Raw genomic sequence first — 57,671 nt, forward strand, 5'->3', positions numbered from 1 at the left:
CGCGAGCATCAGCATTGCTGCTGCAACAAGTAATATCGTAAAGTTCCTCTTCATCGATCAGCTCCTTTCCCCTCAGAAAATGTCTGCAGAATTATAGCCTAAAGGTTTGAAAACGAAGTGTACATATAACATCGTTTTAAATCTACTTGTCAATAGCTATGAAAAATGACCTCGGGATGTGGTTCATTTTTCATAGAGGGAGTCCAGCTCTTTCCAGTACCTTCGCGTGATCTCCTTGCGCTTGAGCTTGAGGGTCGGGGTCACCTCCCCATCCTCCTGGCTGAACTCCTGCTCCATGAGCTTGAACTTTTTTACGCGCTCAAAGGGAGCGAACTCTTCAAGGGCCTTATCCACCCGGCGCTGGATGAGGGCGTTGATCACCGGATGATTGCACAGTTGGGCGTGGGTGCTGAACTTGATCTTGTGTTCCCCGGCGTACTTTTCCACCCTCTCCCAATCCGGCACGATGAGAGCCGAGATGAATTTCCTCGCGTCACCATAAGCGAAGGCCTGGTCGATGAACTTGTCGGCCGAAAGGGCGTTCTCGATAGCGGCCGGTGCCACGTTCTTGCCCCCGGCGGTCACGATAAGTGATTTCTTCCTGTCGGTGATCACGAGGAAACCGTCATCGTCAATGTGCCCGATATCTCCCGTATAAAACCAACCGTCGGCATCGATGGCCTCGGCAGTATCCTCCGGGCGGTTATAATAACCCACCATTATGTTGGGACCCCTGGCCAATATCTCACCGTCCTCGACGATCTTTACCTCCACCTCGGGAATGGTGTGCCCCACCGTACCGAACTTCAGACTGTCGACAAAGTTGGCGGATATAACCGGAGATGTTTCCGTCAGGCCGTAACCTTCCAGTATAAGAAGTCCGGCGGCGTGGAAAAACTCGGCGATATGTTTGTTTAAAGGCGCACCGCCGGAGATCATTAGCCTGATCCTGCCCCCAAAGGTTTCCCTAAGTTTGGAAAAAACCAGTTTGTCTGCGATCCTGTGGCCTCTGGCAAGAAAGCCTTCCACCGGCTGCCCGGCCTGGAGTCGCTGACTGACCTTGGCGCCTATTTTAAGGCAGGCCGCGAAGATCATTCTTCTCGGAAGCGCGCTCTCCCTCACACGGTCCAGGATCCGTCCGAAAGCCTTTTCGTAGATCCGGGGAACGCTCACCAGGATCGTCGGGTGGACCTCCGACATGTTGTCTACGACAGTTTCGATGCTCTCGGCATAGTGGATGAGTCCTCCGGCATACAGGAACAGGTAAAGGGCGATGCGCTCAAACACATGGGAAAGGGGCAGGAAGGAAAGACAGCTATCTGTTTCCCCGACGTCGATGACCGCGAGAACCCCCCTCACGTTGGAGAGGAAGTTGTCGTGGGTGAGCACAACTCCCTTGGGTTCACCGGTAGTACCGGATGTGTAAATAAGAGTGGCAAAGTCGTTTTTGCGGCCTCCCGCTATTGAGCGGCCCATGCTCTCCCACACTTCGGGAGGAGCGTCACACCCCAGAGCGACAAGATCCTCAAGGTACATAACACCTTCGGGCAGCGTCCTTGACGGGATCTGGTCAAAAACGATTATCGCAGCCAGGTCCGGCAGCTCACTGCGGATCTGTAAGATACGGTCAAGGAAATCAGCATTGGATACAAAGACAGCCTTTGCGGCACTGTCCTTGAGGATATAACGGATCTGGGATGGTGTAAGGGTCCAGTAAAGAGGAACGACCACTCCCTTGGTGGCATAAATGCCGAGATCCGCAAAGGCCCATTCCGGACGATTCTCCGACAAGATGGCAATGGAATCGCCATGACCGAGACCCAGCTGAAGAAGCCCCCTTGCCACATCCCTGTAGGCCCCGGCAAGTCTGCTCCAGGTCACGTCCACCCAGGATCCGTCCTGTTTGCTTTGCATGATGGTCCGGTCGCCGTATTTTGCTGCTCTCGCGTCCACCATCTGGACGATGGTCTCCTCCGACGAAAGGAGAGTTTTATCCTTTTTCGCTCCTGTCTCCGACATAAGCCTCAGTCCTCCAAAACAAGGTCCGCGATATATTCTTCATACTCTTCCGGTGTCATAAGAAAATCGATCTGCTGAGGATCGTCAAGTTGCACCCTGATAAGCCAGCCATCCCCGTAAGGGTCCTCGTTGATAAGTTCGGGTTCCCCCTCAAGATCTTTATTGATCCTCAATACCGTTCCAGTAACAGGAGCCGTCATGTCCGACACAGTCAATGTCGACTCTATGATACCGAAAGTTCCAGTGATCTCGATGTCATCCTCCACATCGGGCAGATCAACAAAAATGACCTCACCAAGCTCCGACTGAAGATAATCACTCAGTCCAATGATCGCCTCGTTGCCTTCGGGTTTGACCCAGAGGTGATCCTTTGTATATCTGCAGTTTCCAGAAATGTTCATTTTTCCCCCCGCCAGTGCGTCAAAAACCCCTGAATCATCACTGAATATAGGGTGATACGATCCTGGAGCAACAAAAATTTTTACCCTGTCAATTTTGTACCCTGTTTTTACCCAGATATTCCTATGAATCTATCAGGCTTTCTCTGCAGATTCACAGGAATGTTTTTCGACTCTGTTTCTTCCGTTCATTTTGGCCCTGTAGAGAGCTTTATCGGCCTGATTGACCAGACCATCCATATCCGTTTCGACACCTTCAACCAATGTGGCCACACCTATGCTGACAGTTACATCCCCGGCTGCGGGCAAACCATCAAAATGGCAGCTCTCGATGGCAACCCTCAACCTTTCTGCAGCCCTCAAGGCACCATTGGTATCCGTATGGGGCATGATCACCACGAACTCCTCACCCCCGTACCTGGCAACAAAATCAACCTTCCGCATAACCTCGAGCATGATCGATGCTGTTTTTTTTAAAACGGCATCACCGCGAGGGTGGCCGTAAGTATCGTTCACAATTTTAAAACGATCCAGATCAGCCATGAGAATGCTCAGGGGATCCTCGTACCTCATGGACCGGTTGAATTCTTCCTCGAAGGACAACCTGAAAGAGCGCAGATTGGCAAGGTTGGTCAGGGAATCCCTGGTGGCCATTTCCTCCATCATGCCCCTCTGCGCCTTGAGAAGGTCCTGGAGGTGCTTGATGTGAAGCATGTTATTCAGACGGACCTTGAGAATGGAAGGGATAAACGGTTTGGAGATAAAATCGTTGGCACCGAGTTCGAACGCCTTGACCACATCGCTCACATCGGATTCCGATGTGAGCATGATAATAGGGGTGTTCATGAGACTGGGATTCGCTCTCCCAAGGCGGAGGAACTGGTAGCCGTCCATTTGCGGCATATTCAGGTCGCAACACACCACATCCACATCCTGCTCCGGATCGGAAAAAATCTTCAAACCCGACACGCCGTCCGAGGCCTGCAGAAAGCGGTTAAATTTGCCATCTGCAGTGAGGATCGATATCAATTCCTCCCGGACAGAAGCCGAATCGTCAATGATGAGAAGGGTTCCCATATCCAGTCTGCCCTCAGGTCTAGGGTACTTTTTTCCAGTCGGCAAGGAACTGATCTATTCCGATATCGGTAAGAGGGTGTTTTGAAAGCTGTCCGATCACCTTGAACGGAATGGTGGCGATATCGGCCCCCAGAAGTGCGGATTCAAGCACATGGCCCGGATGGCGGACACTGGCCACTATAATTTCGCTGTCAAAATCATAGTTTTCCTTGATCTCCATGATATCCGCGATAACCTCCATCCCCGAAGCTCCAGTGTCATCAATACGACCAACGAAAGGGCTGATATAGGAAGCTCCCGCTTTGGCCGCCAGGAGGGCCTGAAGAGGTGAAAAAACAAGGGTCACGTTGGTCCGGATGCCCAACGAGTGGCAGATCCTGACAGCCTTGAGCCCCTCGGTGGTCATGGGTACCTTGACCACAACGTTATCCCCGATCCTCACAAGATCCTGCGCCTCTTTTACCATCCCCTGGGCATCCGGGCTGACGGTTTCAAGGGAAACGGGCCCCGGGACTATTTTACATATTTCCTCAACCAGGGGACGGAACTCCCTGCCCTCCCGGGCCACGAGGGTCGGATTTGTGGTAACTCCGTCGATCAGCCCCATATCGATAGCCTGGCGTATTTCGTCAAGGTTGGCTGTATCGAGAAAAAATTTCATTCTGGACCCTCCATGTACGTGCCGTTATCAAAAAAATAATCTCGCGCAAAGACGCAAAGGGAAATGCTGTGATTCGTAATTGGAAAGGGCCAGTGATCTAAGATCCAGAATCCAAGGTCCAAGGTTAACCCTGTGTACCCTGTGGTTAGCTGGCTTTAGCCGACTTTAAGGGAACCACTGTTTCCCCCTGAATTCCGCCCTTCTCAGTGTTCTCAGTGGTGAAAAACCCACTTTTAGAGCAACCGTTGTTTAACTCTGGATTCCGGGTCCTCGTTTCACTCGGCCCGGAATGACGAGAGTGGTTAGAACTGATAGCCAACTCCGATATTCAACATGTTCTGCCCGAAAAGGTGAGCTTCAGCATTGAAGTAAAAATTGTAATCCATGAAATAATCCACGCCAAATAAAAGGTGACCCTGGCCATTTTCATTCTCGTTCAGACCTCCTCCGTCCAGGTTGAGGAAGGAGGCGGCAAACCCGGCGTAGGCGGTGGTCCCCCCGGTCCGGCCTGATGCGATGAGGGTCAATTGGCTTTCAAAGAACTTCAGGTTATCACCGGCCTCACTGCTCTGGGACCAGCCGCCCTGGGCGTCCAGGCTTAACCGGAAACCGGTCTCGCTCTCCTGGCCCACTAAATTCAGGAGTACTCCAACTCCGTAGGCAAAATCCAGTGACCCCTTAATGCCGCCTGCCTCCAGATCAGCAAAACCCAGCTTCACGTAGGGCATGATCCGGCCATCGGTATCAACGACCCCCTTGATTAGGAAGGATTTGCTTGTGACTTCCTCATCCCTGACGTCCAGTGTCGAATAGCCAATGGACCCGGACAGGGTGAATTCGCTCGTATCGGAGGTGCGTGCGGGAGCTCCCACAGACATGGCATGGGCTGAAGGAACGGGACAAAATATCGCCGTCATGACCAAAGCAATTAAACAGGCAAATAACGATCTCATGGGGTTCTCCATAGAATCAGTGATCGGTGATCGGTGATCGGTTTAAATAATCGTGATTCGTGATAAAAAACAATGATCCAAGCGTTTTTGATCTAATTCTGAGTTCTGCATTCTGCGTTCTGCATTCTTTTCTCAGATCCTGGACCCTAGGTCCTCGGACCTTTACTATATGACACTTCACATTCCCTTGAGCAAAAATAAACCGTCTTCCCCCCCACCCGCCGCTTCAGTGCGCTGCTGAGTGGAACATACACCCCGCACTGGGGGTCGCAGACCATCTCTTCGCCTTCCACTTTCTGCTCCCTGCTGTCCGGTGTGCCGCTGCCCATCAACTTCCGCAGCGCCCAGTAAAGTGCTCCAACGAGAATCAACCAGATCAGGATACGCAAGAGCACAACCTCAACCAGTCAGCCACAGTTAACCTCACCTTCGAGAGTTCCCATGAATGAGGGACAGTGTCTCGCTCCGTGTCCTTTCATCCCTCCTGAAGGATCCCCTCACGGCGCTGGTGACCGTTGTCGAATTAGGTTTCCGCACTCCCCTCATGGACATGCACAGATGCTCCGCCTCGATCACAACCATGACTCCCTTGGGACTGAGCCCCTCCATTATGCTGTCAGCCACCTGGGTGGTCAAGCGTTCCTGGACCTGAGGTCTGGATGCGTAAGTCTCCAGCACCCGGACGATCTTCGAAAGCCCCACGATCCGTCCCCCCTCGGGTATGTAGGCCACGTGCGCCATTCCGGCAAAGGGGAGAAGGTGGTGTTCGCACACCGAATAAAGGGGAATCTCCTTGATAAGGACCATTTCATCGTGGGACTCACCTTCTACCGGCACCAGATGCTCCATGGGGTCAAGATCAATCCCTGAGAAGATCTCAGCATAAAGGTCCGCCACCCGGCGGGGCGTATCCAGAAGTCCGGGGCGTCCGGCATCCTCACCAACACCGTCAAGGATGAGTCGAACTCCCTCCTCAATCTTCTTTCTGTCCATCTCCAACCTCCGAAACATAGGCCGCCACCGCCAGGTCTCTCATCTTCGCCGCAGGGATCCCGGCCTTTTCAGCCAGCCGCTGGACATCCTCGAACTCAGGCTTGAATCGCCATTGTCCTGACGGTGATCGCCATTTTTTGAACGATACCGGGCCGTATTGGGTAATCACGACTACCATCTCCCTGTCCAGCACTGTTCGATCGGCTCCCCAGAACCGCAGCCCGGCGCTGCCTGACACTTCGAGGACCGCATCGATAAGTGTCTGTTTTTCCCCCACGGGGGCAAGCACCCTGAGAAGGACCCCGATCCTCCCTTTTTTTGTAAAGGCAGGGATAACATGGACCTCCCGAGCCCCGGCTGCCTGAAGAGCCTCCGTGGCAGGAGCAAGGTATTCAGGGCTTACGTCGTCGATGCCGCACTCGATGATAACTGCGCTGAGAGTTTCCTCATCCTGGGCTTTGGATGCCAGAAAAATACGCAGCAGGTTGGGAAAGCCCTTAAAGTCCCTGCTTCCCGCTCCGTTGCCCGAATGGTGGATGGTCATGGGCCCGATGGGCCCGAACTCATCCACTATTTCTTTTAAAATGGAAGCCCCGGTGGGTGTGGTCAACTCGGCATCTGGACCGTCGGCAAACACCTTCATGCCCTCCACAAGGCGTGCCGTAGCTGGAGCAGGAACCGGCATCTTTCCGTGGCTTGTCTGGACATAACCCCGGCCAAGGTTGATGGCACCACAGCGGACCTTTTCGGGATCAAAATAATTTAAGGCCGTAATGGCACCGACGATGTCGGCAAGGGTGTCCTGACCGCCCAGCTCGTGCAGGTGAACTGGACCATCGGGCAGCCCGTGAGCCTTCCTTTCGGCCTCACCCAGGGATTCCAGAGTTCGGAGAACGCGCCCAACGACAGGGCCCGGGAGCCCTGATGCGGCCACAAGGTCCACCATCTCCCCCAGGGTCCTGCTCTGGGGCCCACCGAGGATCTTTACCTGGCAGGCCACACCGGCCAGGCCGGACCGTGTGACCGGAAGTGCCGCAAGCTCCACCTCTCCCGGTATGACAGACTCAACCGCATCGAAGATCACTTCCAATGGAACTCCCAGTGAAAGAAAGGCCCCGAGGAGCATGTCACCGGACACACCGGAAAAGGGGTCGATATAAAGAATGCTGTTATCGGAAGTAGTCAACTGTTGCTCACTTTTCTCGGCATTGGAAGGTTGTAATCTCAGATCTCAAGATTGATCAAAGATTCAATATCCAAGAACAATTGCGTGCACATGTGCACTGGTGCACCCGTGCACCAAAACCCTGTTCACGTTTCACAGTTCACAGTTCACGATTCAATGCCTAAAATCATATGGGCCGCAACTGCCGCCCCGTAACCGTTGTCTATATTGACGACGGTAAGGCCGCAGGCGCAGGATGCAAGCATGGTGAGCAAAGGAGTAAACCCGCCCAGAGACGCACCGTAGCCGATACTGGTTGGAACCCCTATGACGGGAACGGATACAAGACCTGCCACGACACCCGGAAGGGCGCCTTCCATGCCTGCCACTACAACGATAGCCCCAGCGCTGCTCATCTCATTGCTATGTGTGGCGAGCCTGTGGAGGCCTGCCACACCCACATCGTAAGCACGAAGTACATCCCGGCCCAGAAAAACAGCTGTTCTCGCCGCCTCTTCCGCCACAGGCAGGTCTGAAGTCCCGGCCGCAATTATAAGGAGCGGACTTCCCCCTGTCGGAGTAAGTGAACCCAGGTGGAGGGTTCGGGACTGGGGATCATGATCAGCTTCAGGCCATCGGGCCACCACCAGGGCAGCTGCCTCCTCTGAAACCCTTGTTACCAGGACTGGATCGCCGTTGCCCGACAACCTATCAACGATACCAAGTATCTGCTCTGATGTTTTGCCCTCCCCGAAAACGGTTTCGGGGATACCGCGCCGCAAGTGGCGGTGGGTATCCAGATGTGCGTATTCCATCCTGGCCGAAGGGAAATCCACCAGGTCGGCAAGGCCCTCATCAGGTGATGTTTCTCCGGAAGCTATGCGTTTTAATATATCTAATAGTTGTTTTCTATCCATAGTTTTACCAGTGTAGGGTGTAAAGTGCAGAGTGCAGAGTAAGAATCATACAGAAAAATTCCGTGTACCCAAGTGTAACAGTGAGCAGTTCCTCTACACTCTACACATTGCACTCTGCACTAGTTTATTCTCCATTGGGCTGCTTTCATCGTATTGGCCATCAAAAGGGCCCGGGTCATGGGGCCGACCCCTCCCGGCACAGGGGTTATCAGACTTGCAACCTCGGCCACGTCTGGCGAAACATCCCCCACCAGGGTGTAATTCTTCTTTTCAAAATCAGCGACCCTGGCTGGGTCATTCAGAATAAGCTGGGGAGCATCCTCGGGGCCCATGGAGTTCATACCCACATCGATAACAACCGCCCCTTCCCTGACCCAGTCTTTCCTGATCATGAGAGGCTGGCCAACTGCCGCAACCAGGATATCCGCTGTACGGCAAACCTGGGCAAGATCCTGCGTCCGGGAATGACAGATCGTCACTGTGGCATGCCGGTGGAGAAGCATAAGTGCCATCGGCTTGCCAACGATATCGCTCCGTCCCACAATTACTGCGTTCTTTCCCTTGGGATCAACATTCTCCTCATCCAGCATGCGCATAACCCCTGCAGGAGTACAGGGTACCAGTACTCCCTCGTCTCCACGAACCAGCTTGCCCACGTTTTTCGGATTAAAACCATCAACATCCTTGGCAGGATCGATATGGTCCAGGATCATCCTGGTATTGATATGTCCAGACAAAGGCAGTTGAACAAGGAGACCGTCGACGTCCTGGTCCCTGTTGAGGGTATCCACCAGGTCGAGAAGTTCCTCAGTGGTGGTCTCAACAGGAAGCTTGTGGGAGAACGACTCGATACCGCACTTCCCGCAATCCCTGATCTTCATCCTCACGTAAACCGAACTTGCGGGATCCTCACCCACCAGGACCACAGCCAGTCCGGGACTGCGGCCCTGGCTTTCCCTGAACTTTGCGGTATCTATCGAAACCTCTTCCAGCACCTTTGCCGCTATCACGTTACCATCTATCAGCTTCGCGCCGCTCATTACGCCTCCCCTGTAGAGATCCCAAATTCAAGATTCAAGATTCAAGATAAAAACCTGAAAAATAAGTTCTCACACTCTCCGGCATGACCAGCAATAATCAAACTGGATTCCGGGTCCTCGTTTCACTCGGCCCGGAATGACGGTGATTGAGGTTTTCACTTCGATACCTGGATACCTGGATACAGCTCTTCCTCCTGGCTCCTGGCTCCTGGTTCCTGGTTCCTGGCTCCTTTATTATAACTGCTTCACCTCTCCCCGCAAGGTACGTACCACAAGGAGCCCACTTTCAGTAGCAAATTCCACTGTTCTCCCCGCCGTACCCCCTACGTCCTGGGCAACAAGGCGGATGCCGAATTTGTCGAGGGCCTTTCGAGCTGCAAGGATATTCCTGGCACCAATGCACCTGTCTGATCCCATGAACTTACCGGCAAACATATCAGCGCCACCGGCTATCTTCGCAATGAGCCTGGAAGGCCCTATACCTCGGATCTCCATCTGCTGTACCATTGCTGCCACTGCAGAGTCAGCGAATTTCCCGGGTGCTTCATTATCATGAGCGCTGTAGGCATGAGGCAGCAGAACGTGTGCCATAGACCCCATAATAGCCTCTTTGGCATAACATGTGATGGCCACACACGAACCCAGACCATAAGTGACCAGTTTATGGGGTGATTCGGCGAACTTGAATTCAGTAATCCCCACTACGATGTGGTTCATCGACCAGTTCTCAACCTGCCGGCCGCTTCCAGAAACAGTTCGATCCCTGCGTTTCCCGGGATCAGAACAGACTTTACCAGGCTGGCATCTTCCAGACCAGTCAGGTTGAAGGTCAATGTCGTCACTTCGTCGGACAAGGTTCCAACCTCACCCAATATCGCGTCTAAAATAGCGCCTGCCATGTCTTGAACCAGGAACGGTGGAAGGTTGACAACAACCCTTTCAGAAAAACTCCAAAAGACCGTTAGAAGCGACCCGGTGATTATGTTGCCGATCTCAGCAAATGCCGACAAGCGGAGATCACCCTCTGCCTGCCCTGACGACCCGAACAGCATCTCCTCAAGCTCCTTGATCCCTGCCTCGGGAAAAAGGAGAAGGGCGTTACCTTCAATATCCCCCTGGAACGGGACAAGAACACCGATGGCCGGAGCATCCAACCCCCCAAAAAGGGCTGGTATGTCGCTGAGTTTTACATTGGTAACCTCGGGGACACCGACACGGATCGGGATTTTCAGCAGACGGGACAGAGCATTGCCAGCCTGACCTGCGGCGATCGTCGCGATCTCTTCGACAGCTGCGACCTGTTCCCTTGACAAAAAGGGGGTCTTTCTCATCAGCCTAGAACAGGTTGCCCAGATCGAGGATCGGAACGATTCTACCGTCTCCCAGGACGGTCATGCCTGAATATCTCTTGAGATATTGGATAGGGTAACAAAGGGGTTTTACAACGATGTCCACCTGGCCGACAACGCTATCGACAACCAGACCTACCGTCCTGTTGGTAGCCTCCACCAGGACAACATTGAACACAGATCGACCATCCGTACGCCGCTCGATCTTAAGGAGTTCCCCCAGATCGAATACGGAGACCAGTTCCTCATCCAGGTTCAGGTACTGTCGGCCCTGGCTTTCATTGAGGTCCTCCCTGGCTACACGGATCGTCCGGGCCACCCTCGTGATGGGAACGGCAAAGGTGTGATCGAGAAGAGAGACGAGAAGCATCTTTACAATAGCTACCGTCAGGGGCAACCTGAGTGTAAAGGTTGTTCCCTCGCCGGTATGGCTTTCAATGGAAAGAGATCCTCCGAGACTATCCACTGTGGATTGGACTACGTCCATTCCAACACCCCGCCCGGAAACATCAGTAACTTCAGCTGCCGTGGAAAACCCCGGCCGGCACACAAGCATGACGGTTTCTTCATCGCTTATGATTTTTGCCTGATCGCGGGAAATAAGACCTTTCTCCACTGCCTTGGTTTTGATCGCCTCAAGGTCAATGCCCCTGCCGTCGTCAATAATCTCAACATAAACCATGTCTCTTTCGCGGAAAGCCCTGAGAACAATGCGTCCGGTCGCATCCTTGCCGGCGGCCCCACGTCCTTCAGTTTCTTCCAGGCCATGATCCACGGCGTTTCTGAGTATGTGGATGAGCGGGTCCCCCAGCTCTTCTAAAATAGCACGGTCCAGTTCGATATCGGCCCCTATCACTTCAAGGGAAACCTTCTTCTTGCGCTTGAGGGCCAAATCCCGGACCACTCTTGGCAGACGCTGAGTGACCGTTTCCAGGGGCATCATCCGGACTTTCATGACCTCACTATGCAGGCCACTTATGAGATGATCCACCCTTGTGAGGACCTGGTCAACATCTCTGGACCCACTGCCCGTGAGGAGATCGTTCAAGCGACTCTGAGTAACGATGAGTTCTCCGACCAGGTTTATAAATGTGTCTAACAGGGCTGTACTGATACGTACCGATTTAGCGCTGCCAGGAGGTGAACCTGACTCTTTTTTGGACTTCACAGCAACCTGTTCCACCGGTTTGGAAACTTCATCAACACCCTTTTGGGGCTGGGCTATTTCGCTGTCAGGATCCAAAACTGATATCTGGCCCATTTCAGCCAAAGATTGGAGAGTCTTTAAAATTTCGTCCTTTTTGACACCGCCGACCCAGGCAGTGACATGGTCTGTGTAATTGCCTGCCTTTATCTCTTCAACTGACGGATCCGTACGATGGAGCTGACCCAGGGATTCCAGTTTTTTAACTGCCAGGTAAGCCCGGGCTGCGGGCACAAGGCTGTCAGGAGCAATTTCGAACCTTACCTCCAGAGCGCCCTCCAGGTCAGGATGGCTCTCCAGCGATAAAGTTACTTCCCCAGGCCCAGGTTCAGGGTCGGGATCGGGCACATCCTCCGGCCTGTCACCCGCAACTTCAGCGGAAAGGGATGCGGACTCCGGTTTGGGATCAGGGTCGGATCGTTCTTCTTTTACAGCGGTGGCCTCCACCGTTCCCTGAGTTGCATTCAGGACCTTGAGCAGAAGCGAAGAGGTATCAGCCTCTTCGAGGTTCTTGTCCTGCTCCACACCATCCACCATATTTTCCAAAGCATCGACACCTTCCAGGAGGATGTCAGTGACACTCGAAGAAATAGTCAGCTGCCCCTTACGGACCACATCCATCATGTCCTCAAGGTGGTGGCTCAGTTCAGCGATCTTGGAGTATCCCATGGAAGCCGACATCCCCTTGACGGAATGCGCATGGCGGAACAGTTCATTGATGCTCTGTTCTGAAGCTGGTTCCTTTTCCAGAACGAGTATGCAGGTACTCATACCCTGGACATGCTCCCTGGCTTCGGAGATAAAAAGATCCCTGTATTTGGACATGTCCATGGTGGTCAACGACCTCCCAAAACAGCAGCCTCTATCAAGGCGCACCTGGCCGACCGTGGGGCAAGTCCCCCCGGCGCGGTCCTTCACTCAACAGAAACGATCAGCGGCCCCGGGTCTCATCCAGGATGCGGGTCACAACATCAAGGACCTTTTCGGGCTGGAACGGCTTGACTATGAAATCCTTCGCCCCGGCATCCAACGCTTCCATGACAAGGCTGTCCTGACCAAGAGCGCTGCACATGATCACATTGGCTCCGGGGTCCAGACCCATGATCTCCTTGAGAGCTTCGATCCCGGTCATTTCGGGCATTACGATATCCATGGTCACAATGTCGGGATCATGCTCCTTGTACTTGTCCACTGCTTCAATGCCGTTTTCCGCCTCTGCCACTACCTGGTAGTCCTCTTCCTTGTATTTTTTTCCGTTGAAGATCTCAGCGATCATGTTGCGCATAAACATGGCGTCATCAACGATCAAAACCTTAACTGCCATCAGCCCTCCCCTTTCGTGAACTCACTATCGATCCAAACCCGGAGTTTCTCAGGGTTGATCAGTGAAATGAGCCTGCCGTTGTCCCGAAAAACACCCTCAATGATCTCCACCCCATGATCTTTAGTGTGCGCATCACGGGCCACTTCCTCCAATGTCACATAGGAGGTAAAACCGGTTGTTGTGTCAACATGAAGACCGATACCTCCGTGATCTGAAGTCAGGATGAGCAAAAGGCCTTCCTCCTGCGTATCTTCCAACCCCAGGATCCTTCCAAGGGATAGCACCGAGGCCAGGTTACCGTGAACGTTTATCACGCCCACCAGATAGGATGGGGCCAATGGAAGCGACGTGATCTCCGCAACCTTAAAGATCTCGGCCAGAGATTCGAGGGGTAGAGCAAAGTACTCCCTGCCTACAGCACACACTACAACTTCATACGCCGGAAGGTTCGGAACCTGCTCTGAGCCGGAGTCTGGGGGCAAAAGTCGGGCCATGGTATCAGACCTTGAACTCCTCGGATAGCTTTCGCAGCTTATCTGACAGCGCGGTAAGGTCCTGAGCGGAAGCTGCCAGCTCTTCCATGGAAGCTGTCTGCTCCTCTGTTGCCGCCGACACTTCCTCCGTGGACGCGGCGTTGTCTTCGGCAACCTTTGAAACCTCGTCAATAATATCGGTTATATCTTTTGCAGCGGCACTTTGTGTCTCTGTGAGCTGCGATATTTCCTGGGCATGGGTGGTAGATTCCATAACTGCCCTGACGATCTCATCCAGTGATTCTCCCATGCTCTGAATAATATCCTGCCCTTCATCGAGCACACCGGTAACATCTTTCATGGAAACCAGAACCTGCTCGCTTTCATTCTGGATACGGCCGACTATTCCTGAGATCCTTTCGGCGAACTGCTCCGTGTTGGCTGCCAGTTTCCGGATCTCCTCTGCCACAACAGCAAAGCCCCTCCCCGCCTCTCCGGCTCTGGCTGCCTCGATGGTGGCGTTAAGCGCGAGAAGGGTCGTCTGCTGGGCGACATTGGTGATAATGTCGACGATCTGACTGATCTCTTTACTGCTCTCTCCAAAGGACATGACCGAATCACCAGCCTTGGAAACGTTATCGAAAACCTGGCCTATCTTGGTGATCATGTTCTCCGATTGTTTTCTCCCTGCTTCAGCGGTAAGCCCGGCCTCTGATGAGACCTTTGCAGATTCCTGGCCTTTTTTCGCCACCGCCGCCAGGCTCTGGGCCATATGATGAATCGTGCTGGACATCCTCTCCACCTGACTGGCCTGAGTTTCTGCACCCTTGCTTATACCGTCAATGGCAGCGGCTATTTCCTCAGTTGAAGCATTCATCTCTTCAGCAGTGGCTGAAAGGGTCTGGGCCGAATCATGTACATCCTCGGAAGAGGTCTTGAGACCTTTCGCCAGAAGAGAGAGCCGCTGGACCATCACACGGAAAGCCTCCCTGAAATCGGTAATGTCATCCTCAAAATTCCTCCTCATCGGCGTGAGATCCAGGGTAAGATCGCCCTCACTGATCCTCAAAGCCACATCTCTCATTTCCCGGATGTCACGTGTAATACCGTTGGCAAAAAAACTGCCAAGGCCAAGTCCCACGGCGATAGCCGTAAAACCCGCCCCCATTTCCTTCCAGGCTCCCTCCTTCACCCCAAGCAGATCGAAAATATAGGGAACAAAGATCACTACGGCAACAACGAACAGGAATGCAAGGATCAGCTTGTATCTTATTTCCATTCTCATGGCAGGGGACTCCTTTCCCGCTAAATGAGCTCAAATGTAACTACAAATTATCTGACAGCGGCGATTCCCTTAATCGGTAAATACGCTCAGTGGGTGAGACGCTCTGAAAATAAAACCTGTTTTTTCCTATCAGAGTCTCAGCCTTTCCCAGCATGAGATAACCGCCATCGAAAAGGTTCCTGGAAAAACCCGAGATGATCTTCTCCTGGTTCTCCCTTTCAAAATAGATCAACAGGTTCCTGCAAACGATAAGACTGTGCATTGGGCCGGGGTTGTATTTCAGGATATCACCCGTGCGAAAGGTGACACATTCCCTGACCTCACTGCTGATACTGTAGCCTTTCTCCTCCTCCCTGAAAAATTCCTTTATATCCTCTTCTTCCAGATTCTTCAGGGACTCTCTGCTGTATATCCCCGTTTTGGCCCTTGCCAGAATGGCTCTGTCTACATCGGTGGCAAGAACATGAAAAGGGGTACGAATCCTGTGCCTCCTTTTGACTCGCAAAAGAGATATAGCCAGGCTGTAAGGTTCCTCTCCGCTTGAACACCCGGCACTCCAGACCTCAAAGGTACCATGGAGGCTGTGCTCTGCCATTACTCGAGGGAATATCATTTTCTCGAGATACTGAAATGCCGATGGGTTCCTGAAGAATTCAGTGACATTGATCGTCAGATACTGAAATAACTGTTCCAGCTCTTCAGGATCCCGGCTGAGAACCCGATAATAGACACCCAGGTCTTTGTAACCCCTGGAGCGCACTTTCAGGTAGATCCTCCGCAGGATGCACCGTTCCTTGTACGCCTCCAGGTCAAACCCCTTTTCCCGGACAAAGAGTTCCTTCAAGGCCTCAAAAGCCCAGGCATCCTTTTCAGGAAGGTGACCGATTTCCGAAGCCCTGACAGCTACCATTGGGCAGCTTTCGTAACTTCTGAAGATTTATCCGTTTTTTGTATCATAGCGAATTTTAGGGGTCAACGACCAACGGTGACTGCGTCACCGTTCGAGGTTCCGGGTTCCGAGTTCCAGGTTTTAGGTTTCAGGGAAATACGATCTCATATCTCATATCTCAGAGGTAATCGCATAAAACTTTTCAGCTTTCTCCTGCGTTCTGCGTTCTGTCTCTACCAAACCTCAAACATCAAACTCTTTCCTTCCCTCTGGACTCTGGACTTGGGACTCTGGACTCTCTGTTATAACCTTCCTCCAGGAGTCGAGGGACGGGAGGGTCACGATTACTTTACAGCCATCCACATAAGTCTCATCGATCCTTATTGTTCCACGGTGTCCTGCCACGATGGCTTTTGCAATAGGCAGGCCCAGCCCGGTGCCCTCCGGTTTTTCTGTCATAATATCACCACCTTGTTCAAAACGATCAAAGATCCGGGTCACATCCTCACGGGGAACTCCGGAACCGGAATCCTCAACCGATACGAGAACTCCACCTTCGCTGTTGCTCTGGGCCTTTATCCTGGTGTAGCCTCCCTTTGGCGTAAACTTCAACGCATTCTCCAGTAGTTTGTCAAAAACTTTTATCATCTTGGCCTGGTCGACCCAGATCAGGGGCAAACTGTCGGGAAGGTCGAGGCTCAGTTCGACCCCCTTGGATCCGAACCTGGGCCATTGTCCCCTTACCGATTCCTCCAGAAAATAGTGTAATTGTGCCTCCTGAAAATGGAAGGGCGCTGATCCGGTATCCAGCCTGAGCAAATCGGTACTGTCGTCGATGAGGCTGGATAAGCGGTTGGCGGCCTCCATGGCAACGCTGACTTTTTCCATATGAGAAGGTTCGCTCAGTGTGCTTCTTAACAGTTCGAGGTAACCGAGAATGATGGTGACCGGTGTTCTGTACTCATGGGACACATTAATGATGAAATCCGACTTTACCTGATCGACAACCTTGAGCTTCCCGTAGGCATCCTCCAGCTCCTCGGCTTTCCGCTCCAGGTTGTGATAAAGCCTTACCCGCTCGATACTCACGGAAATGTGGGTGGCGAATACAGACAGGATACGCAGGTCAAACTCATTCAGAGGACCGGATCGGCTTTTGTTGTTGGCGTTAAGAACACCAATAACACGGTCACCCACTTTGAGGGGAACACAGATGAGGGATTTGGTCGTGTACCGGTCGTGGCTCCTGACTTTTGCGAACCGTTCCTCCGCTTCCACATCCTTCAACAGAAGAGGCTCCCCGGACTGGGCGACGGAACCCGAAACACCTTTCCCTATCTCCATCCTCGATGTCTCTATGATCCTCTGGCTTAACCCCTTGGCTGCCCGGATCGTAAGGTAATTTTCCTTTTCGTCCAGGAGCATAATGGAGACAATGGCATACCCGAGATCATCCGAAAGATGTTGGACGATCTTTTCGAGCACATCCTCGATGCTCAATTCGGGGCCAAGTTCCAGGGCGAGGTCCAGGAGCACGGAAGCTTCTCCGTATCTCTCCTCCATCTGGTGCCACATGGAAAAACCATCGCGGTATTTCAAGTGTTGATTCCCAGCCTCTAAAAGGATTTCATTGATCAGGCCGGGTCTCATTCCAGGGTGAAGGAACCCCATCACCCTTATCCCCAGGAGGTCATTGGGGTCTGTCTCTTGCGAGGATGCCATAAGAAGAATTTGCGGATGCAAGTCGATCCGCTCCTGCAAATACTCGTGACGATGCAACCTTTCCGGCATCGTTACCAGGACATCTGGAGGTTTGGCACCGGGAGTGCCAGGGGAAACTTCCCACCCCAACTGTCCCGCTGCTTCCGTAATGAGTTCCAGGTGGGCCTTGTCGACAAGGTCGATATGAATTTTAAGGGAAGTCATGGTCACCCTGAAGCAAGATGCTTCTCATGCTCCTTGGTAAGTGTCAGCAAAGTTTTTCTCGTGGTTTCCTTATCCAGGTCTCCAATAGAATTGAAAACCCAGGTTTTAACGGCAACGGGCCTTTCGTTGGATTGTACCCAATGGGCAATGGACTTTGCCTCTTTCCATGAAGCATCGTCACCGGAAGGGATCAGGATCAGGATACCATCCATCTGGACACCCCCCTCGAACAGCTTGATGGTCATATTCTGGAGCTTGCCCGAAACACCTGTTCCTACCACCTCCAGCGCCCCTCCTTTAACAGGGAGAACGACTTTCTCCCCACGCCCCTTGGGAGATAGTTCAAAGGTTCCGAATAGCCCGCCAAGGAAAGCCTGCCTGGCTTCCTCCACAGGTGAAAGAATCATGTACCGGATAATCACATCAACACCTCGTCAGAGTTTTTCCAGGACTGTTCTTATCTTTCGAAGCAGATCGATTTTCATCGCCGCATCTGTTGGCCCGATGAGAAGTCCCTTGCTCAAGGCTTGGCTCGTAAGCGGATAGAAGCGGTATGGGGGAAACCCGGAAATATCCAAAGCCCAGATGATGTCTGCTCCACCTGAATAAGCCTTGACCACGTTTCTCAGCTCACCTGCAATATCGTCTGTATCATCTGCAGGTTGGAGGATCGTTTCCAATGGCGGCAGGCTCCGGAGCGATTCTTCCATCTCATCGGCAAGCCTGACACCTTCCATGAGAAGTTCCTGGCTGCCGCTGTGCTCGATATTCGGTTCAATGGAAACTGCTTTCTGGTCCAGCTTGAACCGCCCCTCTTTCCAGGAGAGCATTGTGTAAAAAGCCTCGAGGCCCTCCCATTTCTCCGTCATCGCGTATACCGGGACCCCCAACTCGAAATATACACGGCCCGGGCCCGGTGAGGATTCCAGCAGAAGCATCCCTGTTTTTCTGCCCATTTCAATGAGTTGTATAACATCAACAAGATCCACTTCCTTTAAAAGTCCTTCCAGGCTGCCGAGTTCCTTCATGTCTTTTATCTTCTTGGTGATGGAACGGACCTTGGCCCTGAGCTCCTTGATAGAGAACGGCTTGGTAATGTAATCATCCGCTCCCATTTCCAGACCCTCGACCCGTTCATCCACATCCTTCTTGGCACTCAGGAAAATAAAGGGGATGGAGGCTGTCTCGGGCCTGGATTTTATTTTCCTGTACAACCCATAACCATCCAGGCGGGGCATCATGATGTCAGAAAGGATAATGTGTGGTCTGAACTCCAGCGCCTTATCAACGGCATCCAATCCATCAACGGCCTCCAAAACTTCAAAACCCTCCTCGAAAGCAAGACGCAGAAGATGCCTGATGTTCTCTTCGTCATCTACAATGAGAATTCTAATGCGTACTTCATCACCCATGGATGCTCCCCTCAATGGCGCCGATAAAGGCTCCGACCACTTCAGGATCGAACTGACTACCTGCATTATTCTTTAGTTCGGCAAGCGCCTCCCCATGATTCAGCTTGACCCTGTATGGGCGATCTGTAGTCATGGCATCGTAAGCATCGGCTACAGATATGATCCTTCCCACCAGGGGGATATCATTCCCTTCCAGCCCGAGAGGATAACCCCTGCCATCAAAGTGTTCATGGTGGTGGCGGATCCCCGGAACAATATCGACGAAGGGTTTGAATTTACCCAGGATCTGGGCACCGATCGATGGGTGTTCCTGCATGGCCTGCATTTCGCTTTCACTCAAACGGCCCTGCTTGGTCAGGATGTGTTCCCTTACCCCGATCTTGCCGAAATCGTGAAGCTGTCCGGCGATTTTGAGCATGGTGATGAACTTCGAACTGAAATCCATGCCCTGGGCGGCCAACACAGCGTATTCGGCCACCCGCTGGGAGTGACCGTGGGTATAGGGATCCTTGGCGTCAACGGCCGAGGAAAGGGCTCCCAAGGTCGCAAACAGAAGATCAGCAAGCTCCTGATACAGCTGCATGGCGTGGAGGACAGAGGCGGCCTGGCTGGACAGCGCAAGTGCAAACTTCAACTCCCCGTCTCCAATCATCCCCTTCTTTTCCCACCCGAAAACGAGGAACCCCTCCCTGGAATTTCGAAGCCGGAAGGGGACAACGAGAAGATCTCCTGTATTGGGTGCCACCTCAACATCCCGGAACCCGGGTCCCAGTATGAGTGACGGGCCTTGGCAGCCGCGGATTATTCCCAGGAGAAAGGGATCAGGACCTGATTCTTCAGGCCACGGCAGTTTGCCGCAGGCATCAAGCAGTTCAAGTTTGCCATCCACTTCCGCCTCGAAAATCATGAACAATCCCCACCTGGCGTTCAGCCTCTGAACACCCTTATCAAGGATGACCGCCAGAGCCTTCTGGTGACCACTATCCGGACTGAGACTTTCAGTTATGGCATAGAGGAACATGAGTTCCTCGTATTTCTGAAACAGGTACTCAGTGGTATCCTCGAGAGCGACGTGGGAGATCACCTTTTCCAAAAGCTGCTGCTGAATAAAACTCCCCAAAGTCTCGAGGCGGGAACGCATGAATACGGGAATCCCTGCTGCTGACGCAACCAGCCTGTCAATGTCATCCGGTGCTATCTCGGAGCCGATATCCCTGATATGCTTCTTATGCTCATCCGACAGCCCCTCAATGGCCGCCTGTCCCATTACAACAGTACCGAAATCAGTACCCTCGCGGGAAACAATGGGAATGACGACCTCTGCCAACCGTGCATGGCACAGGTCAAACTCTGGTTTACCGCTTTGCATGGCCTTGAGTCTCAAGGAATCTGCGAAAGACTTGCATTTTGAAGCACCCTCGCTTGAAGTCTTTAACTGCAGGCAGAAGGACGACTCCCCAACTATAATGTCCGGGAGGTCTGAACCTTGGGGAATATACCCCATGTACAGGCCCGTTATCCTGAAAAGTGACTGGAGAAAATCCTTCAGATCTTCTCTTGGCAGGGGATACCCAGGCTGCTTCATTATTGTACCTGTGTTCCCTCAGTCTTCATCGGTGCCTGCGCAGGCAGGGTAAAGAAAAGGACACTTCCACCACCCTCTGCAGGCTCGGCTCCTATAATTCCGCCGTTCATTTCAGCGAGCCTTTTACATATTGGCAGACCAAGGCCGACCCCGTGGGTATCGACATCACTGAACAGCCGATGCTCCCCGTACTTTTCAAATATGGCATCCCTCTTGTCATCCGGCACACCGGGACCAAAATCCCTCACAAAAATCTCCTGTGCGTTTACTTGCCCTGGACGGGAGCAGACTCGGGCACCTATAACTATATCAGAGTCAGGTGGGCTGTACTTGATGGCGTTGGCAACAAGCCTGTTTATAACATCTGCCACACTTTCCTTGTCCGCATGAACCTGTCCGAGCCCTTCGGCCACATCCGATTTAAGGGTGAGTCCCTTGGTCTGGGCAGCAGCCTGGTTGTTGATCATGGCGGTAAGGAGCGTATCGGAAATGGAGAAATCCTCGGGAACAACCCTGAAATCTGTAAGCTCTATCTTTGAGAGGCTGAGGAGGTCCTCCACTATTTCAGCGAGTTTGCCTGTCTCCTCGTTCATCACGTCCAGATACTCTCGCTGTCGGGGCGGGGCGCTGGAGTAGATATCATCCCACAACAGATCAAGAAAACCTTTCAAAGAGGTCAAGGGGCTTCTGAGATGGTTGGAGACGTTTTCGAGAAACTTGCTCTTGAGGTGATCCAGTTCATCCTCTGCCGACATGTCCCTGAGGAGGATGATGAGTCCGAGGGTCTGTTCCTCCTTCTCGTCCACAACAGCCACGCTGGCCACCAACGGAAAATTTTCCTTGATGGCACTGAAACGTACAGTCCATGTGGGGTTTTTTACACCAATACGCTGCTCCTCCAGTATACCGAAAGTATCCCGGGGTATATGGTCGAAAAGATGCTGCCCTTCAAGAGTCCCATCGACACCAAGGAACTGGAGGGCTAACGGATTGGCGTGGATGATCCGGTAGGACCAGTCGGTGACGAGAACACCTTCCGCCATATTCCGAAGGATCGCTTCTACCCTGTTCTTTTCAAGCTCAAGAATAGCCAGCTGTCGATCCCTTTCCTGCAGGAGCTGCACGTTGTCGAGCAACACCGAGAGCTGAGATGAGATCATTTCCACAAGAACCTCGTCATCAGGGACAAAGAACTCCTTGCGGCTTGAAAAGAGAGTGATGCTGCCAAGGACGCCGCTGGAAGAACGCAGAGCGATGGTAAACTCTGACGAAGATGCTTTTCTCGTGTTACCCCCCGTAAGCTCGGAATCCTCAATGAGCCTGATCTCGAGATCCCTTATGGCAGAGATCTCCACCCCCCTGTCAAGGGCAAGCATTTCACTGCCGCTTTTGATGACATTCTTCTTTGATACCTTCAGGGACTGATTCCGGTAGCGGATCGCAACGAGTTTCTCATTGGCGCCTGGAAGTACCGCGAAGATGGCACCCAGGTCGTAGTCAACAACCTGGCAGATGAGCATGAGAACATTCTGCAGGAGGGCATCGGGTCTGTCCAGGTACGTAAAGAGTTTGCCGGTCTCGTTGATGATAGTCATTTCCAGGAGCTTTCGCTCCAGGATATCGTCGGCCCTCCCTTTGAGAGTTTCGCTTGTCAACTCCTCAGGACTGACCGGTTTTATGGGGTCACGTTTTTCCTTGAGCAGAGACAAGATCGTCTCGATCAAGCTCTGTTCTTCTATTGGTTTTGTGATATAGGCATCAGCACCTACTTCCAGACCCCAGAAGCGGTCTTTCTGGGTATCCTTGGCGGTCATCATGACCACCGGAAGAGCCTTTAGTCGTTCATCGCTCCTGATAAGACGGCAGACCTGGTATCCGCTCATTTCAGGCATTATGATGTCCAGCAGAACAAGATCAGGAGGGTCTTCCCCTATGGCCTGCATGGCCTCGTGACCGTTCATCGCACGGTCAACTTCGTATCCCTCCCTGACCAGGATATCCTTGACCAGTTCCAGAATGAAGGGGCTGTCATCTACTACGAGGATTCGGTGCCCCATTAAATATCTCCCCTGTCCCTGGCGTCCATAACAAAAATAAAGCTGCTGCCGTGTCTTCCGTCGCGGCCCTCCAGGCGGATCGAACCGCCATGCAGATCCACGATCTTTCTGACGATGGCAAGCCCCAGTCCGCTGCCTTTACCGCGCCCGGATGAAATCCGTTCCCCCTGATGGTATTTCTCAAAGATAATTTCTCTTTCCCCGGGAGGAACACCAGGGCCATCGTCCAAAACTTCCACGAGAACCGATCCGTCTTCCCTGCGGACCACCGTTTCAACTTCGGAGCCTTCAGGGGTGAACTGGATGGCATTGGAAAGAAGGTTGACGAACACCTGAAGCAGCCTTCTACGGTCCGCAAGAACCTCCAGTGTACCCGGGCCCTGTCCGCTGAAGGTCAGGGAAACTCCTTTCCGGGCAGCCAGTCCCTCCATACTTCTCACGGTATATGCGGCCAGTTCATCCAACTGGACCGCCTCCATGTGCAGCGCCATTTTTCCGGACTCCAGACGCCCAAGATCAAGAAGGTCGTTGATCAGACTGATCATCCTGTCGGCTTCAGAATCCAGGATCCCGAGATATTCCCGAAGTTTCTCCGGAGAATCGTAATCTCCTCCCAATAAAACCTCCACAAAACCTTTCATGGAGGTCAGGGGGGTCCTCAAATCATGGGAAACGATGGCAAGAAACTCCTCCCGGTTCTTCTCCATGTCCCTGATCCCGGTAAGGTCCCTGAAGCCAAGAAGAATGCGGGATGGACCTGCTTCCCGCACCATGGATAACCCCACAAGTTCTATCTGTTTGTTTTGACCTGCCTTGCCGGGGAGAGTCAGCAGAGATCTCAAAGGTTGTCCGGCCCCGGCTTTTACGGCAGCAATAAAACCCTCCGGCATGGGAAACTCAGTTTTATGAAAGTCCGTGCCGGCCAGGGGTGCGTCGGAATTACTCAGGAGCTCCACAGCTTTCGGGTTAAGGTCGAAGATCCTTCCGCTGTCTTCCATGATGAGGAGCCCTTCGTCCAGGATGCGGAAAACCTCCTCCTTTTCCCGGCTCATTGTCTTCATCTCCTCGATACGAGCCTGCAGCTGATGTACCAGCTGTTGGTTGCGCATAGCCAATTGCTGCCTTTCGATGGCCCGTTCAACAGCGTACAGCAGGTCTTCTTTCACGATTGGTTTTTTAATGTAATCGTAGGCACCCGCCTTGAGAGCCTCTATGGCGCTTTCCATGCTGGCGTAGGCCGTGACCATGATAACAGCGACATCTGGATCCCTTTCCCTTACTCTGGCGAGCACCTCGGTTCCCATGATGTCCTGCAGCACGAGATCCAGCACTACCACATGAAACTCTCCCTCACTGCAGGCCTTGAGGGCCTCCTCTCCGGAACCCGCTATCTGAACCTGATAGCCCTCCTGAGTGAGAATGTTAGCCATCAGATCCTGAAAAAACTTCTCGTCATCTACAACGAGGATCGGGCCGAACTGTCTCTTGTCAACGTTTTGCATTAGTTGAACCCTTCACCAAACTGCGGGCTTTCCCGCTGCGACCGGTCTTTGAAAAGGTGTCCTTTTTAAAAATTGCTGACAGGGCCTCATCCATGTCCTTCACCGGAACGATCTGGATCCCTCTGGTCACATAGGAAGGTATCTCCTTCAGATCGGGTAAATTGAGAGAGGGGATGATCACCTTGTTGATCGACGCCCTTTTTGCGGCAAGGAGCTTTTCCCGCAGGCCGCCGATGGGAAGCACACGGCCCGTCAAGGTGATCTCCCCTGTCATGGCAACCGCCGGGAGAGGCAGCTTGCCTGTTAAAGACGAGATCATGGCCGAAGTTATGGCGATCCCCGCCGAGGGACCGTCTTTGAAAGTCGCTCCAGCCGGAACGTGAACATGAATGTCGGTCGTAAGAATGCTCTGGGGCGTCACACCAAGGTCGTTGCCCCGGGAACGGATATAGCTCAGCGAGGCCTGGGCAGACTCTTTCATGACATCTCCAAGAGAACCGGTCAGGGTGAGAGTACCGTTACCTTTGACAGCCGAAACCTCTATGTTGAGGGTATCCCCTCCGACAGGAGTCCAGGCCAGACCCACGGATACACCTATTCTCGCCTCATCCTCCCTGCGAGCTCCCCGGAACCTGGGAACACCGAGATAACTGTCCAGATTCCTGGCAGTGACCACGGTATGCGTCTTTTTCCCCAAGGCTATCGCTTTGGCCACCTTCCGGCAAACGCTGCCTATCTCCCGCTCAAGGTTCCGAACCCCGGCTTCTCTGGTGTATTCAGTGATGATCCTGTCCAGGGCGCCGTCAGACAGGGACAATAACTCGGGTGTGAGGCCGTTCCTGTCTAACTGTCGATCGACAAGATACCTTCTCGCTATATGCCGTTTCTCCACAGCTGTGTAACCTGAAAGCTGGATGATCTCCATCCTGTCCCTGAGAGCCTGGGGTATAGGATCGGCCATGTTAGCGGTGGCGATGAACATGACGGCAGACAGATCGTAAGGTACCGCCAGGTAGTGATCACGGAAATTATGGTTCTGCTCAGGATCAAGCACCTCCAGTAGAGCGGAGGAAGGATCTCCCCTGAAATCGGAGCCCAGTTTGTCGATCTCATCCAGCATGAAGACCGGGTTGCGTGATCCTGCTTGTTTCATTCCCTGAATAATACGTCCCGGGAGCGCTCCGACATAGGTCCTCCGGTGCCCCCTTATCTCTGCCTCATCCCTTACCCCGCCAAGGGACATGCGGATGAACTGCCGTCCCATGGCCCTGGCAATGGATTTCCCAAGGGATGTCTTTCCGACTCCCGGCGGACCCACAAGACAGAGGATAGGTCCCTTGAGCTCCTTCTTGAGTTTAAGAACCCCGAGGTACTCAAGAATCCGCTCCTTTATCTTTTCCAGATCGTAATGGTCCTCATTGAGAACATCGGAAGCAACCCTGAGATCCAGCTTGTCCTTCGTGGACTTTTTCCAGGGGATCTCCACAATCCAGTCCAGGTAGGTTCTGACAGTTGAAGCCTCTGCTGAGTCAGGATGCATTTTCGCCAGCCTGTCAAGCTGTTTGCCCACCTCCTGTTTCACATCCACGGGCATCCCGGCTTTTTCGATACTCTCCCGGATCCCCTCGATCTCAACCTCACGGTCATCCTTGTCCCCGAGCTCCTGCTGAATGGCCTTGAGCTGCTGGCGAAGATAATAATCCTTCTGAGTCTTACTCATCTCCTCCTGGGCCTGATTATGGATCTTCTGCTGCATCTCGTTGATCTTCAATTCCTTGTCCAGGATCTCGTGAACATATTCAAGACGTTCATAAGGATCAATAGTCCCCAGTACCTGCTGCGCCTCTTCAAGGCTGAGCCCCAGACTCGACCCTATAAGGTCTGCAAGGCGCCCGGGATCATCAACGTTCCCGGCCACTGACAAGACATCAGGCGGGACAGGCTTGCCTAGTTCCACGATCCGCATCAGGCCTTCTTTCATGGCCCTCACCATGGCCTCTATCTTCAGTGGCGGCGGCTCATGCAGTTCTTCGTTAACCAGATCAAGGCGCACGGAGAAGAAAGGATCGGTCTGCAGAAACTCGGCAACCTGCCCCCTCTGCAACCCCTGAACGAGGATCTTCGCTTTCCCGTCGGGGGTCTTCAACATCCGGATAATGATACTAACAGTACCCAGCTCGTGGAGATCCTCTGTGCCGGGTTCCTCCAGATCCCCCGCCTGCTGAGCCGTCAGGAAGATAAGTCGATCGCCCTTGAGGGCCTCATCAAGGGCGCGGATCGACTTCTCCCTTCCCACGACCAGGGGGACGATCATGTAGGGAAATACAACAATATCCCTTATGGGAAGAAGTGGCAGAACCTCCGGAATTACAGTCCCTTCAGACCCTGAACCCCGCTCACTGCCTTCCTCAATGATCCCGTTTCGCTCCTTACTCATTTGGCCGCCTCTCGGGACAGAATTTGATAAGTTCGTAATAAATCTCTACGAGCTTTCTGAAGGGCGGTCATCACGCCTGTGGCGTGAGGGGCGTCATCCCCCGCCAACCTATGTGAATTCGCCCCGCGCCAATGGCGCGGTCCCACCCCAGTCCAGCCGGTGGCGGGACTGCCTGATGGACTTTTGGCGTACCCATGAAGTTTAATCATCAATCCTCACATCCACAGCTGTCTGGCGTCTTTCAGTGACTTTAGGAAGCTTTATTTTCAGCACTCCGTCAACCAAAGCCGCACGCACTCCTGACCCATCCACGCTTACCGGGACCTCAACGATCCTCCTGAAAACCCCGAACTCCCGCTCCAGGCAGAGATATCTGAGGCACTCGCTGTCACCACCGCTGTGTTTGAAACCCTGGATGCTCAGTCGATCCCTGTCGAGTCTGATGTTCAGTTCATCCCGGCTCATGCCCGGGACCTCCAGCTCAACATGAACTTCTACCTCATCCTCAAAGATGTCCATGGGCGGATGTGAAGTCTCCCCGGCCCAATCCGGGGGAGAAGGCATTTTCCCGGAAACCTGGTGAACCAGACGGCTGAATTTCGTTAAACTCCAGCCCGTCTCCCATATGAAATCTCTTTTTCTCTTCATTATTTTTTGGTAATAGCCATTTTATCAGCCATAAATTGCAGCAATCGGGGAGCAAGCTCATCATCCTTGAGAGCATAATGGATATTGGCTTTGAGGAGCCCCAGCCTGTCACCAGCGTCGTATCTTAAACCTTCAAACACCACTCCGTATACACCATCTGTTCCTGCAAGGCTGTTTAAGGCATCGGTAAGCTGGATCTCACCTCCGACACCTCTTTCCTGAGATTCAAGAAGAGAGAAAATATCTGGAGCCAGAATGTACCTTCCGATGACAGCTAAATTGGAAGGTGCAGTACCGGGCGGGGGTTTTTCCACAAAACTGTCAACACGATAGACACCAGCCTCTGTCTTTTGCCCCTGGATGATGCCGTACATGTGGGTCTGATCATCAGGCACCTCCTGCAGAGCAACCACAGATTTCCCGGTCCTTGCAAAAATATCGAGGAGCTGTGCCAGACACGGCTTGGCGGCATCGATGAGGTCATCCGGGAGTATCACCGCGAAAGGCTCAAGACCCACAAGATCCCGGGCGCAAAGCACTGCATGCCCCAATCCAAGGGGTTCTTTCTGCCTGACAAAGGACACCTGGATCATACGGGAAATTTCCCTGATCCGTTGAAGCACCCCTTTGTCACCCTTCCTTTCGAGGAAGCTTTCCAGACCGGGATCAATATCAAAATAATCCTCCATGGCAGACTTACCTCTGGCTGTGACAAGTATCAGGTTGCTTATGCCTGAGGCGACGGCCTCGTCCACAACCTCCTGAATAAGAGGACGATCAACCAGCGGGAACAGCTCCTTGGGTACAACTTTGGTGGCAGGGAGGAACCGGGTTCCCATGCCTGCAGCAGGTAAAACAACTTTTCGAACTTCCAAAGGGACTCCTTTCCTGTAAAAAACTATCACGAAAATATAACAGAAAAGGTTAAGTAAATAAATGCAGTTATCGGTGAACAGTTAACGGTGAACTGTAACAAAAATGGAGTCAAAATAGTCACCTTGAACCCTGCAGATCAAGAATTTTACTGCAAATCGCAAATAGTCAACTGTTAACCGATTCTAACTGCTTGACAAATGATAGGGCTTTGAAAATAATGGGCCCTCAATTTTGCCGAAGTGGTGGAACTGGTAGACACGCCATCTTGAGGGGGTGGTGGGTTAACGCCCGTGCGAGTTCGAGTCTCGCCTTCGGCACCATACATAAAAAAATCGCCCCATCCGGGGCGTTTTTTTATGTCCACGTGATTGGCGAGACGGGAACCTGGCCGCAAGGCCATTAGTGAGCTTGCCCGCCGCAGCTCCTAAAGAGCGGAGGTGGGAGTCTCGCCTTCGGCACCATCCAATAAAAACGGCCCCTTCGGGGGCCTTTTTTATTGGAGTGCAAAGTGTAGAGTGCAGAGGAAAGGGATAGCCCAAAGGCCCAAAGAGGCACAGAACGTCCAGCGACCATAGACGTTAACCCGGAGTGTAAAAATTCTAATGTTCCTGCCTTATCTCATCTGCCACTTTTGGTGAGGATTTTCGTGAGGTCTTGATGTCCTTCACATATCTAGTTTGGTGTAATAAAAAGAACTCTGTAATCCGATCCTCGCTATACTCTGTTCTGAATGACCAACCAGGAGCCTCTAAGGACCTGAAATGTTATAGCTTTTGACTCTCTTCTGCATCCTGCGTTCTGCGTACTGCGTCCTGGTTAAAACTCTGCACTCTACACTCTCCTATCCTACACCTTCTTCTTCCTTGACATCCGACAAGACCTGCACTTTACTGTAACTAAGTGAACTATTTCACTCTTTCCGTTAGTTGGGGGTCAAGATGGAATATGACTGGACCCGCGTTAAGGGATACTCCATCACCGGTTGGAAAAACCGTTCCACAAAGTTCTTCATGGGCTTCCTGGGCTTTTTGATCCTGGTTTCCTTCCTCGGATCTGCACCCTTCTGGATAACCTTCTCTTCACTTACTCCCATTCTCCTTCTTTACTTCCCACTGCTTGGCTTTATGATCGAAACCTTAGAAGGAGACTGGAAGGACTGGCATCCATGGTAGAACAGCAGTACCCGGTACCCGGTGCCCGGTAGGCAACAAACAAGATCAAGACCACAGCCAAATTCCGCACACATTATTACTCCACACCTAAAATGTAATATTTACTTTCAGCCCTTTAAATATTATGCTCCGACCTTGAGGTCTGACCAATCGGCGGAAAACTTAACTAACACAATGGTGAATAGAGACAAATGAGGGATGACAAATGAGGGATATCGAAAAGATCGTTAAAAGGTTTCGTGAAGCAGGTTTGAAGATCACACCTCAGAGGCTGAGCATCTTTAAGCTTCTCCAGAGAAACCGCACTCATCCCTCAGCGGAGGACATCTACCGGGAGATCCTCAAGGTCCACCCCTCGATCTCCTTTACGACAGTTTACAAAACCCTGCAGACCCTGAGGGACATGGGCGAACTTCAGGAGTTAAGCATCAACCCCGAAAGATCGCACTTCGATCCGGACATGAGCGAGCACGCCCATACCTTCTGCAGATCCTGCAAGCAAATCGGTGACCTTGAAATTACCCCGGAAACCCATCTTCTGAAACTGCCAAATGAACCGCACAGCTTTGAAGTTCATAGTGTTCAGGTGCACGCCGTGGGCCTTTGTGGGGAATGCCGGTGAGGCAGAACGTAGAACGTAGAATGTAGAACACAGAATAAACATTGAACATTGAACATTGAAGGGAGTATGACATGGCAGTATTCAAGTGCAAGGAGTGCGGCGAGACCAAAGAGGGCCGCTGTAAACCCAGGAAGTGCCAGGCCTGCGGGGCGACGGAGAGCTTTGAGAAGCAGGAGTAAAAGACGTGAAGCGTGAAGCGTGAAGCGTGAAGCGTGAAGCGTGAAGCGTGAAGCGTGAAGCGTGAAAACAAAAATTCAATCCAGTTAATTGTCAAGCATGCAGTTGAGAAAATTGAGGTGCATGTTGCTTTTTTGACATTTCGGATAACAGATTACTGATAACCGATCACCGATTGACTGATCTGTGATCAGTCAATCTCCACAACCATCCCATCCTCGGCAACGATTACCTCCCCCTCAAAGTGTCTCATCGCCTCTTTCATGATGGCCATGGACCCTGAACCCGGATTGATATGACACAGGATCAGTTTTTTGGAACCGCACATCTGGGCAAGGTCACCCGCCTGGGCCGGGTTCATGTGTCCTTCCACCAACATCCCCGGGCCAGCGGCGCATTCGGCAACAAGAGCATGATCCGCCGAGCTTGCCAGATCCATCAGTTCATCGGTGGCCTGGCCGTCACCGGTGATAACGATCCCGCAATTACCCGCATCTACAGTATCAATACGCCACGCCAGGTTGGGCACAGAGTGAGAGGTTAGCGCAGCATTGATAATACATCCGGTCCATGAAAGCTCGCCATGGGTCCATTCCTCGAGGGTCAGGCGGAACCCGGCAGGAGCTACATTATGCGCCCAGATCGCCTGAAGGTTACGGTAATGTTCATGGAGCCCCCGGGGACCAAGAATGAGCAGGGGTGAGGTTCTGGCTAGTTCCCCGGAGCACAAGGCAAACAGGAGGGGTGCCAGATCCGCGCAATGATCCATGTGAAAATGAGTGAACAGGAGAAGATCAATATCCCGGAGATCGACACCACCGTGCCGGACAAGACCCCAGGCGGATCCCGGCCCCAGATCTATGACCACGGTCCGGCCACCCACCCTGACAAGATGACAGGGTGCAGACCTCCCGCTCTGAGGAATAGCCGTACCGGAGCCAATTGTGATGTACTGCATGTGGTTTCCTCCGGAAACGAGTATGGGAGTGTGGGGGTATGGGAGGCACTTCAACCCATTACCCATTACCGTTCTTGACACAATCACGTCTTCTTCTACATACTAGGCGAAAATCTGATTGTGTACCAGACTATCCGGCAGGCTATCGGAAACCCCTGGAGCCTGCCAGATTTGTCAATTGTTACCGTCCCTGGAGGCAACCCTGAAAATAAAACCGTTTAAAATAGCCCTGATACTGGTCCTTTCATTCCTTGCATTTTCCTGCTCGGCTCCTATTCTCCAGGAATCAACCCCGGAGGAAAGGGTTAGCGATGCTCGGAAGGATATAAAAAAACGCAAAAATGAGAAAGCATACGAGACCCTCGAAGAGCTGAGATTTGTTACAGCCGGTACCCGTCTCGGGGGGGAGGTGCAGTTTCTCCTTGGAGAAGCCGGATTTAATTTGGGCAAGTATCCTGAAGCGGAATCACACTACGCTACTTACCTGAATACATATCCAGACGGTCCATTTTCCGAACAAGCTGTCTACAAGCAGGCATTGTCAAAGGTAAAACAGATCCAGAAACGGAAAATAACCGGTAAATCATATATACCCCATGACAGGGATATTTCCTTGCTCAGGGAAGCAAGGATCCTCTTCGAAATATATGTGGAAAAATACCCGGACGGAGAATGGATCGAAGTTGCCACACAGCGGGCAGAGGAACTCCTGACCAAGGAGGGCCAGCACGAACTGGGGATAGCCTCTTTCTACCTCAAGAAAAAAAATCCGCATTCTGCCATTGAAAGGGCTAAGCGGATAATGAACGGCAGCTACCCCAACACTATCAAGACTGAGGCTCGGGAGCTCATCCGCAAAGCCGAGGAATCACTACCTCAGACAGAGGATGGCCAGAACCTCTGATTCCGACAAACTGCTCGCAGCGTGATGGATTGTTCTGACACGCTTCGAGGTGGAGGACAGGATGGATTTTAAGCAGCTTACAGTCGCGGAGATCGATGACCTTATTAGTCACGGACAGTTCGATGAGGCTGAAGAGGCCCTCATCTCGATCTACCAAAAAAATCCTGATTTTGCAGATATCTGTAACAGATTGGGCCAGATCTACTACCTGAAAGGTGAGTACACCAGTGCCAGGGAGTTCCTCGATAAGGCCGTGCGCTTGAACCCGGATTACACGGAGGCATCCCTTAACCTCGCCGTCACACTCAATGAGATGAAACAGTACGGGCGGGCCAAGGAGGTAATCGAAAAGGCACAGCTCAGAGCCACCCGGAAAAGGACCGCCTTGGAACCGTTCATCGCAGGGAAGCTTGCCAACAAACACAAGGAGATCGGAGATATTTACCGTGAACTGGGTATGTTCCTGGAGAGTATTGTGGAGTATCGAAAAGCCCTCAACGTCTCCCCCGGATTCCCTGATATCCAGGTCAAGCTGGCCGTTACACTTCGCGAATTAGGAATGACTGATGAGGCCCTGGACATTCTGACCAGAGCCACCGAGCATCGACCCGACTACATGGATGCACGCATCCAGCTGGGGATCACCTATTTTTCCAGGGGTTTCCTTGACAGGGCTAAAGAACAATGGGAACAGGTGCTGAAAACAGATCCTTCTCATACCAAAGCACTCATGTATATGAGCTTTCTTAATAAAAACACCGGTATGGCATCTAACAACTCCGCAAGCATTACCTAAACCATTGTCTTGACAGGGGTTTTTGCGAAGCCTATCATTTAAATCTACTTTTGAGGTTTGAGGTTGGGAGTTTGACCTTCGGGGTTGAGGGTAGAACCCCTTTACAGAATACGCATATTATACAGGGGCCCTTTTAAAAAAGGAGAGCACCATGAAGCGAACAGGCTATGCTGTGGCCGCGGCTGTTACTGCGCTTGTCGTGTTGACCTTACTGACGACCGCGCCATGCATTTCACAAGCCTCAGGAAAAGTTCACATCGTTGTAAAGGGTGATACACTTTGGGACATCACGTCCTTCTATCTGTACGACCCCTTCCAGTGGCCGCAGGTGTGGAGCGTCAATCGCGAGATTGAAAATCCTCACCTTATTTATCCCGGCCAGGAGATAGTGATCCCTGAAATGACTGCCAGGACAGCTCCTCCTCCCCAGGAACCCAGACCGCTCCTGCCGCCGCCTCCTCCGCCAGAGCCTGTAACCGCAGAATCCGTCCAGGCAGAACCCGAGCCTATGCCTGAGATCGAACCGGAACCAGCTCCAGTGACCGAAGAGGTCAAACAGGAGATGATCCTGGCAATGAGTACCTACGGATTCATTATAGATGACGAGGAGATCGGGATCGGAACCATCACATCCACTGAGGAGAACCGGCTCCTTATCACTGCGGGAATGAAAGTTTATGTTGAATCAGAAGGAAAAACACCACTGCTGACCGACCGCCGCTATTCCATTGTCCGTGTATTTGACCAGGTCTCTCACCCGGTAACCAAAAAGAAGATCGGATTCCTGGCGAGGGTTCTCGGTGACTTGAATGTGGTGCATTCAAAGGGGAAGCTCTCCACAGCTATCGTTGGAGAGGTCTACAAGGAAATCCAGGTGGGCGACCATGTCATTGAACACCTCGACTACATGACCTGGATCCCGAAGGAAGAGAACGATCTTGCAGGTGACCTCACTGGCTACATTTTGATCAACACTGAGGGCCAAACCATCATGGGTAAAGGTAATGTCGTTTTCATAGACCTGGGGATAGAGGATGGCCTGAAGACTGGTGACACTCTGGATCTGGTAGGAACGAAAAAAACTGTGGGGGGTGTGGTGACACCCCCGCAGATCATCGGGGAAATTCAGGTGCTCGTTCCTCGACCGGGAACTTCAATGGCCAGGATCACCAAGAGTTTTCGGGATATCGGACTCGGCACCGAAGTGGTGACAGCCACCCGGTAGGAGATAAAGCCTACTGAGCCTTAGTGCCTGTCTCCTCCCCGGTGGCAGAAGGAATGGATGCGCCCCCATCCGGAGTTTGGGAAGCTTCAGGGACAACCTCCGGTGAAGTTTGGGCCGGGAACTGTGCGGGAACCTCTTGCGCTGCTGGGAGTTGAACACCGCCCATCCTGTTGGCGGACGAAACATAAGCCAACCCGAGGGATGTCACCATGAAGCACACCGCCGCTGCGGTCGTCAGCTTTGCCATGAACCCTGCGGGCCCTGCGCCACCGAACAGGGTCTGGCTTGAGCCACCGAAAGCGGCTCCCATTTCAGCTCCCTTCCCCGTCTGGAGCAGGACCACAAGAATAAGGAACACTGCAACAGCGATGTGAAGGATTTTAATCAGAAGGATCAGCATTGTTTTATAAACCTCCAGTTCAGTAATCAGAAATAAGGGAACCGTGAACCGAACACATTAACGCTGTACTTTTTTTTGTCAACTCCAAACCTTGACAGGGTCGCAAAAAGTCCGTTATCGGCTTTTTGCTCCTCGGAAAGGGAAAAGCGTGGTTTTCCCTTTCCTCACAGATCAATGACTTATATCGACAGTCATTGATCCGGGCGCCCCCCTCGGGGCGCGTTGATGACTTTTTGCGAAATCATCAACCTTCAAACGGAATTAATTATTCCCGCAAAACTGTCCGGATCCATGCTGGCTCCGCCAACAAGGGCACCATCAATGTCAGCCATGCTCATGAGGACACCGGCGTTTTCAGGTTTGACCGAACCTCCATAAAGGATGCGGATAGATCCCGCGACATCATTGCCGAAAATATCAGCAAGCTGGCTTCTGGCAAAGGAGTGGACCTCCTGGGCCTCTTCTGGGCCAGCTGTTTTACCGGTCCCTATAGCCCACACAGGTTCGTAGGCAAGGACAAGTTCCTGACCGCTCTGAAGCACAACATCAGCAAGCCCTCCGTGGATCTGGCCCCCAACGGTATCGAAGGTCTTGCCATAATCCCTTTCACCAAGGGTTTCGCCAACACAAAGAACTGGAACGATCCCCTCCTGTAAAGCTGCCAGCACTTTCCTCGAGACTTCACCGTCCCCTTCTCCGAAATACTGCCTTCGTTCCGAATGACCAAGGATCACATAACGGCATCCGGCATCCCTTAGCATAACAGGGCTGATCTCTCCAGTATAGGCGCCCGCTTCTTCCCAGTGCATGTTCTGGGCAGCCAGTGCAACCGAGCTCCCTTGCAGCGCTTCGGAAACGGGCATCAGGGAAATATAGGAAGGCGCAAGGGCCATGTCCACATCCTCCACACCTGAAACCAGGGGGAGGAACTCCTCAACAAAATCCACAGATTCGTCGACGGTTTTGTTCATTTTCCAGTTGGCAACGATAAACCGTCTTCTTTCCATGGTATACCTCCCCGAAGCAGGCGGGCTATATCATCTGTGCTATATCGTATCAACTTGATCCGCTAAAAACCCATTAAACAATTCCGCCATCGGTCCCGCCGATGGCGGGACCAGTTGTAATAATCTCCCAGGAACTTTTTACCAGGTTATCCATATCACGGCCGGGATCAGGCATCGTCCAGGGCATTGAAGCCCGGCAGTTCGCCTTTCTCGAGAAGCCTGATGAAAGCCCCTCCTCCCGTGGAAATGTAGTCGATCTTGTCGGAATTTCCCGTGGCATGCACAGCGACATCGGTGTCCCCGCCCCCGATGATCGTCAGCCCCCTGCAGTTGGCCAGGGTATCGACCATGGAGAAGGTCCCCTTGCTGAAGGGTGAAAGCTCAAACACTCCCATTGGACCGTTCCATACGATAGTTCTGGCCTGCTCGAGCACGTGATTAAAAAGTATCACCGTTGCAGGGCCTATATCCAGGCCCATCATATCATCCGGGATCTCCTGGGCAGGCACGACCATGGTCTTGGCCTTTTCCTCCCTGGCATCAGCCGCAATGCAGTCCACCGGGAGGTAAAAGGGGATACCTCTTGACCTTGCCTGCCCCATGATATCCGCAGCCAGATCCAACATGTCCTCCTCCACCAGGGACTTGCCTAAATGATAACCCATGGTCTTCAAAAAGGTGAAAGCCATCCCTCCACCGATGATGATCTTGTCCACCTTTTCCATAAGGCTCTCAATCGTCTTTATCTTATCCGAGGTCTTGGCGCCTCCCAGCATGGCCACAAGGGGACGTACCGGTTCGGCTAAAGCCTTGTTGAAGTAGTTGATCTCCTTTTCCATGAGGAACCCGGCGATGGCGGGATGCAGATATGAGGGGACACCAATTACAGAAGCGTGTTCCCGGTGGGAATTAGCAAAAGCGTCGTCAATGTAAATATCAGCAAGCGCAGCCAGTTGGCGGGAAAAATCGGGATCGTTTTTTGTTTCCCCAGGATGGAACCTGAGGTTTTCAAGCATTAAGACACTACCGGGTTTCAGTCCATTTGCAGCCCTCTGAACCTCGTCGCCTATGCAGTTGGGCATAAACTGGACTTCAAGCTTGAGGAGCCGGCTGAGACGCTTTGACACGGGAGCCAGGCTCAGGGATGGTTCCGGTTTGTCCTTGGGCCGACCCAGGTGGCTAATGATGATCAGACTGCCGCCGTTGTCCAGGATGTGGTTGATAGTGGGCAATGTCGCCCTTATCCTGGTGTCATCTGTGATATGGCCACTGGCATCCAGGGGAACATTATAGTCCACCCTGACAAGGGCCCGTTTTCCTTTGAAGTCTATAGAATCTAAAGTTTTTTTCTTAAGCACATCAAACCCCGTAGAGGTATTTAGCCAGGTCCCTGAGCCGGGATGCGTATCCGTATTCGTTATCGTACCAGGACATGACCTTCGCCAAGGTACCATCCACGACCTTGGTCAGCGGGGCATCAAAGATGGAAGAGGCTTCCCACCCGTTGAAGTCGACGGAAACCAGGGGTTCGTCATTGTAGACCAGGAACCCGGCCAACGGCCCATTTTCCGCAGCTTTCTTCATTTCGGCATTGATGGAGTCGGCATCGGTGCCCTTTTTAAGCTCCACCGAAAGGTCCACGAGGGATACGTTGGGCGTTGGCACCCGGACCGCCAGCCCGTCCAGTTTACCCTTGAGCTGGGGAAGGACCTCACCAACGGCGGAAGCCGCGCCAGTGGTTGTGGGGATCATGGAAAGGGCCGCAGCCCTGGCTCTGCGCAGGTCTCTATGAGGCTGATCGAGGATCCGCTGATCGCTGGTGTAGGCGTGAACGGTGGTCATAACACCGTGGATGATACCGAAATTCTCATCCAGCACCTTGGCCACCGGAGCGAGACAGTTGGTCGTACATGAGGCGTTGGAGATCACCCTATGCTTCTCAGGGTCCAGGTCTGAATGGTTCACACCCATGACTACAGTAAGATCCACACCCTTGCCGGGAGCGGAGATGATCACATGAGAAGCCCCGGCGTCAAGGTGCGCTGCCGCACTCTCTCGAGTTGTGAACAGGCCTGTACATTCCAGGACTACATCCACACCAAGCTCCTTCCACGGGAGTTTGGAAGGATCCCTTTCAGAAAAGACCTTTACCCCCCTTCCGCCGATAATAATACTGTCCCCGGAGGTTTCGCTCACTTGTTTACCCGTAAGGCTTCCGTGGATCGAATCATGGCAGAACAGGTAATTCAGTGTTTTGGCGTCGGTCAGATCGTTAATAGCAACAAACTCGATTCCCGGATCGTTCATTGCGCTGCGAAGGGTTAATCTCCCTATTCGACCAAACCCGTTGATCGCCACTTTGACAGCCATTGTCATCCTCCTTACAGGTAGTTTTAATTATCGTTTTGATTATCTTGGAGTAACATTTTACGTATGCAAATATCATTTATCATTGAACTACCATGGAAAAGCGCCATTGTAAACGGCGGCATCATCAGGTCAAACTCTTTCTCCCTGAAACCGGGGCCTTGAAGGTCCATTCCAATTACAGGAAAAAAGAGTTTGCTGAATTTCTTGAAAAATTTGGGAATAGATCACAGGCTGCGTGCCGAAAACATTCGAAACGATGTAAAACATGAACAGAATCAGCCAGAAATATTCACATTTTCTCCACCCGAGGGGGGATAACGTAAAACCAGGCACTGATTTTACGTTATTGGTTCAGCTTGACACTCACCCCGATACCTATAGTATGATAACTAGTAAACTGTTAAGTGACAATTTACACTAACGATATCTGTACAGGGATGTCTACCCGGGATAACAATGACGCCTAATCGAAAACCCGCCAGGATCCTTATCATTGAGGATGACCCTGTATCCAGGAACCTCCTGAAAAACATTTTCCGGAACGAAGGTTATGATGTCGAGGAAGCGGCTGACGGGATCAAGGGGCTCGAAATGGCCCTCCTCGATCCGCCGCCGGACCTTATCTGTCTCGACATAATCCTGCCGGGTCTGTCCGGTTACGAGGTCTGCCAATCCATTAAACATAGCGAGGCCGGCGTAACGATCCCTGTCCTCATGGTAACTTCCCTCACCAAGAAGGAGGATATCGTAAAGGGCCTGAAATCAGGTGCAACCGACTACATAACAAAGCCGTTCTCCCCGGTGGAGGTACTGGCCCGGGTAAAGGTCAACATTGAGAACCGGTTCGCCATGCAGGAACTGCTGGGAAGGTCGGGCCGATTTGAGTTGGCCTGTGATGTCCTGGAAACAACAACATCGTCACTGGATTTGAAGCAGGTCCTCTTCCATCTTGTGTCGAAAACGGCCGAATTCCTCGATGGCGAACGCTGTTCCATAATCACCGTGGACGGAAGCTGGGGTAACGATGAAGATATTCCCGTGGGCCGCCTCCTGGTATCCCATGAGGACCCCAACATTTCCGAACTGGCCATCGACCTTATAAAATACCCCGAGATACTCAAATCGTTCCGCACGGGGGAAGTTGTGGTGGTGAAGGACGTCCTGAACGATCCGCTCATGGCGGATGTTAAACAAAACATGACCAACCTTCCTTTCAGGTCGGTCATGGCCCTTCCCCTTGCTTTCCGCGGAGAGATCCTGGGTGCCATGCTTTTGAGAGCTACCAGGGAAGAGACCGGTTTCACCGACAACGAGATCATCATGGCCAGGATCATTGCCGGAGCCAGTACCAACGCACTGAGAAACGCCGCCTTGTACCAGCGCATCAACAAAAAAAACGAAGTCCTCGAAAAAATGAATGAGGAACTGAGCATCGCAAACCAGGAGCTCGAAAACCTCAGTCAAGCCAAATCGGATTTCGTGTCTATGGTCTCCCATGAACTCAGAACGCCCCTGACCTCCATTATCGGTTTTTCCGAACTGCTCGCGGAGGCTCATGTTGGTGAACTCACCGATGAACAGGAGGAGTACATAAGGCAGATCCTCCGCAAGGGCAAGGACCTGCTCGCCCTCATCAACGACCTGCTGGACACCGGCCGCCTGGAATCCGGGAAACTTGCTCTTCGTTACAGGGAAGTGGACCTGGAAGACGTTATCCTTTCAGTTCGATCCTCCACACGGCACGTGACCGAAAACCTGCCTATCATAAATACCCACATACCTGTCGACCTGCCGGCCTTTGAGGGAGATGCGGAAAAGATAGCGCAAGTTCTCACCAACCTGGTCACCAACGCCCTGAAGTTCTCCCCTCCCGGCTCACAGGTGGATATCATCGCTTCGATGATCCATGGGCGAAGGGACAGTGACCGGGGAGATCTGATTCAGATCAGTGTGAAGGATAGAGGGATCGGAATCCCGGAGAACGAAAGACAAAGGATATTCGACCAGTTCATCCAGGTCCAGCAAGGAAATTCCCGTACTTTCCAGGGTGCCGGCCTGGGGCTTTTTATCTGCCGCTCCTTTGTAGAGCTTCACGGCGGCAAGATCTGGGTCGACTCAAATGTGGGAGAAGGAAGCACCTTCCACTTCTCGATACCGATAAAACAAAGCTGAAAACCAGTGTCTGGTGTCTAGGATCTAGTGTCTGGAAAAGACAGAATCCAGGAGCCAGAAACCAGAAACTAGACACTGTCTTTTTCGAATATTATTTCCCCATCTTTCACATCCCCAACGATCGCATCCCCATCCTTGAACTTCCCTGAAAGGATCTGAACGGCCAGTACATCCTGAACCTTTTTCTGGATGACCCTGCGAAGGGGCCTTGCACCGTAAACCGGGTCGTAACCCTCTCCTGCGAGCAGTTCCTGGGCTTCACCGGTAAGAGTCAGAGCTATCCCTCTCTCGTGGAGCAGGCTGCCGAGTTTCTGTACCTGGATCGTGACGATGGCCCTCAACTGTTCCCTGGTCAGAGGATGGAAGATGATCACGTCATCGATGCGGTTTATAAACTCAGGGCGAAAGTGTGCCGTCAATGCCTCCAGCACCCGTCTCTCCATCTCCACGGTATCCTGACCTTGCAGATCAGCGATGGCCCCACTGCCGATATTGGATGTCATGATGACCACTGCGTTCCTGAAGTCCACCGTTCTGCCCTGTCCATCCGTTAGTCGCCCGTCATCGAGGAGCTGAAGCAATACGTTAAACACCTCCTGGTGAGCTTTTTCTATCTCATCAAGGAGAATGACACTATAGGGTCTGCGGCGAACCGCTTCGGTAAGGTACCCACCTTCCTCGTACCCGACATACCCGGGTGGTGCTCCAATGAGGCGGGAGACAGAGTGCTTCTCCATGAACTCAGACATGTCGATCCTGACCATGGCCCCATCATCATCGAACAGAAAATGTGCCAGTGCCTTGGCCAGTTCAGTCTTTCCAACCCCTGTCGGTCCCATAAATATAAAGGATCCAATGGGTCGATCCGGGTCCTGGAGTCCTGCCCTTGCCCTCCTTACGGCATTGGATACCGCCTGGATCGCTTCATCCTGACCTATGACCCTTTGTGCGATCCTCTCTTCCATGTGAACCAGCTTTTCCATCTCCCCTTCGAGGAGACGGCTTACGGGAACCCCTGTCCAGTTGGAAACTATGAGAGCGATGTCCTCGGAATCAACCTCTTCCTTGAGCATCCTCTGGGCTGACTGCAATTCGGCGAGCCTTTTTTCGGCCTCTTCAGATCTTTGCTGCAGTTCCGGGATATCCCCGTACTTAAGCTGGGCCGCCTCTTCCAGATCCCCTGCCTGTTCAGCTTTCTGAGCCCGATAGCGGGTATCCTCCATCTGCTCCTTGAGCCGGCGAAGCTCCTGGATGCTCCCCTTTTCCGTCTCCCAGTGGACCTTCATGGAATCGCCTTTCTCACTGAGATCAGCGACCTCCTTTTCGATCTTTGCCAGTCGTTCCCTGGATGGGGCATCCTTTTCCTTCTTGAGCGCTTCCTTCTCTATCTGCAGCTGGACAATACGGCGCTGGATCTCGTCGATCTCCTGGGGCATGCTGTCGATCTCAATGCGCAGCCGGGAAGCCGCCTCGTCTACAAGATCAATGGCCTTATCCGGCAGGAAGCGGTCAGCGATATACCTGTTTGACAGGGTCGCGGCAGAAACGATGGCCGAATCGGTGATCCTGATCCCGTGGTGGATCTCATAGCGTTCCTTGAGCCCCCGAAGGATCGCGATGGTATCCTCCACCGAAGGCTCCGGCACCTTCACGGGCTGGAACCGCCTTTCCAGGGCTGCATCTTTTTCAATGTTATTTCGGTACTCATCCAGAGTCGTGGCCCCGACACACTTGAGCTCCCCCCGGGCAAGGGCGGGTTTGAGCATGTTGGAGGCATCCATCGAGCCTTCAGCGCGACCGGCGCCTACCAGATTGTGCAGTTCATCAATGAACAGGATCACCTCGCCGGCTGCCTCTTCAACCTCTTGAAGAACCGCCTTGAGTCGCTCCTCGAACTGGCCCCGGTATTTGGCCCCGGCGACAAGGGCTCCCATGTCGAGGGCTATTATCCTCTTGCCCGAAAGGCCATCAGGAACATCGCCGTCGGAGATCCTCTGGGCAAGCCCTTCGGCGATGGCCGTCTTGCCCACCCCCGGCTCTCCGATGAGAACAGGGTTGTTCTTGGTCCGCCTGTTCAGAACCTGGATCACCCGCCGGATCTCGTCGTCGCGCCCGATAACCGGATCTAACTTCCCCTGCCGGGCCAACTCCGTCAGGTCTTTGCCGTACCTGAGCAGGGACTGGTAACGATCCTCCGGGTTCTGGTCGGTAACCCTGTGGCTGCCTCTCACGCCTTTAAGGGCCGCGAGGACCATCTTCCTGTCCAGTCCGTACTGTTCGAGAACCTTGGCTACAGGACTCTTGCTATCGACCATGGCGAGGAACAGATGTTCCGTGCTGACGTATTCGTCCTTGAGCTCCTCAGCCTCCTTGTGGGCGGTGTTAAACAGTATATTGAGATCCCCTCCGAGGTGGACCTGGGTGATACCGTGGATCTTGGGCAACTTGCCCAGTGTCTCTTCGAGAACGACATTTAAAGCAGAGATATCCGCTCCCACCTTTTCGATGATGGGTACAACAACCCCGCCTTCCTGGGCAAGGAGAGCTAAAAGGAGATGCTCGACACCGATCTCCTGATGTCCCCTGTTCTCGGCATCCTTCTGGGATTCCTGAAGAGCCTCCTGGGCCTTGACTGTCAACTTGTCAAAATTAATTGCCATTATGTCTACCTCTATTCTCACATGTACTGGTGTGTTTTATTCTCCACATAGAATTTAACCATCCACGGTACACTGTCAAATGGGGGACGGTAGGAGTGTAGAGTGCAGGGTGCAGAGTGTAGAGGGAAAAACGTGTTTGAGGTTTGATGTTTGAGGTTCAAACCTTGATAGAGTCGCAAAAAGTCCAATCCGGGACTTTTCACTCCATGGAAAGGGAAAAGCGTTGTTTTCCCTTTCCTTACAAATCAATGATTTACGGAGTGAGTCATTGATTTGGGCGCCCCGCGCGGGGCGCATTGATGACTTTTTGCGAAGTCATCAACCTTAAACCCTGAAGTCAAGAAACGGCACGACGCGCGAGTTACAACTCCGAGCACCTGGAACAGGACTCTACACTCTACACTGTTTCAACTTTGCTTACTTTTAATGTAAACTCACCTTAGAGGAATTTTGAATCTATGATCATCTATGACCTACAGTGTGCGCGCGACCACAAATTCGAGGGCTGGTTCAAGTCCAGGGAGGAGTATGACCGCGAGTACCAGGCCAAAAGGCTTTCGTGCCCCCTTTGCGGCGATTCACAGATAACCTTCCTGCCCGCGGGCGGGCACGTTTCGATAAAGGAACGGACCTCGAATTACGACAACCAGAAGAAAATGGTCAAGGCCTTTTCGGAATTTGTGGAAAAGAACTTTGATAATGTGGGGCCTGATTTCGCCAAAGAGGCGCTTAAAATTCACTTTGAGGAGGTCGGCCACCGGAATATCCTGGGCACCATGACCGATGGGGAGGAGAAGGAACTTCAGGAAGAAGGGGTCCAGTACGTCAAGGTACCGGTTAGAAAATTATCCAGTTGAAAGAACAGGAGCCAGTACCCAGGAGCCGGGAGCCAGGAGAACTACTGTAACCCGGAACCTGGAACACTACCAATAAAAACGGGCCCGAGAAGGGTCCGTATGTTTGTGGTGGGCGATACTGGATTTGAACCAGTGACTTCTGCCGTGTGAAGGCAGCACTCTCCCACTGAGTTAATCGCCCGAAGTTTGAGAGATTATAACTACGGAGCCTCAAGTGTCAAGGGAAAGGCCGTTGACACGGGAAAGGCCGTGACTGGTAACTCGTGATTAGTGATTGGTAAAAACGCGGCTGTAATAAAACAAATTAAGTGATTTCACACAAACCGGGTCTCTAAAACCTCTGGCGAAGTAAGATGAAATCTGGCGGTCCTGATCCCCTTGTGGTATTAATTCTGCGTTATGACAAAAAAACTTCTCCTTATAATGATACTTCTACTTGCTCTGGTTCTCTCCCCTGCCCCATCTTTTGCCGGTTCCGCCATGGACTCACTCATCGACCGGGTCCTTTTCGCCTACGGCGGGAAGAAGCTCGACTCGGTCAATGCCTACCGGATGGAAGGCGCTGTGGCTGCCAGGATGAGGCAGACCGAGGGGTCCATGGTCAGACTCTTCTCCAGACCCGACCGCCTCTATGTGGACCTCGCTTACAAAACCAATCCCGAGCGCAGGTTTCTCGACAGGGAGCGGGGCTGGCGAACCGATCCTGGGGGAGACGGCATCAATGAGGTCGGAGGCCACCTTTTAAAATCCATGGTTCTGCAGGCGGCCCGGTCCAACATACCGTGGGTGCTTTCTGAGCGCAGGGATGATGTCACCCAGATCCCGCCACTCAAAATAGAGGACCGCATGACCATCGGTTTGCAGGTGCTGCTAGAGCCCGGCCTCTTCCTTCGCCTCTACGCCGACCCAAAGACCGCCCGCATCGTCTATAGCCAGGCCATCCTGAATACCGAGTCTCTCAAGACCCACTTCGAGACGGCCTACTCGGAATTTAGGGAGGTGGACGGGGTGCTTTTCGCCTTCCACGAAGAGAACTGGGCATCAGGATTTAATACGGGGATGACGGAGATACGGAAAATAACTGTTAATCCGGCCACAAAGCCCGAAGACTTCAGGCCCTAGTAATTTTCAATCTCAAATCTCAGATCTCAAATCTCAAAAAGTTCCAAACCAACTGTCAGGCATTTCACTACTCACATAAATGCGGCAAAAGCACTTAAGGCAGCCTGTCCGCCATCTTGTCCGTCGTAGCCTGAAAGGCGAAGTCGGAAGCTCGTAGAGCGACGGCGGAAGGACACAGGGCAGCCATTGACAGGCTGCTATCGCCCACTTGACAACTGACAGACATATCAGATTGCCGCGTCACCCACGACTATCTCGATGTTATCATTCACCCCCACCTCGGTCCTCCCCCCTCAATAGGGGGAGGAAGCATTAGGAAGATGACTATTTTATACTCGCAATGACAAGCAGCTCTACTAGACACCAGACACTGCCGTTCCCCCTTCGCGTCCTCAGCGTTAAAATCCACCTCAATTACCAGAAATATAAAGCCGGGGCGTTAGCGCCCCGGCTTTATTTGAGATCTGAGATTTGAGATCTGAGATTCGCTTTTAGAACGATCGCCCCACCGTCGCGGCCGTCAGTTTCCCATGAACCACTCCCTTGGTCCCGATGAGCCGGTCAGCTACCTTCCGGATCTCACTGCTCTTCCCCTTCACGAGGACCACCTCCAGGCACGTGTGGTGGTCCAGATGAACGTGAAGGGTTGAAATAACGGCCTCTCCCATCTCATGCTGGATAGAGTTGAGCTCATCAGAAAGTTCCCGCACGTGGTGATCGTAGACGAGGGTCACCGTTCCGATGGTCTCCTCATCGGATTCCCACTCGGCCTCCACAAGGAAATCCCGAATTAAGTCCCTCAGGGCTTCGGACCGGTTACTGTAGCCCTTCTCCTGTATGAGCCCGTCAAAACGCTCCAGAAGGCGGTTGGGTATGGAAACACCGAACCTGGTGGTCTTTTCCTCCACCCGATAACCTTCTATACCTTATCGGCGCTGTCGATCCTGGGTGGCCTGCCCCGGCGTTTCGGTGCGGCAGGTTGCGCCTTGGCTGAGGCTGCCTTGGGTGGACGTCCCCTTCGTTTCGGAGCTGCGGATGATGCCCTGGATGAGCCTGACTTGGAAGGGCGTCCCCTTTTCCCAGAAACCGGCTTGTCGTTCCTGACAGCCTTCAGGGTCCTCTTGAGACTGGCTATATTTTTTTCAACTTCCGCGATGTGTGTCACCGCTTCGGCTACCTCCGCCTCGCCCTTTTTACTCGGCTTGGTAATGTTCAAGTAGAAAAGCTCGCCAAGCTCCTGGTACAGGTCTTTTTTCTGTCTGTTGAGGGACCCGATCTCTATCTTCACCTGGGCGACCTTTGTGACTTTGTCAGCCTCACCCTTGCCCTTCTTCACGGCCTCGATCACCTTCTTGCCGAAATCCTCGAGAGCGGATTTAACCTTTTCCATTTCCTTGTCCACGGGGTTCTCCTTTCGTAATCTGTGATCCATAAATCCATAAATCTATAAATCTATAAATCTATAAATAAATATTCTACAGGCAATTATTAATTATTCAAAACATTTTTATCGGGAATTTCCAATATTTATTAAAGGGTTAAATATGCAATTGCAGTCATAAATGTGCAGGGCAATTATTTTTTTATTATCAAAAAAATAATTGGTGCTAAAGTGCAGAAGTACGGAAGGATTTCCAATAATTGAAATTTATCTGAGATCTGAGATTAACTGGGATTTATCCCCCGAGCGCTAATTTTCCCCCATACCACACGAACCAGACACCCAGGACAACCAGAATGGCCGCGCACAGGAAAAGCACCCGGCAATAGTGGTAGGTCCCCAGGAATTTTTTCCCTCTTGCCGCCCCCACCGAAACAAGGGTGTACCAGGCAAGGTCACCCGAAATGTGGCCCAGGAAAAAAACCGTGATACCCAGGGGGCCGCTTTTAGCTGCCGTGGTGAGAAAGGCTAATCCCACCGTCGCCCACCAGAGGGTCCAGTAGGGGTTGGATATGCTGGTAAGGATACCAAGCCACACAGCCCGGTTGCTTCCCGCCACAGCCCCCTCCTGGGTTCCGATCCCCCCTCCTGCCCTGGCCATGGCGACCATCCCCCAACTCATCCAGATGAGGATGGCTCCTCCCACAAGCCCGACGATGGACTGGACTGCGCCGGATTTGAGGAGGGGACCGGCTCCCAGAAAAACAAGGCTGATAAGCCCCAGCTCCAGGATGGCATGGCCCAGGATGGCCAAGGGGCCGAAGGTCCACCCGAACCGGGGAGAGTGGGCCACCGTAACTGTGAGGAGGGGGCCAGGCATAAGCGCACCTGAAAGGGCCACTACAAAAGCTGAAGCAAAAAGCAGAGGGAGGTTCAAGCCGCTCCCCCCGCGAGCTTTTTCAGAAGCTGAACCTGGGGACGATAGCGGCCATCTCCATCCGGCAGGGGCTGGGTTTCCAGGATCCCCGGAACGTTAGTGAACACTTCCTCACTGAGGATGACCCTGAAACCATTTTTTCCGATGTGTCCCTCGCCTATCCGCTCATGACGGTCCACCCTGGAACCTAGCTCCTTCATGGAGTCGTTAAGGTGAACAACTCTGATATTATCCAAACCTGCCTCACCATCGATTCGTGTTAAGGCTGATTTGACTTTTTTTCTATCCCTCATGTCATAACCGGCGGCAAAGGCGTGGGCTGTATCAAAACAGAAACGGACACGATCCGGGAAACCCGCCAGTTCCCTTATGGCTGCCAACTGGGAAAAGGAACAACCCACGGATGAACCAGAGCCGGCGGTGTTTTCGAGGAGAATGTCCGGCCCGGCCACATTTTCCTCCAGGACAGCCTGAACCATTTCAGCGGCCCGGCGAAGACCATCCTCCACAGAAGTATCCTTGTGGCTGCCGGGGTGGATAATAAGTTGGCCTATGCCGAGAGCCATACACCGGGTGTACTCTTCTTTTAATGCCACCAGGGAACGGATCCACAAGTCAGGATCGGGGCTGGCAGGGTTGATGAGGTAGGCGCCGTGGACAACGATGGGGAGATCCCCGTTGGCCGCCAAAGCCTCCTTGAATGCCTGGGTCGTATTGGGATCTACAGGCGGGACTTTCCACCTGCCAGGGGGCCCGGTGAAGATCTGGAAGCACTCGCACTCGTCCTCCACTGCCCTGTGAATAGACTTTTCGAAGCTACCGGATATGGATTCATGGGCACCTATGAGCAAAAAAATCTCCTCCCTGTTTGCGGAAAAAGAACGCCATTATATCTAAGGTTGAAGAAAAAGAAATGTGCAAAGAGGAAGTTTTCTTTCAGTGGTCGGTGGTCGGTGATCAAAAAAATGGCAGTGCCCATTAATGAAGAAGGAAGATGTTGAGACAGGGAGGCAGGCGGAGGAAATCTGATCCTGGGAAAATCTTTGAAATATGAGATCTGAGATTGAAACCGACCACTGATCACGGGTTCGGGTTCGGGATTTTATCGATCACTGATCACAAACCCCCAGGACTCAAGCGTCCTTACCAGTTTTGAATATCTCCAGATCATGGTGCAGCGCCTCCATGCGCTGGTGGAGATCATCAATGACCCCCTGTAGTCCGTGCACCGTTTCCTTGTTCCTCTGGATGACACTCGTGAGGTTCTCCGTCAATCGCAGTACCTTCGCACCATTGACAACCTGAATCTCTGTGGATTCGGAAATATTTCTCACGGTGTCTGTTATTCTGGTCAGGTCCTTGTTGATCTGCTGGCTTGTCAGGGTCTGTTCCTCGGTGCTCGTCTTGACCTTCTCGGCTGCCTGCTGGATCTGTCTGGACATCTGTAAAAGCTTTTCACCTGCCTCGGACTGCTGCTCACTGAGAGCCTTGATATTTCCGACAGACTCCGTAAGGTTCTGGGTGGTTTCAAGAACCCTGTTGCTCGTGCTGGCCTGTTCAGAAGTCGTCTGGGCGATCTCCTCGATCCGGTGAGAAACAAGCAACGTGTTGTCCATGATACTCTTGAGGGCTTTGGTGACCTCTTCCGTAAGGTTGACGCCTTCGTCTACCTTCTGATTGGAATCCTCTACAGCCTCACTCGCCCTGACCACCTCTTCCCTGAGCCCATCGATCACTTCCCCGATACGGTTGGTCTGGGCCTTGGTGCTCTGGGCAAGTTCGTTGATCTCGTCCGCGACGACGCCGAACCCCTTACCCTGGGCTCCCGCCTGGGCTGCAATGATGGCCGCGTTTAATGCAAGCAGGTTGGTTTTCCCGGTGATCTCGGTAATAAAGCGCAGGATCTCATCGATCTCCTCGATACGGTCAGACACCAGGGATATGGTCTGGCTGACCTGAGCCGAACTCTTCTTGATAGCCCCCATACCTTCCCGGGCGTTCTTTGATACTTCCATCCCCTTCTCGGCCACCTGGGTCATCTGAACCGCATCCTGCGCCGTGCTTTCCGCGGTGCCGCGCACCTGGACAATGCTTGCGCTCATTTCGTTCATAGCTCCTGCCGTTTCCTCAGCGGCACCCGACAAGGAGGCAAGGTTTTTGCTGATCTGCTCAATTGAGTTCGAGAGTTCCTCGATGGCCGTGTTGGACTCGTTCACCGAATTGAAGAGAGAATCGGACATGGAGGATACCTCTTCTATGGAAGCACCCATCTCCATGACGTTGGAAAAGCTGTCGTTTGAAGAGTTTTCAAGGACATGGATCCCCCCGGTGACCTCGTCGGTCATTTTTTTACTGCTCATTACCGATTCCATGGTTTCCGATGCCAGACCGACCTGCTGTTCGATCCCCTCCTGTACGTCGGTATAGACCTGGGCGATATTTACGTTGGCTTGGGAAATACTTTCGTAGGAAAGGTCCACTCTTTCTATGATCACGCCGAGCTGAGCCAGTGTGCTGTTCAGGTGGGTGGCAAGATCCAGGAATTCATCCCGGCTGGTAACATTTACCCTGGCAGTGAGGTCCCCGGCTCCGACCCTCACGAGCACATTAATAAACGTATTCATATGCCGGAGCAGATAGATAACGACCAGGTGAAGAAGGATGATCCCCAGGATCGAAGCAATGGCGCACTGAATGACAAGATTTTTCGTGATCTGGTTAAGTTCACTCACAATGTGACCGTAGTCCATGCCCACTCTAACCGCACCGGCGCGCCCGAAAAGGATGGGGACAGCCACCTCCAGAACATCCCCCACCTCCTCTATCTCAAAACGGGCGATCTTGTATTCCTCCTCACCCGTTATGGGGTTAAGTCCGAGAAGGTTCTCCGAAAAGCCCCTCTTAAAGGTGCCGGCAGTCAGTTTCCCACCCGAATCCTGGACCAAAATATAGTTGACCCCGCGGACGTCTTTATAGGTATCCGTAAGAGACTGGATCGCGGTGAAATCCCTGCTGATGAGTTTGTCCTCACTGGACCTCGCTATGGAAAGGGCGATAGCCTTGGCCTTGCTCTCAAACTCGCGGTTCATGGTCGCGCTGAAGCGGTCGCGGATGAACAGGACATTGACCACAGCCAGTACAGTCATCACGATCACGACGACGGAAGTTATCTTCCACCCGATCGTCATCCCGATCCCTTCCTTTTTAACCGGACCAGTAGTTTTCAATTCGCGAGCTCCTATAATACCGGAAATGGATTGATCTTCTGGTTTGGGGGCTTTTGGAATGGTTTCAGGTGTGTCAATCATGCCCCCATGGTTCCATCAGACAACAACCGCTTTATACAACAAGCATTATGATAAGAAGGAAATCTATCAGAAAACATTAACCCGCACAACGGGCAGGAGGGATGTTGAACACAGAACGCAGAATCCAGAACGCAGAACGCAGAACGCAGGATATACGGATTACGGATAACGAACGTGGAACGTATCAAACATGCCAGGGAAAACTTCCGTCATTCCGGGCCCCGCCTGCCCTAGAATGGTTTAATCTGGGGACTCGGAATCCAGTTGGATATTTGATGCTTAAAGTTTGATGACTTCGCAAAAAGTCATCAATGCGCCCCGCGCGGGGCGCCCAAATCAATGACTTACTCCGTAAGTCATTGATTTGTAAGGAAAGGGAAACGAACGCTTTTCCCTTTCCGTGGAGCGAAAAGTCCCGGATTGGACTTTTTGCGACTCTATCAAGTTTGAAATTTAAATACCGATCACGGTTCACCTATTACCGCTCACCTCTCCTTGTACTTCATGAATTTCTTCGAGAACTGGGAGACAGCCTTGTATGCCGAATGCTTGGACTCGGCTGTGAACTGCTCAAGAAGCTGCTTCTGTTTTTTTGATATTTTGGATGGGACCTCAACGTTAATACGAACGTACTGATCACCCCTCCCCGACCCCTGCAGCCTGGGAACTCCCTTGCCTCTCAGGTTAAACACTTGCCCAGGCTGGGTGCCGGAGGGGATCTTAAGTTCCGTAGGGCCGTCGAGGGTGGGTATTTCAACCGTGCCTCCAACGGCAGCCACCTCCATCCTGATGGGCACCTCGCAGATGATATCTTCATTCTCCCTGCGAAAGAATGGGTGCTCCTGTACCTCGATCTGTACAAACAAATCTCCCGATCCGCCACCAGACAAGCCGCCGTCTCCTTCACCTCTGATCCTGAGACGGTTGCCCTCATCCACACCCGGCGGGATGCGCACAGTAAGGTTACGCTGCTTTTTTTCCCTGCCTTCACCCTTACATTTGGTACATGGATGTTCAACTATTCTGCCCCTCCCGCCGCAACCGGGGCAGGTCCGGGACATGGTAAAGAAGGCCTGCTGGTATCGGACCTCGCCTTTTCCGTCACATACGGTGCAAACCACGGGGCTGTGCCCCGGCTCGACACCGTCTCCGAGACACTTTTCACACTCTGTGAGCCTAGGATAGATGATCTCTTTCTCGGCTCCGAAAACAGCCTCTTCAAAGGTGACTGCCATGCGGTAACGGAGATCGTCCCCCCGGTACCCCCTCTGCTGGTTTCCTTGCCTGCCGCCTCCGAAGAAATCCTGAAAAATGTCAGAAAAAACATCTGAAAATGAACCGGAAAAATCGAACCCCCCGGGGAACCCTCCGTTGCCGGACACTCCAGCGTGACCGAACTGATCGTACCGACTCCTTTTTTCCTGGTCGGAGAGGATGGAATAGGCTTCGCTCAGCTCCTTGAACTTGTCTTCGGCCTCCTGGTTGTCCGGGTTTCGGTCCGGGTGGTACTGGATGGCCAATTTTCGATAGGCCTTTTTTATCTCTTCAGAGCCGGAATCACGCCCGACCTCCAGGATCTCGTAGTAGTCTCTTTGCTCTGCCATCTGATCAGTTGTCTCCCTCGTTGTCTTTGTCCCCGGATGGTGGGCCAGCCACATGAACCATGGAAGGCCTCAGGATCTTTCCTTTCAGGCTGTATCCTTTTTGAAGCTCCGAAATAACGGTGCCCTCATCGTGCTCCAGTGAGGGCAGGACCCCCACAGCTTCATGATACTGAGGGTCGAATAGACCACCAACAGCATCCACCGGCTCAAGTCCGCAGGCACCCAGAACGGAATAGAGCTGATCGCTAACCATACGCACACCTTCCAGGACACTGTCGATCCCGGCCTGATCCAGTTTTATGGAAAGGGCTCTCTGAAGGTTATCCAGAATAGGCAGAAGCTTGTAGATGAGGTTTTCGTTGGCAAAACAGACGATATCCGTTTTCTCCTTTTCCGCACGTTTGCGGAAGTTCTCGAAATCGGCCACAGCCAGGAGGTACTGTTCCCTGAAATGGGCAGCCTGAGCTATGAGACCTTCGTATTCCTCCCTGGAAATGGTCACAGGTTCCGTCTCAACAGGCTCGTCTTTGGTAGTTTCGACTGTCATTTCTTCAATATCGGTCACCGGAACATTGACCCCGTTGCCGTTGCCTTTATCATTTCTGCCTGAACGGTTCAAATATTTCCCTCCTGGGGGTTATCAGTGTTGGTAAAGTTTTCGCTCACAGCCTCCGCTGCCGATCTGACCAAGGGGATAACCTGGTTATAATCCATCCTTGAAGGACCCATAACACCCACAGCTCCCAAGGGTCCCGTTTCGCGGCCGTATGTCGAGACCACCAGGCTTATCCCCTTCATTTCGGTTATCCCGCTTTCAGACCCGATGAAGACCATCATGTCCTTGGCATTGATAGTCTGGTCGAGAAGGGCCACCAGACCTCTCTTTTCCTCGAACAGGCGGAAGATCCCCCTCATTCCTTCCATGTCAGCCATGAACTCCGGCATATCCAGGAAGCGGGAACCTCCTTCAAGGTAGACCTCATCACTATCCGGACCGTCGAACATTCGTTTTCCCAGGTGCAGGGCAGACTTCATCCACAGGTCCAAACTCTCAAGGTCCTGCTCGAGGTCTTTTTCCACCCTCCCTTTCATTTCGTCCAGGCTCAAACCGGAATAACGCTGGTTCAGGTAGCTGGACATGCTGTCTAAAGCCTTCTGGGAGAGATCTTCCCCGGTGTGGACCAGCTTGTTGCGAGTCACACCCGATACGGAGACAAGGACTGTGAGCACCCTTTCTCTGCTGATACGTACGAAGGTAACCTTTTTGAAAAGGCTGCCTAAACGTTTCGGAGGTATAACGATTCCGGCATAACGGGACATGTCCGAAAGAATCCTGGAAGTCCACTTGAGAAGATCCTCCACTCCACCGGAAAACTGCCGAAGTGCCAGCTGGATATTTTTGGCATGGACCCGGTTATCTGAGAACCGTTGCCCCATCAGGTTGTCCACATAATAGCGGTAGGCTTTTTCGGTTGGGACCCTGCCGGCTGAAGTATAAGGCTGGCTCAGGTACCCCTCGCCCTCAAGCTCAGCCAGAACGCTCCTCACGGTGGCCGGGCTGATGCCAAGACGGCACCGCTCCACCAGGGTCTTGGAGCCCACCTGTTCCGCTGTTCCAATATGGAACCGGATAAGTGCCATGAGTATCTCGTGATGGCGCTCTGACCACAGGGCCTGGCTCGACATTTGATCACCTCGCAAAAAGTCCATTAGTGGCTTTTTGCTCCACGGAAATCGAAAAGTGTCATTTTCGCTTTCCTCACAAATCAATGACATAATTTGCCGGTCATTGATTTGGGCGCCCCGCTCGGGGCGCATTTTCTCCTGTTAATATGAACAAGTCTGCACACTGACCCCTCGCCGTCATCTATCTTGAAGACGCCGAGCTGATGATGGGTTGTAACATAACCAGAGAAACGCATTAGGGCAAGAGGCGAGGCGTTTCTCTGGTGAGCACGCAGAACGCAGGAGGAAAAGCATTGTTTCCGTAAAAGTGGTAAAAGCTGATTTACCGCAGGGTACGCCGCGCGGTCATTCCCAGACCGCATCGCAGAGTTTAATAACCTTATATTTTCCAACCATCTGCTTCCTGCTTCAATTTTCCCCCGGTCATCCTTATCAAAATTTACCCTGCGTAACCCTGCCGAGCGGCCTGCAGTCGGCCGCGCTGCGGTTAGACAGCTTTTGAATTTTCCCTGCGTGCTGCGTGCTGAAACCTACCCATCCCCCAGTATCCGAACAAAAACTTCATTAGATAACAACATTCCTCTCGTTGTTAATCTCACCCGACCCGCGCTGAACCGTATCAGCCCCAGTTCCGTCAGTTCGGAAAGGTGCGGTTTCAAAAATTCCATGGAGTCCGAACCGTACCTGTGGGCAAAGGTGAGCCTGTTCACCCCCTTTGTCATGCGCAGGCCCAGGATGAGGGCCTCCCTGGCCCGGTCCGTCCCCCCCTCCCGGGAAAGCTCTTCCCGGCAAGATAGGGGATCTTTCAAATAGGCCTCTATGTCGGGGCGGTTTCGCCAACGGATCCTCGTGCCATCCACAGTCCCACCAACTGTAACCGCACTGTGGGCCGAAGGCCCGAGGCCGATAAAATTCCTGTCCTCCCAGTACACCGTGTTGTGCAGACTGTCGTGCCCGGGCCGGGCAAAGTTGGTGATTTCATACTGCCTGTAGCCGGCGGCGCCCAGGACACGGGCCGACTCTCTGAACATGGCAGCCGCCAGGTCAGGGTCACCTTCTTCCGGCCCCCCGGTCTCCGGCCCTTCCAGCATATACAGGCTGATATGGTCCGGATCCAGGTTGACTGTTCGCTCCAGATCCCCCACGAGGTCCTCCAGAGTCTGGTCTTCAATACCGTATATAAGGTCCAAACCCACGGAAGAGAATCCGGCCGAACGTGCGCTTGCCACGGGATCGGGTTCCAGCAGTCCCCCCACACCCAGGATCTTCCTTATCCGGGGATCGAAGGATTTCACTCCAACGCTCACGCGGTCAAAACCAGCCTGGGCGTATTGGGCAAGCTCCTCAAAACTGACCACCCCGTCCGTTTCCATCGTCGCCTCTGCCAACGTGGTCAGGTCGAAACGGTCCCCGATGGATTCAAAAAGGGAACGATAGAACTCAGGCGGCAGCAAGGTGGGTGTCCCCCCGCCGACATAGAGTGTGTGAATAGCTTCCCTGGCAGGTTCTTTTTCCAGGGCGTAAAGCTCCCTGGTCACGGCATCGAGATACGCCTTCCAGCCTGGTATCTCAGGAACCCGGTAGAAGTGGCAGTAGGGGCAGAGCCTCTTACAAAATGGAATATGTAAATATATAGATAGGGACATAATAGTCGTAGTCCTGGTCCTCGTCGTAGTACTGGTTCAAGAAGGACCTTTACTAGGCACCAGGTCAAGGACTAGGTCTAGGTCCAGGTCTAGGTCTAGGTCTAGCTCTGGGTTCGAGGTTCTAGGTTCTAGGTCTTGATCTTCTCCTGCGTTCTGCGTTCTGCGTTCTGTATTTCAAGACCTTATCTCAAATGGCACGCCGCTCTATGCCCTTCTCCTGCACGTTCGGTGAGCTCCGGCGTATGCTGTCGGCAGATGTCCTTTGCCAGAGGACAGCGCGGGTGAAACGCACACCCTGGAGGAGGGTTCATAGGGCTGGGAACCTCTCCGGGAAGCCCGTCACCGCGGATGGACAGCTCGGGATCCGGTTCGGGGATGGCCCGGATCAGTTCCTCCGTGTAGGGATGGACCGGACGCTGATAGAGTTCTTCGACCTTTCCCTCTTCCACTACACGCCCCAGGTACATGACAGCCACCCGGTCGCAGATACTGCGCACAACCCTCAGGTCGTGGGAAATGAAAAACATCGTAAAGGACAGGTGACCCTTGAGAGCCATAAGAAGGTTCAGAATCTGGGCCTGGATGGAAACGTCGAGGGCTGAAACAGGTTCATCTGCCACAAGGAACTCGGGGTGCAGAATGATCGCCCTGGCGATCCCGATCCTCTGCCGCTGCCCGCCGGAAAATTCGTGAGGGTAACGGCCCACGCTGTCCGGGGCCAACCCCACAAGTTCGATCATCTCCTGCACTTTTTCCCGGACCTCGGTTCCTGTCAGGCCGGCGATGCGGAGGGGCTCCCCAACAATGGAATCGATAGTTTTTCTGGGATTCAGGGAACCGAAGGGATCCTGAAAGATGATCTGCATACGTTTTCTGAACACCCGCATCCGGTGCCTGTCCAGATCGGTGATGTCGATACCATCGAAAAAGATCCGGCCGCCGCTCGGTTCGATGAGCCTGAGGATCATACGCCCCAGGGTCGTCTTTCCGCACCCCGATTCCCCCACGAGACCGAAGACCTCGTCCCGGTGGATGTCCAGGGAAACCCCATCCACCGCCTTGACGCCACCGATGATCCTGCTCAGGACACCCCCCTTGACCGGGAAGGTCTTGGAGAGATCACGGACTTGTAGAATCAGATCGACGGAAGAAGCAGCAGTAGAAGTAGGAGTAGGAGTAGAAGTATCAGTCATAATTATTGATCCAATTTCCAAGATCCAAAATCTAAAAAAAGATAATTCACCACAGTATTGAATTAACTGCCGCATTTACGGGAACCCGCTTTTTTCCCTTAACTTGGTTTCCCCTGTGTCACCCTGTGGAGCGGCCTCCAGCTGGCCGCGCTGTGGTTAGTTAGTTTTTGATCTTATTCTGCGTTCTGTGTTCTGCGTTCTATCTTTCCCCGCGTCTTTGTGTCACCGCGTCGCCGTGTCGGCTCCTTCCCTTCCCGGGAAAAAACATCTCACCGCCCTTCCCTCCTTCTCCACCAACTCCGGTTCCTCTTTACTGCACACCTCCCGGGCCCGGGGGCATCGAGGATGGAACCGGCAGCCGGATGGCATGTCAACCAGGTCGGGCACCGATCCGGGGATGGGGTTGAAACTCCTTTGGCCTGGGGACGGAAGGGAGGCCATGAGCCCAATGGTGTAGGGGTGCCAGGGATCCTTGAACAGGGGCTTCACCGAGCTTATCTCCACGATAACCCCTGCGTACATGACACAGACACGGTCTGCCACCTCGGCGACCACTCCCAGATCGTGAGTGATGAGAAGGAGAGAACGGTCATGCCCCCGGATGAGGCGCTCCATGAGCCTGAGGATCTGGGCCTGCACAGTCACATCCAGGGCAGTTGTAGGCTCGTCGGCAATGAGGAGGTCCGGTTCACAGGCCATGGCCATGGCGATGAGAGCCCTTTGCTGCATTCCTCCTGACATCTGGTGCGGGTATTCACCCGCACGCCGTTGGGGGTCGGGGATCCCCACCTGTCCCAGAAGCTCCACCGCTTTCTGGCCAGCATCCTCACGATTCATCCCCCTGTGAACCCTGAGAACCTCCGACACCTGATCGCCCAGAGAGAAGACGGGGTTTAGGGCTGACATGGGTTCCTGAAAGACCATGGAGATGCGATCCCCCCTGATGAGCCTTATTTCTTCTGCTTCCATTTTCAGGAGGTCCCGGCCATCGAAGAGTACTTCACCCCCGGTGATGCTCCCCGGAGGAGGGACCAACTGGAGGATGCTCAGGGCGGTCATGCTCTTTCCGCAGCCCGACTCCCCCACGAGGCAAAGTACCTCTCCCTTCTCAAGGCTGAAGGAGACACCATCCACAGCCTTGAGGAGACCGCCCTCGCCGGGGAAGGAGGTAGTGAGGTTTTTTAGTTCGAGAAGAGCGGTCATGTGAATCTCATATCTCAGATCTCAGATCTCAAAAGATGGCCGTGAATCGTCAACCGTGAATAGTGAATGGAGTAGATTTAA

Annotated in this window: 51 protein-coding genes and 2 tRNA genes; 10 read left to right on the top strand and 43 right to left on the bottom strand. The window is 52.8% G+C overall.

Annotation, left to right across the window (positions count from 1 at the left end; genetic code table 11):
• Positions 1-183: 183 nt before the first annotated feature.
• The 25 genes from P1S59_04005 to galU form a co-directional block, all read right to left on the bottom strand.
• Complete coding sequence (locus P1S59_04005; protein MDF1525421.1) at positions 184-2,019, bottom strand: long-chain fatty acid--CoA ligase; 1,836 nt, start codon at positions 2,017-2,019, stop codon at positions 184-186.
• 5 nt (positions 2,020-2,024) lie between these two features.
• Positions 2,025-2,420 carry a glycine cleavage system protein GcvH gene (gcvH, locus tag P1S59_04010; GenBank protein ID MDF1525422.1) on the bottom strand — a complete coding sequence of 132 codons (396 nt, stop codon included), beginning with the start codon at positions 2,418-2,420 and terminating at the stop codon, positions 2,025-2,027.
• Positions 2,421-2,552: 132 nt separating this feature from the next.
• Positions 2,553-3,494 carry a diguanylate cyclase gene (locus tag P1S59_04015; GenBank protein ID MDF1525423.1) on the bottom strand — a complete coding sequence of 314 codons (942 nt, stop codon included), beginning with the start codon at positions 3,492-3,494 and terminating at the stop codon, positions 2,553-2,555.
• A gap of 19 nt (positions 3,495-3,513) precedes the next feature.
• Positions 3,514-4,155: a fructose-6-phosphate aldolase gene (fsa, locus tag P1S59_04020; protein MDF1525424.1), complete on the bottom strand. Its 642-nt coding sequence runs from the start codon at positions 4,153-4,155 to the stop codon at positions 3,514-3,516.
• A 302-nt stretch (positions 4,156-4,457) separates the two neighbouring features.
• Positions 4,458-5,108 carry a hypothetical protein gene (locus tag P1S59_04025; protein MDF1525425.1) on the bottom strand — a complete coding sequence of 217 codons (651 nt, stop codon included), beginning with the start codon at positions 5,106-5,108 and terminating at the stop codon, positions 4,458-4,460.
• Between the two features lie 423 nt (positions 5,109-5,531).
• The gene (gene folE, locus P1S59_04030) at positions 5,532-6,101 is read right to left on the bottom strand and encodes a GTP cyclohydrolase I FolE (protein MDF1525426.1); all 570 of its coding nucleotides are present in this window, start codon (positions 6,099-6,101) and stop codon (positions 5,532-5,534) included.
• Positions 6,082-7,287: a nickel pincer cofactor biosynthesis protein LarC gene (gene larC / locus P1S59_04035; GenBank protein ID MDF1525427.1), complete on the bottom strand. Its 1,206-nt coding sequence runs from the start codon at positions 7,285-7,287 to the stop codon at positions 6,082-6,084. The genes folE and larC overlap by 20 nt, the downstream gene beginning before the upstream one ends.
• 146 nt (positions 7,288-7,433) lie before the next feature.
• On the bottom strand, positions 7,434-8,183 hold the full coding sequence (gene larB / locus P1S59_04040) for a nickel pincer cofactor biosynthesis protein LarB (GenBank protein ID MDF1525428.1): 750 nt from the start codon (positions 8,181-8,183) through the stop codon (positions 7,434-7,436).
• Positions 8,184-8,302: 119 nt separating this feature from the next.
• Positions 8,303-9,223: a bifunctional methylenetetrahydrofolate dehydrogenase/methenyltetrahydrofolate cyclohydrolase FolD gene (gene folD / locus P1S59_04045; GenBank protein ID MDF1525429.1), complete on the bottom strand. Its 921-nt coding sequence runs from the start codon at positions 9,221-9,223 to the stop codon at positions 8,303-8,305.
• 234 nt (positions 9,224-9,457) lie between these two features.
• Positions 9,458-9,940, bottom strand: coding sequence for a chemotaxis protein CheD (locus P1S59_04050; protein MDF1525430.1), 483 nt, complete (start codon positions 9,938-9,940; stop codon positions 9,458-9,460).
• Positions 9,937-10,554, bottom strand: a complete 618-nt coding sequence (locus P1S59_04055) for a chemotaxis protein CheC (GenBank protein MDF1525431.1) — start codon at positions 10,552-10,554, stop codon at positions 9,937-9,939. Before P1S59_04055 ends, P1S59_04050 begins: the two co-directional genes overlap by 4 nt.
• Positions 10,555-10,558: 4 nt before the next feature.
• Complete coding sequence (locus tag P1S59_04060; protein MDF1525432.1) at positions 10,559-12,607, bottom strand: chemotaxis protein CheA; 2,049 nt, start codon at positions 12,605-12,607, stop codon at positions 10,559-10,561.
• Positions 12,608-12,707: 100 nt separating this feature from the next.
• Positions 12,708-13,100: a response regulator gene (locus P1S59_04065; GenBank protein MDF1525433.1), complete on the bottom strand. Its 393-nt coding sequence runs from the start codon at positions 13,098-13,100 to the stop codon at positions 12,708-12,710.
• Positions 13,100-13,594: a chemotaxis protein CheW gene (locus P1S59_04070; protein MDF1525434.1), complete on the bottom strand. Its 495-nt coding sequence runs from the start codon at positions 13,592-13,594 to the stop codon at positions 13,100-13,102. The genes P1S59_04065 and P1S59_04070 overlap by 1 nt, the downstream gene beginning before the upstream one ends.
• Positions 13,595-13,598: 4 nt before the next feature.
• On the bottom strand, positions 13,599-14,858 hold the full coding sequence (locus P1S59_04075) for a HAMP domain-containing methyl-accepting chemotaxis protein (GenBank protein ID MDF1525435.1): 1,260 nt from the start codon (positions 14,856-14,858) through the stop codon (positions 13,599-13,601).
• A 40-nt stretch (positions 14,859-14,898) separates the two neighbouring features.
• A complete protein-coding gene (locus P1S59_04080) occupies positions 14,899-15,768 on the bottom strand; it encodes a protein-glutamate O-methyltransferase CheR (GenBank protein ID MDF1525436.1) in 870 nt (289 codons plus the stop codon).
• A gap of 222 nt (positions 15,769-15,990) precedes the next feature.
• Positions 15,991-17,673 (bottom strand): GAF domain-containing sensor histidine kinase, encoded by a 1,683-nt coding sequence (locus P1S59_04085; protein MDF1525437.1) that lies wholly within the window; start codon positions 17,671-17,673, stop codon positions 15,991-15,993.
• Between the two features lie 2 nt (positions 17,674-17,675).
• Positions 17,676-18,095: a hypothetical protein gene (locus tag P1S59_04090; GenBank protein MDF1525438.1), complete on the bottom strand. Its 420-nt coding sequence runs from the start codon at positions 18,093-18,095 to the stop codon at positions 17,676-17,678.
• Positions 18,096-18,107: 12 nt separating this feature from the next.
• The gene (locus tag P1S59_04095) at positions 18,108-19,085 is read right to left on the bottom strand and encodes a response regulator (protein MDF1525439.1); all 978 of its coding nucleotides are present in this window, start codon (positions 19,083-19,085) and stop codon (positions 18,108-18,110) included.
• Positions 19,078-20,670: an HD domain-containing protein gene (locus P1S59_04100; protein MDF1525440.1), complete on the bottom strand. Its 1,593-nt coding sequence runs from the start codon at positions 20,668-20,670 to the stop codon at positions 19,078-19,080. Before P1S59_04100 ends, P1S59_04095 begins: the two co-directional genes overlap by 8 nt.
• Positions 20,670-22,727, bottom strand: coding sequence for a response regulator (locus P1S59_04105; GenBank protein ID MDF1525441.1), 2,058 nt, complete (start codon positions 22,725-22,727; stop codon positions 20,670-20,672). The genes P1S59_04100 and P1S59_04105 overlap by 1 nt, the downstream gene beginning before the upstream one ends.
• Complete coding sequence (locus P1S59_04110) at positions 22,727-24,229, bottom strand: response regulator (protein MDF1525442.1); 1,503 nt, start codon at positions 24,227-24,229, stop codon at positions 22,727-22,729. The genes P1S59_04105 and P1S59_04110 overlap by 1 nt, the downstream gene beginning before the upstream one ends.
• Positions 24,216-26,666: an endopeptidase La gene (gene lon, locus P1S59_04115; protein ID MDF1525443.1), complete on the bottom strand. Its 2,451-nt coding sequence runs from the start codon at positions 26,664-26,666 to the stop codon at positions 24,216-24,218. The genes P1S59_04110 and lon overlap by 14 nt, the downstream gene beginning before the upstream one ends.
• Positions 26,667-26,867: 201 nt before the next feature.
• Positions 26,868-27,185 carry an Hsp20/alpha crystallin family protein gene (locus tag P1S59_04120; GenBank protein ID MDF1525444.1) on the bottom strand — a complete coding sequence of 106 codons (318 nt, stop codon included), beginning with the start codon at positions 27,183-27,185 and terminating at the stop codon, positions 26,868-26,870.
• A 128-nt stretch (positions 27,186-27,313) separates the two neighbouring features.
• On the bottom strand, positions 27,314-28,189 hold the full coding sequence (gene galU / locus P1S59_04125; GenBank protein MDF1525445.1) for a UTP--glucose-1-phosphate uridylyltransferase GalU: 876 nt from the start codon (positions 28,187-28,189) through the stop codon (positions 27,314-27,316).
• Positions 28,190-28,423: 234 nt separating this feature from the next.
• Here galU and P1S59_04130 point away from each other — a divergent pair.
• The 4 genes from P1S59_04130 to P1S59_04145 all read left to right on the top strand — a co-directional run bounded on the left by P1S59_04130 (position 28,424) and on the right by P1S59_04145 (position 30,163).
• Positions 28,424-28,510: transfer RNA gene (locus tag P1S59_04130), tRNA-Leu, on the top strand.
• A gap of 618 nt (positions 28,511-29,128) precedes the next feature.
• Positions 29,129-29,362 (top strand): hypothetical protein, encoded by a 234-nt coding sequence (locus tag P1S59_04135; protein MDF1525446.1) that lies wholly within the window; start codon positions 29,129-29,131, stop codon positions 29,360-29,362.
• Between the two features lie 205 nt (positions 29,363-29,567).
• A complete protein-coding gene (locus tag P1S59_04140) occupies positions 29,568-29,984 on the top strand; it encodes a Fur family transcriptional regulator (GenBank protein ID MDF1525447.1) in 417 nt (138 codons plus the stop codon).
• Between the two features lie 71 nt (positions 29,985-30,055).
• Complete coding sequence (locus tag P1S59_04145) at positions 30,056-30,163, top strand: rubredoxin (GenBank protein ID MDF1525448.1); 108 nt, start codon at positions 30,056-30,058, stop codon at positions 30,161-30,163.
• A gap of 188 nt (positions 30,164-30,351) precedes the next feature.
• Here the strand turns inward: P1S59_04145 and P1S59_04150 are convergent, their stop codons facing one another.
• Positions 30,352-31,119, bottom strand: a complete 768-nt coding sequence (locus P1S59_04150; GenBank protein ID MDF1525449.1) for an MBL fold metallo-hydrolase — start codon at positions 31,117-31,119, stop codon at positions 30,352-30,354.
• Positions 31,120-31,297: 178 nt separating this feature from the next.
• On the opposite strand from P1S59_04150, the gene bamD reads away from it, so the two are divergent.
• The 3 genes from bamD (at position 31,298) to P1S59_04165 (ending at position 34,044) form a co-directional block, all read left to right on the top strand.
• Complete coding sequence (gene bamD, locus P1S59_04155) at positions 31,298-32,023, top strand: outer membrane protein assembly factor BamD (protein ID MDF1525450.1); 726 nt, start codon at positions 31,298-31,300, stop codon at positions 32,021-32,023.
• Between the two features lie 61 nt (positions 32,024-32,084).
• A complete protein-coding gene (locus P1S59_04160) occupies positions 32,085-32,819 on the top strand; it encodes a tetratricopeptide repeat protein (GenBank protein ID MDF1525451.1) in 735 nt (244 codons plus the stop codon).
• 151 nt (positions 32,820-32,970) lie between these two features.
• Positions 32,971-34,044 carry a LysM peptidoglycan-binding domain-containing protein gene (locus P1S59_04165; GenBank protein MDF1525452.1) on the top strand — a complete coding sequence of 358 codons (1,074 nt, stop codon included), beginning with the start codon at positions 32,971-32,973 and terminating at the stop codon, positions 34,042-34,044.
• 10 nt (positions 34,045-34,054) lie between these two features.
• On the opposite strand, the gene secG is transcribed toward P1S59_04165, so the two are convergent.
• From secG to gap, 4 genes are all read right to left on the bottom strand, one after another.
• Positions 34,055-34,441, bottom strand: a complete 387-nt coding sequence (gene secG, locus P1S59_04170) for a preprotein translocase subunit SecG (GenBank protein ID MDF1525453.1) — start codon at positions 34,439-34,441, stop codon at positions 34,055-34,057.
• A gap of 254 nt (positions 34,442-34,695) precedes the next feature.
• Positions 34,696-35,451, bottom strand: a complete 756-nt coding sequence (tpiA, locus tag P1S59_04175; protein MDF1525454.1) for a triose-phosphate isomerase — start codon at positions 35,449-35,451, stop codon at positions 34,696-34,698.
• Between the two features lie 167 nt (positions 35,452-35,618).
• On the bottom strand, positions 35,619-36,809 hold the full coding sequence (locus P1S59_04180) for a phosphoglycerate kinase (protein ID MDF1525455.1): 1,191 nt from the start codon (positions 36,807-36,809) through the stop codon (positions 35,619-35,621).
• 1 nt (position 36,810) lies between these two features.
• Positions 36,811-37,821 (bottom strand): type I glyceraldehyde-3-phosphate dehydrogenase, encoded by a 1,011-nt coding sequence (gene gap / locus P1S59_04185; protein ID MDF1525456.1) that lies wholly within the window; start codon positions 37,819-37,821, stop codon positions 36,811-36,813.
• Between the two features lie 456 nt (positions 37,822-38,277).
• On the opposite strand from gap, the gene P1S59_04190 reads away from it, so the two are divergent.
• Positions 38,278-39,993 carry an ATP-binding protein gene (locus P1S59_04190; GenBank protein ID MDF1525457.1) on the top strand — a complete coding sequence of 572 codons (1,716 nt, stop codon included), beginning with the start codon at positions 38,278-38,280 and terminating at the stop codon, positions 39,991-39,993.
• Between the two features lie 68 nt (positions 39,994-40,061).
• On the opposite strand, the gene clpB is transcribed toward P1S59_04190, so the two are convergent.
• Entirely contained in the window at positions 40,062-42,647 is a 2,586-nt protein-coding gene (gene clpB / locus P1S59_04195) for an ATP-dependent chaperone ClpB (GenBank protein ID MDF1525458.1), read from the bottom strand.
• A gap of 464 nt (positions 42,648-43,111) precedes the next feature.
• Between clpB and P1S59_04200 the strand changes: the two genes are divergently transcribed.
• A complete protein-coding gene (locus tag P1S59_04200) occupies positions 43,112-43,510 on the top strand; it encodes a DUF1178 family protein (GenBank protein ID MDF1525459.1) in 399 nt (132 codons plus the stop codon).
• 106 nt (positions 43,511-43,616) lie between these two features.
• Here the strand turns inward: P1S59_04200 and P1S59_04205 are convergent.
• Positions 43,617-43,691: transfer RNA gene (locus tag P1S59_04205), tRNA-Val, on the bottom strand.
• 218 nt (positions 43,692-43,909) lie between these two features.
• Between P1S59_04205 and P1S59_04210 the strand changes: the two genes are divergently transcribed.
• Complete coding sequence (locus tag P1S59_04210) at positions 43,910-44,632, top strand: hypothetical protein (protein ID MDF1525460.1); 723 nt, start codon at positions 43,910-43,912, stop codon at positions 44,630-44,632.
• 491 nt (positions 44,633-45,123) lie between these two features.
• On the opposite strand, the gene nikR is transcribed toward P1S59_04210, so the two are convergent.
• The 11 genes from nikR to P1S59_04265 all read right to left on the bottom strand — a co-directional run bounded on the left by nikR (position 45,124) and on the right by P1S59_04265 (position 57,590).
• A complete protein-coding gene (gene nikR, locus P1S59_04215; protein ID MDF1525461.1) occupies positions 45,124-45,540 on the bottom strand; it encodes a nickel-responsive transcriptional regulator NikR in 417 nt (138 codons plus the stop codon).
• 11 nt (positions 45,541-45,551) lie between these two features.
• Positions 45,552-46,064, bottom strand: a complete 513-nt coding sequence (locus P1S59_04220; protein MDF1525462.1) for a hypothetical protein — start codon at positions 46,062-46,064, stop codon at positions 45,552-45,554.
• 244 nt (positions 46,065-46,308) lie between these two features.
• Positions 46,309-46,950, bottom strand: coding sequence for a LysE family transporter (locus tag P1S59_04225; GenBank protein ID MDF1525463.1), 642 nt, complete (start codon positions 46,948-46,950; stop codon positions 46,309-46,311).
• Positions 46,947-47,801, bottom strand: a complete 855-nt coding sequence (locus P1S59_04230; GenBank protein MDF1525464.1) for a deoxyribonuclease IV — start codon at positions 47,799-47,801, stop codon at positions 46,947-46,949. The genes P1S59_04225 and P1S59_04230 overlap by 4 nt, the downstream gene beginning before the upstream one ends.
• Positions 47,802-48,083: 282 nt before the next feature.
• Positions 48,084-50,177: a methyl-accepting chemotaxis protein gene (locus tag P1S59_04235; protein ID MDF1525465.1), complete on the bottom strand. Its 2,094-nt coding sequence runs from the start codon at positions 50,175-50,177 to the stop codon at positions 48,084-48,086.
• A 566-nt stretch (positions 50,178-50,743) separates the two neighbouring features.
• Positions 50,744-51,862, bottom strand: coding sequence for a molecular chaperone DnaJ (gene dnaJ, locus P1S59_04240; protein ID MDF1525466.1), 1,119 nt, complete (start codon positions 51,860-51,862; stop codon positions 50,744-50,746).
• Between the two features lie 4 nt (positions 51,863-51,866).
• Entirely contained in the window at positions 51,867-52,481 is a 615-nt protein-coding gene (gene grpE / locus P1S59_04245) for a nucleotide exchange factor GrpE (protein ID MDF1525467.1), read from the bottom strand.
• Positions 52,478-53,548 carry a heat-inducible transcriptional repressor HrcA gene (gene hrcA / locus P1S59_04250; protein ID MDF1525468.1) on the bottom strand — a complete coding sequence of 357 codons (1,071 nt, stop codon included), beginning with the start codon at positions 53,546-53,548 and terminating at the stop codon, positions 52,478-52,480. The genes grpE and hrcA overlap by 4 nt, the downstream gene beginning before the upstream one ends.
• 530 nt (positions 53,549-54,078) lie before the next feature.
• Positions 54,079-55,194 (bottom strand): coproporphyrinogen-III oxidase family protein, encoded by a 1,116-nt coding sequence (locus P1S59_04255; protein ID MDF1525469.1) that lies wholly within the window; start codon positions 55,192-55,194, stop codon positions 54,079-54,081.
• A gap of 182 nt (positions 55,195-55,376) precedes the next feature.
• The gene (locus P1S59_04260; GenBank protein MDF1525470.1) at positions 55,377-56,387 is read right to left on the bottom strand and encodes an ATP-binding cassette domain-containing protein; all 1,011 of its coding nucleotides are present in this window, start codon (positions 56,385-56,387) and stop codon (positions 55,377-55,379) included.
• A gap of 222 nt (positions 56,388-56,609) precedes the next feature.
• Positions 56,610-57,590, bottom strand: a complete 981-nt coding sequence (locus P1S59_04265) for an ABC transporter ATP-binding protein (protein ID MDF1525471.1) — start codon at positions 57,588-57,590, stop codon at positions 56,610-56,612.
• Positions 57,591-57,671 lie beyond the last annotated feature (81 nt).

This window comes from bacterium, assembly GCA_029210965.1.
Classification (GTDB): Bacteria; BMS3Abin14; BMS3Abin14; order BMS3Abin14; family BMS3Abin14; genus JALHUC01.

Coding starts and splice junctions, on each gene's coding strand:
- hrcA (MDF1525468.1), bottom strand. CDS start 53,548: ATGTCGAGCCAGGCCCTGTGGTCAGAGCGCCATCACGAGATACTCATG.
- P1S59_04105 (MDF1525441.1), bottom strand. CDS start 22,727: ATGGGGCACCGAATCCTCGTAGTAGATGACAGCCCCTTCATTCTGGAA.
- larB (MDF1525428.1), bottom strand. CDS start 8,183: ATGGATAGAAAACAACTATTAGATATATTAAAACGCATAGCTTCCGGA.
- P1S59_04210 (MDF1525460.1), top strand. CDS start 43,910: ATGACAAAAAAACTTCTCCTTATAATGATACTTCTACTTGCTCTGGTT.
- folE (MDF1525426.1), bottom strand. CDS start 6,101: ATGGACAGAAAGAAGATTGAGGAGGGAGTTCGACTCATCCTTGACGGT.
- folD (MDF1525429.1), bottom strand. CDS start 9,223: ATGAGCGGCGCGAAGCTGATAGATGGTAACGTGATAGCGGCAAAGGTG.
- lon (MDF1525443.1), bottom strand. CDS start 26,666: ATGAGTAAGGAGCGAAACGGGATCATTGAGGAAGGCAGTGAGCGGGGT.
- P1S59_04075 (MDF1525435.1), bottom strand. CDS start 14,858: ATGAGAATGGAAATAAGATACAAGCTGATCCTTGCATTCCTGTTCGTT.
- P1S59_04025 (MDF1525425.1), bottom strand. CDS start 5,108: ATGAGATCGTTATTTGCCTGTTTAATTGCTTTGGTCATGACGGCGATA.
- P1S59_04120 (MDF1525444.1), bottom strand. CDS start 27,185: ATGGACATCTTTGAGGATGAGGTAGAAGTTCATGTTGAGCTGGAGGTC.
- P1S59_04005 (MDF1525421.1), bottom strand. CDS start 2,019: ATGTCGGAGACAGGAGCGAAAAAGGATAAAACTCTCCTTTCGTCGGAG.
- P1S59_04260 (MDF1525470.1), bottom strand. CDS start 56,387: ATGACTGATACTTCTACTCCTACTCCTACTTCTACTGCTGCTTCTTCC.
- P1S59_04160 (MDF1525451.1), top strand. CDS start 32,085: ATGGATTTTAAGCAGCTTACAGTCGCGGAGATCGATGACCTTATTAGT.
- P1S59_04135 (MDF1525446.1), top strand. CDS start 29,129: ATGGAATATGACTGGACCCGCGTTAAGGGATACTCCATCACCGGTTGG.
- P1S59_04220 (MDF1525462.1), bottom strand. CDS start 46,064: ATGGATCACAGATTACGAAAGGAGAACCCCGTGGACAAGGAAATGGAA.
- P1S59_04200 (MDF1525459.1), top strand. CDS start 43,112: ATGATCATCTATGACCTACAGTGTGCGCGCGACCACAAATTCGAGGGC.
- tpiA (MDF1525454.1), bottom strand. CDS start 35,451: ATGGAAAGAAGACGGTTTATCGTTGCCAACTGGAAAATGAACAAAACC.
- P1S59_04100 (MDF1525440.1), bottom strand. CDS start 20,670: ATGAAGCAGCCTGGGTATCCCCTGCCAAGAGAAGATCTGAAGGATTTT.
- P1S59_04050 (MDF1525430.1), bottom strand. CDS start 9,940: ATGAACCACATCGTAGTGGGGATTACTGAATTCAAGTTCGCCGAATCA.
- fsa (MDF1525424.1), bottom strand. CDS start 4,155: ATGAAATTTTTTCTCGATACAGCCAACCTTGACGAAATACGCCAGGCT.
- P1S59_04150 (MDF1525449.1), bottom strand. CDS start 31,119: ATGCAGTACATCACAATTGGCTCCGGTACGGCTATTCCTCAGAGCGGG.
- P1S59_04065 (MDF1525433.1), bottom strand. CDS start 13,100: ATGGCAGTTAAGGTTTTGATCGTTGATGACGCCATGTTTATGCGCAAC.
- P1S59_04015 (MDF1525423.1), bottom strand. CDS start 3,494: ATGGGAACCCTTCTCATCATTGACGATTCGGCTTCTGTCCGGGAGGAA.
- gap (MDF1525456.1), bottom strand. CDS start 37,821: ATGGCTGTCAAAGTGGCGATCAACGGGTTTGGTCGAATAGGGAGATTA.
- gcvH (MDF1525422.1), bottom strand. CDS start 2,420: ATGAACATTTCTGGAAACTGCAGATATACAAAGGATCACCTCTGGGTC.
- P1S59_04190 (MDF1525457.1), top strand. CDS start 38,278: ATGACGCCTAATCGAAAACCCGCCAGGATCCTTATCATTGAGGATGAC.
- P1S59_04140 (MDF1525447.1), top strand. CDS start 29,568: ATGAGGGATATCGAAAAGATCGTTAAAAGGTTTCGTGAAGCAGGTTTG.
- P1S59_04070 (MDF1525434.1), bottom strand. CDS start 13,594: ATGGCCCGACTTTTGCCCCCAGACTCCGGCTCAGAGCAGGTTCCGAAC.
- P1S59_04265 (MDF1525471.1), bottom strand. CDS start 57,590: ATGACCGCTCTTCTCGAACTAAAAAACCTCACTACCTCCTTCCCCGGC.
- P1S59_04055 (MDF1525431.1), bottom strand. CDS start 10,554: ATGAGAAAGACCCCCTTTTTGTCAAGGGAACAGGTCGCAGCTGTCGAA.
- P1S59_04095 (MDF1525439.1), bottom strand. CDS start 19,085: ATGGGTGATGAAGTACGCATTAGAATTCTCATTGTAGATGACGAAGAG.
- P1S59_04085 (MDF1525437.1), bottom strand. CDS start 17,673: ATGACTTCCCTTAAAATTCATATCGACCTTGTCGACAAGGCCCACCTG.
- P1S59_04145 (MDF1525448.1), top strand. CDS start 30,056: ATGGCAGTATTCAAGTGCAAGGAGTGCGGCGAGACCAAAGAGGGCCGC.
- P1S59_04255 (MDF1525469.1), bottom strand. CDS start 55,194: ATGTCCCTATCTATATATTTACATATTCCATTTTGTAAGAGGCTCTGC.
- P1S59_04060 (MDF1525432.1), bottom strand. CDS start 12,607: ATGGACATGTCCAAATACAGGGATCTTTTTATCTCCGAAGCCAGGGAG.
- P1S59_04080 (MDF1525436.1), bottom strand. CDS start 15,768: ATGGTAGCTGTCAGGGCTTCGGAAATCGGTCACCTTCCTGAAAAGGAT.
- P1S59_04165 (MDF1525452.1), top strand. CDS start 32,971: ATGAAGCGAACAGGCTATGCTGTGGCCGCGGCTGTTACTGCGCTTGTC.
- dnaJ (MDF1525466.1), bottom strand. CDS start 51,862: ATGGCAGAGCAAAGAGACTACTACGAGATCCTGGAGGTCGGGCGTGAT.
- P1S59_04110 (MDF1525442.1), bottom strand. CDS start 24,229: ATGCAAAACGTTGACAAGAGACAGTTCGGCCCGATCCTCGTTGTAGAT.